The sequence below is a fragment of the Methylomonas stagni genome (assembly GCF_050154735.1).
GTDB lineage: Bacteria > Pseudomonadota > Gammaproteobacteria > Methylococcales > Methylomonadaceae > Methylomonas > Methylomonas koyamae_A.
In genome coordinates this window covers 1,146,336-1,204,006 of the sequence record NZ_CP189557.1, presented here as the reverse complement: position 1 = coordinate 1,204,006, position 57,671 = coordinate 1,146,336, and the positions used below count along the sequence as shown (strand labels likewise).

At 54.1% G+C, this 57,671-nt stretch carries 47 protein-coding genes, 1 tRNA gene and 4 pseudogenes (1 of these 52 only partly in view); 32 read left to right on the top strand and 20 right to left on the bottom strand.

Translation table 11 applies throughout. The annotated features are described in order from the left end of the window. The first annotated feature begins 423 nt into the window (after positions 1-423). Together ACP4CD_RS05645 and ACP4CD_RS05640 are read left to right on the top strand one after the other, a co-directional pair. Complete coding sequence (locus ACP4CD_RS05645; RefSeq protein ID WP_064027060.1) at positions 424-651, top strand: DUF433 domain-containing protein; 228 nt, start codon at positions 424-426, stop codon at positions 649-651. Next, positions 648-989, top strand: coding sequence for a DUF5615 family PIN-like protein (locus ACP4CD_RS05640; RefSeq protein WP_426993876.1), 342 nt, complete (start codon positions 648-650; stop codon positions 987-989). Before ACP4CD_RS05645 ends, ACP4CD_RS05640 begins: the two co-directional genes overlap by 4 nt. 33 nt (positions 990-1,022) lie before the next feature. Here the strand turns inward: ACP4CD_RS05640 and ACP4CD_RS05635 are convergent, their stop codons facing one another. Continuing rightward, the gene (locus ACP4CD_RS05635; protein ID WP_426993875.1) at positions 1,023-1,310 is read right to left on the bottom strand and encodes a phage integrase N-terminal SAM-like domain-containing protein; all 288 of its coding nucleotides are present in this window, start codon (positions 1,308-1,310) and stop codon (positions 1,023-1,025) included. 764 nt (positions 1,311-2,074) lie between these two features. Here ACP4CD_RS05635 and ACP4CD_RS05630 point away from each other — a divergent pair. Together ACP4CD_RS05630 and ACP4CD_RS05625 are read left to right on the top strand one after the other, a co-directional pair. Next, the gene (locus ACP4CD_RS05630; RefSeq protein WP_426993874.1) at positions 2,075-2,686 is read left to right on the top strand and encodes a hypothetical protein; all 612 of its coding nucleotides are present in this window, start codon (positions 2,075-2,077) and stop codon (positions 2,684-2,686) included. A gap of 327 nt (positions 2,687-3,013) precedes the next feature. After that, positions 3,014-5,428 carry an Ig-like domain-containing protein gene (locus ACP4CD_RS05625; RefSeq protein WP_426993873.1) on the top strand — a complete coding sequence of 805 codons (2,415 nt, stop codon included), beginning with the start codon at positions 3,014-3,016 and terminating at the stop codon, positions 5,426-5,428. Between the two features lie 58 nt (positions 5,429-5,486). Here ACP4CD_RS05625 and ACP4CD_RS05620 read toward each other — a convergent pair whose 3' ends face one another. The 4 genes from ACP4CD_RS05620 to ACP4CD_RS05605 all read right to left on the bottom strand — a co-directional run bounded on the left by ACP4CD_RS05620 (position 5,487) and on the right by ACP4CD_RS05605 (position 8,148). Then, a complete protein-coding gene (locus ACP4CD_RS05620; RefSeq protein ID WP_426993872.1) occupies positions 5,487-6,029 on the bottom strand; it encodes a M15 family metallopeptidase in 543 nt (180 codons plus the stop codon). Positions 6,030-6,280: 251 nt separating this feature from the next. Continuing rightward, positions 6,281-6,706: a desulfoferrodoxin family protein gene (locus tag ACP4CD_RS05615; protein ID WP_064027310.1), complete on the bottom strand. Its 426-nt coding sequence runs from the start codon at positions 6,704-6,706 to the stop codon at positions 6,281-6,283. 93 nt (positions 6,707-6,799) lie between these two features. Beyond that, positions 6,800-7,924, bottom strand: a complete 1,125-nt coding sequence (hypD, locus tag ACP4CD_RS05610) for a hydrogenase formation protein HypD (protein ID WP_426993871.1) — start codon at positions 7,922-7,924, stop codon at positions 6,800-6,802. Further along, positions 7,921-8,148 carry a HypC/HybG/HupF family hydrogenase formation chaperone gene (locus tag ACP4CD_RS05605; RefSeq protein WP_064027318.1) on the bottom strand — a complete coding sequence of 76 codons (228 nt, stop codon included), beginning with the start codon at positions 8,146-8,148 and terminating at the stop codon, positions 7,921-7,923. The genes hypD and ACP4CD_RS05605 overlap by 4 nt, the downstream gene beginning before the upstream one ends. 278 nt (positions 8,149-8,426) lie before the next feature. Between ACP4CD_RS05605 and ACP4CD_RS05600 the strand changes: the two genes are divergently transcribed. From ACP4CD_RS05600 to ACP4CD_RS05585, 4 genes are all read left to right on the top strand, one after another. Beyond that, complete coding sequence (locus ACP4CD_RS05600) at positions 8,427-11,840, top strand: tetratricopeptide repeat protein (RefSeq protein ID WP_071159396.1); 3,414 nt, start codon at positions 8,427-8,429, stop codon at positions 11,838-11,840. Between the two features lie 29 nt (positions 11,841-11,869). After that, positions 11,870-12,340 carry a hypothetical protein gene (locus ACP4CD_RS05595; protein WP_139306288.1) on the top strand — a complete coding sequence of 157 codons (471 nt, stop codon included), beginning with the start codon at positions 11,870-11,872 and terminating at the stop codon, positions 12,338-12,340. 91 nt (positions 12,341-12,431) lie between these two features. Then, entirely contained in the window at positions 12,432-14,582 is a 2,151-nt protein-coding gene (locus ACP4CD_RS05590) for a CHASE2 domain-containing protein (protein ID WP_426993870.1), read from the top strand. Positions 14,583-15,347: 765 nt separating this feature from the next. Next, the gene (locus ACP4CD_RS05585) at positions 15,348-15,995 is read left to right on the top strand and encodes a TonB family protein (RefSeq protein WP_426993869.1); all 648 of its coding nucleotides are present in this window, start codon (positions 15,348-15,350) and stop codon (positions 15,993-15,995) included. 128 nt (positions 15,996-16,123) lie between these two features. Here ACP4CD_RS05585 and ACP4CD_RS05580 read toward each other — a convergent pair. After that, positions 16,124-16,210 (bottom strand) — tRNA-Leu (locus ACP4CD_RS05580). Between the two features lie 422 nt (positions 16,211-16,632). Between ACP4CD_RS05580 and ACP4CD_RS05575 the strand changes: the two genes are divergently transcribed. The 4 genes and pseudogenes from ACP4CD_RS05575 (at position 16,633) to ACP4CD_RS05560 (ending at position 21,734) form a co-directional block, all read left to right on the top strand. Continuing rightward, positions 16,633-17,532, top strand: coding sequence for a LysR substrate-binding domain-containing protein (locus ACP4CD_RS05575; protein ID WP_071156996.1), 900 nt, complete (start codon positions 16,633-16,635; stop codon positions 17,530-17,532). Between the two features lie 201 nt (positions 17,533-17,733). Further along, positions 17,734-18,240, top strand: a complete 507-nt coding sequence (locus ACP4CD_RS05570) for an RNA polymerase sigma factor (protein WP_168033383.1) — start codon at positions 17,734-17,736, stop codon at positions 18,238-18,240. A 57-nt stretch (positions 18,241-18,297) separates the two neighbouring features. Next, on the top strand, positions 18,298-19,248 hold the full coding sequence (locus ACP4CD_RS05565) for a FecR family protein (protein ID WP_426993868.1): 951 nt from the start codon (positions 18,298-18,300) through the stop codon (positions 19,246-19,248). Between the two features lie 81 nt (positions 19,249-19,329). Beyond that, a pseudogene (locus tag ACP4CD_RS05560) lies at positions 19,330-21,734 on the top strand (TonB-dependent siderophore receptor). Positions 21,735-21,781: 47 nt separating this feature from the next. On the opposite strand, the gene ACP4CD_RS05555 reads toward ACP4CD_RS05560, so the two are convergent. The 6 genes and pseudogenes from ACP4CD_RS05555 to ACP4CD_RS05530 all read right to left on the bottom strand — a co-directional run bounded on the left by ACP4CD_RS05555 (position 21,782) and on the right by ACP4CD_RS05530 (position 28,535). Continuing rightward, a complete protein-coding gene (locus tag ACP4CD_RS05555) occupies positions 21,782-23,356 on the bottom strand; it encodes a peptide chain release factor 3 (RefSeq protein ID WP_426993867.1) in 1,575 nt (524 codons plus the stop codon). Between the two features lie 295 nt (positions 23,357-23,651). Continuing rightward, positions 23,652-23,876: a FeoC-like transcriptional regulator gene (locus ACP4CD_RS05550; protein WP_168030962.1), complete on the bottom strand. Its 225-nt coding sequence runs from the start codon at positions 23,874-23,876 to the stop codon at positions 23,652-23,654. Then, positions 23,873-26,178 (bottom strand): annotated as a pseudogene (feoB, locus tag ACP4CD_RS05545) (Fe(2+) transporter permease subunit FeoB). The gene ACP4CD_RS05550 and the pseudogene feoB overlap by 4 nt, the downstream one beginning before the upstream one ends. Further along, on the bottom strand, positions 26,175-26,408 hold the full coding sequence (locus ACP4CD_RS05540; RefSeq protein WP_064031681.1) for a FeoA family protein: 234 nt from the start codon (positions 26,406-26,408) through the stop codon (positions 26,175-26,177). Before ACP4CD_RS05540 ends, feoB begins: the two are co-directional and overlap by 4 nt. Before the next feature lie 83 nt (positions 26,409-26,491). Continuing rightward, positions 26,492-26,920, bottom strand: coding sequence for a hypothetical protein (locus ACP4CD_RS05535; RefSeq protein WP_168030958.1), 429 nt, complete (start codon positions 26,918-26,920; stop codon positions 26,492-26,494). 10 nt (positions 26,921-26,930) lie between these two features. Continuing rightward, positions 26,931-28,535: a SulP family inorganic anion transporter gene (locus ACP4CD_RS05530; RefSeq protein ID WP_426993866.1), complete on the bottom strand. Its 1,605-nt coding sequence runs from the start codon at positions 28,533-28,535 to the stop codon at positions 26,931-26,933. Between the two features lie 430 nt (positions 28,536-28,965). Between ACP4CD_RS05530 and ACP4CD_RS05525 the strand changes: the two genes are divergently transcribed. The 7 genes from ACP4CD_RS05525 (at position 28,966) to ACP4CD_RS05495 (ending at position 38,196) form a co-directional block, all read left to right on the top strand. Continuing rightward, entirely contained in the window at positions 28,966-30,264 is a 1,299-nt protein-coding gene (locus ACP4CD_RS05525) for an OpgC family protein (RefSeq protein ID WP_426994659.1), read from the top strand. 552 nt (positions 30,265-30,816) lie between these two features. Beyond that, positions 30,817-31,890 carry a glycosyltransferase gene (locus ACP4CD_RS05520; RefSeq protein WP_426993865.1) on the top strand — a complete coding sequence of 358 codons (1,074 nt, stop codon included), beginning with the start codon at positions 30,817-30,819 and terminating at the stop codon, positions 31,888-31,890. Beyond that, positions 31,869-32,954 carry an HAD family hydrolase gene (locus ACP4CD_RS05515; protein WP_426993864.1) on the top strand — a complete coding sequence of 362 codons (1,086 nt, stop codon included), beginning with the start codon at positions 31,869-31,871 and terminating at the stop codon, positions 32,952-32,954. Before ACP4CD_RS05520 ends, ACP4CD_RS05515 begins: the two co-directional genes overlap by 22 nt. A 15-nt stretch (positions 32,955-32,969) precedes the next feature. Beyond that, complete coding sequence (locus tag ACP4CD_RS05510; RefSeq protein ID WP_426993863.1) at positions 32,970-33,821, top strand: HAD-IIB family hydrolase; 852 nt, start codon at positions 32,970-32,972, stop codon at positions 33,819-33,821. Further along, entirely contained in the window at positions 33,814-34,662 is an 849-nt protein-coding gene (locus ACP4CD_RS05505) for a GGDEF domain-containing protein (protein WP_426993862.1), read from the top strand. Before ACP4CD_RS05510 ends, ACP4CD_RS05505 begins: the two co-directional genes overlap by 8 nt. 76 nt (positions 34,663-34,738) lie before the next feature. Beyond that, positions 34,739-36,694 carry an alpha-amylase family glycosyl hydrolase gene (locus ACP4CD_RS05500; RefSeq protein ID WP_426993861.1) on the top strand — a complete coding sequence of 652 codons (1,956 nt, stop codon included), beginning with the start codon at positions 34,739-34,741 and terminating at the stop codon, positions 36,692-36,694. A 179-nt stretch (positions 36,695-36,873) separates the two neighbouring features. Next, on the top strand, positions 36,874-38,196 hold the full coding sequence (locus ACP4CD_RS05495; protein ID WP_426993860.1) for a glycoside hydrolase family 5 protein: 1,323 nt from the start codon (positions 36,874-36,876) through the stop codon (positions 38,194-38,196). Positions 38,197-38,258: 62 nt separating this feature from the next. Here ACP4CD_RS05495 and ACP4CD_RS05490 read toward each other — a convergent pair whose 3' ends face one another. The 3 genes and pseudogenes from ACP4CD_RS05490 to ACP4CD_RS05480 form a co-directional block, all read right to left on the bottom strand. Next, entirely contained in the window at positions 38,259-39,422 is a 1,164-nt protein-coding gene (locus ACP4CD_RS05490; protein WP_064031672.1) for a cation:proton antiporter, read from the bottom strand. 55 nt (positions 39,423-39,477) lie between these two features. Further along, positions 39,478-40,601, bottom strand: a pseudogene (gene clcA, locus ACP4CD_RS05485) (H(+)/Cl(-) exchange transporter ClcA). A gap of 995 nt (positions 40,602-41,596) precedes the next feature. Further along, a complete protein-coding gene (locus ACP4CD_RS05480; RefSeq protein ID WP_426993859.1) occupies positions 41,597-43,087 on the bottom strand; it encodes an HAD-IB family phosphatase in 1,491 nt (496 codons plus the stop codon). A 662-nt stretch (positions 43,088-43,749) separates the two neighbouring features. Here ACP4CD_RS05480 and ACP4CD_RS05475 point away from each other — a divergent pair. The 5 genes and pseudogenes from ACP4CD_RS05475 (at position 43,750) to ACP4CD_RS05455 (ending at position 48,915) form a co-directional block, all read left to right on the top strand. Next, the gene (locus ACP4CD_RS05475; RefSeq protein ID WP_064031670.1) at positions 43,750-44,286 is read left to right on the top strand and encodes a MarR family winged helix-turn-helix transcriptional regulator; all 537 of its coding nucleotides are present in this window, start codon (positions 43,750-43,752) and stop codon (positions 44,284-44,286) included. A 95-nt stretch (positions 44,287-44,381) separates the two neighbouring features. Continuing rightward, a pseudogene (nhaD, locus tag ACP4CD_RS05470) lies at positions 44,382-45,823 on the top strand (sodium:proton antiporter NhaD). 496 nt (positions 45,824-46,319) lie between these two features. Then, a complete protein-coding gene (gene pabB / locus ACP4CD_RS05465; RefSeq protein ID WP_426993858.1) occupies positions 46,320-47,693 on the top strand; it encodes an aminodeoxychorismate synthase component I in 1,374 nt (457 codons plus the stop codon). Beyond that, positions 47,690-48,250, top strand: coding sequence for a uridylate kinase (locus tag ACP4CD_RS05460; protein ID WP_426993857.1), 561 nt, complete (start codon positions 47,690-47,692; stop codon positions 48,248-48,250). Before pabB ends, ACP4CD_RS05460 begins: the two co-directional genes overlap by 4 nt. Then, the gene (locus ACP4CD_RS05455; RefSeq protein WP_064031666.1) at positions 48,247-48,915 is read left to right on the top strand and encodes a DUF2959 domain-containing protein; all 669 of its coding nucleotides are present in this window, start codon (positions 48,247-48,249) and stop codon (positions 48,913-48,915) included. The genes ACP4CD_RS05460 and ACP4CD_RS05455 overlap by 4 nt, the downstream gene beginning before the upstream one ends. Here ACP4CD_RS05455 and ACP4CD_RS05450 read toward each other — a convergent pair whose 3' ends face one another. Then, on the bottom strand, positions 48,916-49,350 hold the full coding sequence (locus ACP4CD_RS05450) for a DUF6694 family lipoprotein (RefSeq protein WP_064031665.1): 435 nt from the start codon (positions 49,348-49,350) through the stop codon (positions 48,916-48,918). A 111-nt stretch (positions 49,351-49,461) separates the two neighbouring features. Here ACP4CD_RS05450 and ACP4CD_RS05445 point away from each other — a divergent pair, with 111 nt between their 5' ends. Next, positions 49,462-51,198: a GTPase domain-containing protein gene (locus ACP4CD_RS05445; protein ID WP_426993856.1), complete on the top strand. Its 1,737-nt coding sequence runs from the start codon at positions 49,462-49,464 to the stop codon at positions 51,196-51,198. Continuing rightward, positions 51,179-52,768 (top strand): GTPase, encoded by a 1,590-nt coding sequence (locus tag ACP4CD_RS05440; RefSeq protein WP_426993855.1) that lies wholly within the window; start codon positions 51,179-51,181, stop codon positions 52,766-52,768. Before ACP4CD_RS05445 ends, ACP4CD_RS05440 begins: the two co-directional genes overlap by 20 nt. Positions 52,769-52,788: 20 nt before the next feature. Here ACP4CD_RS05440 and ACP4CD_RS05435 read toward each other — a convergent pair whose 3' ends face one another. Genes ACP4CD_RS05435 through purE form a run of 4 tightly spaced genes read right to left on the bottom strand, consistent with a single transcriptional unit; the run spans position 52,789 to position 54,375 of the window. Further along, on the bottom strand, positions 52,789-52,986 hold the full coding sequence (locus ACP4CD_RS05435; RefSeq protein WP_426993854.1) for a hypothetical protein: 198 nt from the start codon (positions 52,984-52,986) through the stop codon (positions 52,789-52,791). 29 nt (positions 52,987-53,015) lie between these two features. Further along, positions 53,016-53,555 carry an ATP-grasp domain-containing protein gene (locus tag ACP4CD_RS05430; RefSeq protein WP_426993853.1) on the bottom strand — a complete coding sequence of 180 codons (540 nt, stop codon included), beginning with the start codon at positions 53,553-53,555 and terminating at the stop codon, positions 53,016-53,018. Then, positions 53,471-53,881 (bottom strand): hypothetical protein, encoded by a 411-nt coding sequence (locus ACP4CD_RS05425; protein WP_426993852.1) that lies wholly within the window; start codon positions 53,879-53,881, stop codon positions 53,471-53,473. Before ACP4CD_RS05425 ends, ACP4CD_RS05430 begins: the two co-directional genes overlap by 85 nt. After that, positions 53,878-54,375 carry a 5-(carboxyamino)imidazole ribonucleotide mutase gene (gene purE, locus ACP4CD_RS05420; protein ID WP_064031661.1) on the bottom strand — a complete coding sequence of 166 codons (498 nt, stop codon included), beginning with the start codon at positions 54,373-54,375 and terminating at the stop codon, positions 53,878-53,880. Before purE ends, ACP4CD_RS05425 begins: the two co-directional genes overlap by 4 nt. 141 nt (positions 54,376-54,516) lie before the next feature. Between purE and ccmA the strand changes: the two genes are divergently transcribed. The 6 genes in view from ccmA to ACP4CD_RS05390 are tightly spaced (at most 3 nt apart) and all read left to right on the top strand, a layout consistent with a single transcriptional unit that may run on beyond the window. After that, positions 54,517-55,149: a cytochrome c biogenesis heme-transporting ATPase CcmA gene (ccmA, locus tag ACP4CD_RS05415; RefSeq protein WP_426993851.1), complete on the top strand. Its 633-nt coding sequence runs from the start codon at positions 54,517-54,519 to the stop codon at positions 55,147-55,149. Beyond that, the gene (gene ccmB, locus ACP4CD_RS05410; protein WP_071156953.1) at positions 55,140-55,814 is read left to right on the top strand and encodes a heme exporter protein CcmB; all 675 of its coding nucleotides are present in this window, start codon (positions 55,140-55,142) and stop codon (positions 55,812-55,814) included. The genes ccmA and ccmB overlap by 10 nt, the downstream gene beginning before the upstream one ends. 3 nt (positions 55,815-55,817) lie before the next feature. Beyond that, on the top strand, positions 55,818-56,579 hold the full coding sequence (locus ACP4CD_RS05405) for a heme ABC transporter permease (RefSeq protein ID WP_426993850.1): 762 nt from the start codon (positions 55,818-55,820) through the stop codon (positions 56,577-56,579). Next, positions 56,576-56,743: a heme exporter protein CcmD gene (gene ccmD, locus ACP4CD_RS05400; protein WP_064031657.1), complete on the top strand. Its 168-nt coding sequence runs from the start codon at positions 56,576-56,578 to the stop codon at positions 56,741-56,743. The genes ACP4CD_RS05405 and ccmD overlap by 4 nt, the downstream gene beginning before the upstream one ends. Then, on the top strand, positions 56,740-57,174 hold the full coding sequence (gene ccmE, locus ACP4CD_RS05395; protein ID WP_064031656.1) for a cytochrome c maturation protein CcmE: 435 nt from the start codon (positions 56,740-56,742) through the stop codon (positions 57,172-57,174). The genes ccmD and ccmE overlap by 4 nt, the downstream gene beginning before the upstream one ends. Then, positions 57,171-57,671 carry the start of a heme lyase CcmF/NrfE family subunit gene (locus tag ACP4CD_RS05390; protein ID WP_426993849.1) on the top strand. 1,446 nt of this gene lie beyond the right edge of the window, so 501 of the gene's 1,947 nt are visible here — the first part of the coding sequence; the start codon lies at positions 57,171-57,173; its stop codon lies beyond the right edge, outside the window. Before ccmE ends, ACP4CD_RS05390 begins: the two co-directional genes overlap by 4 nt.

The window sequence follows — 57,671 nt, the reverse complement described above, 5'->3', positions numbered from 1 at the left end:
ATGCGCGCTAACCACCATTCGTTGTTACGGAGCCTGCGATTGTTGAAATCGGGCGGCGGTAGCCGACTAAAATGGGCTTATAAACCGTTGAAATAGGCCGCCGCCGATCGGCGAAGCTCGGCCATTACATGAGCCGCGATTATCATCCAATCTCAATCGATCAGGTGACCTGCGGCTCAGTTGACGGTTAGGTCTTTGGCGAGCAAAATGGCAGCGTTAATGCGTGGTGACTGGCGATATTCCGTCAATATTCTGGGTTGATATGTTCTTCGAGTATGGGGGGCGGTATCGCGCAATATTTGAATATGTCAAAGCAGAGAGCGCCAAAGGGTAGATGGTGAATACCCCAATGCCGTTATTGACGAATATACTCTGGCCTGATGAAATTAAAATAACGTTATTGAGCACTGGAATAGTCATAGTATGAACGAGCTGATTGAGAGCCGAATTACTCACAACCCGCTGCAATGCGGTGGCAAGCCTTGTATTCGCGGTATGAGAATACGGGTCAGTGACATCTTGCAAATGCTGGCGGAGGGCGTCAGCAATGAGACCATTCTGCAAGACTACCCGGACCTAGAACTCGCTGACATCCAGGCCTGTCTTTTCTACGCGGCCCGACGAGCCAACCTTGAACGACTGGTCGCATGATTTTTTGGGTTGACGCCCAACTACCGCCTAATCTGGCCGAGTGGCTACGCTGGACATTCAAGGTTGAGGCGTACGCCCTACGTGAACTGGGGTTGCGCGATGCCGACGATCTGGAGATTTTCGAGCGCGCTCGGCAAGAGGGTATCGTTTTAATCAGCAAGGACAGTGATTTTGTAGAATTACTATTGCGTCAACCACCCCCACCGCAATTACTTTGGGTCACCTGCGGTAATACGACTAATCAGCGGTTACAAGCATTGTTCAACGAAGTTTTTCCACAAGCCCTGCAATTGTTGGTTGAAGGTCATGCGATTGTGGAATTGGCTGATAAGTCCTGAAGTTATATTGGTTTTATGAATGCTCGGTATCGGCTAAAAGCCAACAAAATGTTGATTGCTGCTGTATTCCGCGTGTTTGAGCAGTTGCCGCACTTCGGCCGTCGTCAACACCACCGGCAATCTGCGCGGCTTTTTCGAGCGATCAAAGCCATCCAACCAAGGCCATTGCACCGCTAGCACGTCGCGATACAAAAACAGAATGGCCGACAAAGCCTGATTTTGCGTGGAACTGGAGACATGCCGCTCGGTTGCCAGATAGGTCAAGAACCGTTCGACTTCGGCCGCGCCCATCTCCGTCGGATGACGCTTGGCGTTAAACAAAATAAATTGCTTAGTTCAGGACACTTAGGTACCCTCGGTATTCAGACTGTAGTGCTTGAAACGAATTTTATCGCGTACCTGATCCAGTCGTTTTTTTAGCGGTGCCGATGTCGTATTTGTTTCCATAACATGTCCCGTTAGCCCGAGCGAATTCTTTCACAAACAATAACTTGCCATCATGAAAAATGGATTATACGACATTATGCCCTGGATTATAGGACAAGCGATGTCGTATACATTACGTTATGGCTTTATATGAGTTACGTCCGAAAAAACCTATGGACTTATGTTGTAGCACTTGTGCTAACTGAGTCGGTTATATTTTTATTTTGGTACCAACTTGGTAAGACCGAATGTGTCGGCAGGCATTGTTTGGGTTACGGGCCTCTACTCGTTATTTATTCATTATTTTTGTTTGTTTATTCGGTATTGTATTGCTTTTGTCATTCAAGAAAGGCAGTCTCAGCTCAATCTATTAGCTATCTTAGCCTCGTTAAGAGTCCGTTGGCCAAATCTCTATTAATAATATTCTTATGGCTTCCTATTTCTTACTTTTGGCAAAACCCAAATATATTTGCTGGCCCACCATTCGAGGTCTGGTTGTTCGGTACTTTTATAGTGCTTAGTTTTCTGGTGGTAGTATTGTTGTTCAAGTCTATATGGTTTTTCGCAATAAAAATTCCATAACATGGCGCTCAAACCGACTCGCTTCCGCTATGCTCCAGCGGTCTGCTTAGCTCTACGTTAAATGCCGAAGGAGTTTCGTGGATATTTTTAACAATCGAGAAGTTGCAAAAGGGTTATGGCTGTTAGCGATTTCAGTTTATGTCTTTCTGTCTCCCAAGATGGTTGAGGCCAGAAGCTCGTTTAGACACTTATTGTCCGCATTCTTTGTAAAACAGATTATGTCAATACTCGGCTTGATGGTCGTGTATATGGCTCTTGTTGTTTACTTCCTATCTGAAATGGATTTATGGAATGCTGAGCAGATCAAAAACACCGTATTTTGGTGTGGATCCGTGGGTTTTATGTCTCTTTTTAAGATTGAATCGATTAAAAAAGATAAAAGCTTCTTTAAACACTCAGTAATTGATAATTTGAAGTTATTGGCAATTCTTCAATTTGTAGTTGGTGTGTACACTTTTCCAAGTTGGATTGAGCTTTTGCTAGCCCGCGTAGCTCCGATTAGCGATAGCGTAATCGGAGGGATGTTGACCTCGAAATGTGCGATTACGCAAGCTAATCGCACCTACATTTTCAATGGCAGCTCGGTAGGTCATGCAGTCGAGTCTCTCCGACCACACCATCAAACGCGGCGGACATTTCCGCGATCGACGGCCGATACGCTCGGCTCATTCCGGTTCATCGGAATTTAATCCTTCGTTCAGCTTCAATTTAACTCGCTTGTTGTAGGGTTTTATAGGTTTCGGGCAACTCGGTTGGGGAAACAGCCATGCGAGCGTCGTCTTGCAAGAAGCATTTTTCGCCGGATTTAAGTTCGCTAACGATATCGGTGTACCGCGCGGAGTTTCGAGTTCGATTTGGAAGATATGTGCATCGCCGACGTTAGCGATACCGTAACCGAGCCGGTTAATCGGGCGGAGAACGGACCGAAAGTCGCTGTCTAGGTCCGGTTTTAAAGATCAAGAGACTCGTTTAAGAGTCCATCATTTGTCACTTAGGCTTCGCGGCCGGAGGTCACCATGGATATTCGTTACGTTAGTTTAAATGTGTTGCTGATGCTGGTCGGCTGTATGCTGGCCGGGCGCGTGAGCGCATTGGACATTTCGTCGGCCGCGTTAAGCTTGAGCGCCGGGCAATCGAGCGTGGTTTCGATTGACGAGCGGCGCGGCAAAGTGACGGTTAAATCGAGCAATGCTTCGATTGCCAGCGCCAAATATGGCGATGAGCGCATCAACATTAAAGCGCGTAAGGCGGGCAACGCGACGATTACCGTCAAGGACGGCAACGGCGCGCAATCGATAGCCGTCACGGTATCCGCCGCGCCGGTATTGACCATATCGCCCAGCGAGCTGGAAATTGGAGTCGGCGACACCGCGACGATCAACGTCGCCAATCCGAACGGGAAGGTGAGCGTCAAGTCGTCCAAGGCCGCTGTCGCCAGCGCGGTTTACGGCAACGCTGTCGTCACGGTCAAAGGCTTGAAGACCGGCGACACTACGGTAACCGTCAAGGATGCCAAATCCAATAAAAAGGCCAAGATTAAGGTGGTGTCGCGGTCTAGCAGTTCGTTAAGCGTCAGTCCCGGCAATATATCGCTGAATGTCGGTGCCACCGCCAATATCACGGTCGGCAATGCCAGCGGTAACGTCAGTGCTGTAACCGGGGATGCTTCGGTCGCCGGCGTTAGTTACAGCAACGGTATCGCGGTGGTAACCGGGGTGAAGGCCGGCGCCACCACGATCACGATTCGGGATAGCAAGACCGAGAAATCGGTCGCGGTGACCGTATTGAATGCCACGGTCTCGGGCGAGTATTCGCTGATGGCCTGGAACGATTTGGGCATGCACTGCATGGACGGCACCGACTTCTCGGTGTTTTCCATCCTGCCGCCTTACAATACGCTCCATGCGCAACTCAAGAATAAAAGCGGTAAGTTGGTGAGCACCAATGTCACGCTGACCTACCAAGCGGTTGCCGATACCAGCGGTTCTATCAATACCAGCAGTGCCGACAAAACCAACTTTTGGTCATGGGTGGACGACTTGTTCGGCCTAAGTCCGGCGGAGAATGTGGGTGTGAACCTGGACGGCCTGGCTAGCGGTACGCCGATGGCGGGTAATAAAACGCCTTCGTTGACGCCAGCGCCGATGACCTACAACGCCGCCTACGCTTGGTTCGAGGCCGAGGGTATTCCGGTGACGCCGTTCGACGATGCCGGAAATAAAAACTTTTATCCGACCGTCAAGGTGGTCGCCAAGGATACGGCAAGCGGCAAGGTTCTGGCCACGACGACGACGACGTTACCGGTCAGCGACGAAATGACTTGCAAAGGTTGCCACGCATCGACCGACGCCGGCGATCCGGCGCGTAGCAATGCCAAACCCGCCGGCGGCTGGGTTTTCGACAACGATGTCGAGAAAGACTGGAAACGCAATATTCTGAAGTTACACGATGATCGGCATAAAACCGGCGCGGCGTTTCAAGCCGCTGCCGTCCAAGTTGGCTATTCCGCCAGCGGCTTGTTGCCTCAGGTGGACGATAATCACAAACCGGTGTTGTGCGTGGCTTGTCATGCCAGCAATGCCTATTTCGACAAGGAAAACAAAGTCAGCGTGATGGGCGGCGTTCCGGGTATTGCGCCGTTTACCCAAGCTCTGCATCTCAAGCATGCCGGCGATTCGGTACTCGATCCGCTCAGCCAAACGCCGCTGAACAGCATCGCGAATCGCGAATCTTGTTATCAATGCCACCCCGGTTCGAAAACTCAATGTCTACGTGGCGCGATGGGTAAAGCCGTCGATAGCAGCGGTAATTCGCTGATGAGCTGTCAAAGTTGCCACGGCGATCTGAAAGCGGTAGGTAGCAGCGCAAGACAAGGTTGGTTCGAGGAGCCCACTTGCGAGTCCTGCCATAACAATGCCGCAACCGGCAGACGGGCTACGATCGGCGTTGACGCCAACGGCAAGGTCATTGTGCCGGCCGACCACACGTTTGCGACGAATGCCAATACGCCGGTGCCGGGTCTGAATCTGTATCGGTTCAGCAAGGGTCACGGCGGCTTGCAGTGCGAGGCATGCCACGGCGCCACTCATGCGGAGTATCCGTCCAGTCACACCGACGAAAATCTGCAAAGCATCGCTTTGCAAGGCCATGCCGGTCCCATTGCCGAATGCAGCGCTTGTCATACCACGGTGCCGAATACGGCGAACGGCGGTCCGCACGGTATGCACACCATCGGCAATGCTTGGGTCAATCAGCACGAAGATGCCGGCAAAAGCGGTTGCAGCTATTGTCACGGCACGACCAGTGCCGGGACGCCGCTGAGCGAAGTCAAGGTGGCTAAAACCATTAACGCGGGCGAGTTTGGCACTAAAAATTGGCCGGCCGGTTATCGGGTCAGTTGTTATAGCTGTCACAACGGTCCGAATCCCTAGGGTGCTGCTGGCGTCGCGGAGGCCGGCCGGGGTGACGGCCGGCCTCCAATAGTATCGACTACGGCATCCGGTAGCACCAATGCCAAGGTTCGTAGATATATCCGTAGCGATTGCCGCGCGGGAACGACAGCGTGAATCCAAATCGGCCGGCGTGCTTGGACAGCCAGGCGAAGGCGGCGGTGTTTTCGAAGTCTTCGTCCAGGCCGGGGCAGCCGGGCGTGCCAACGTCTACCGCGCAGCCGCTATGGTGCTCGCTATAACCGGGTGGGGCCAATATTTTAAGAACGACTTCCAGCGTCCGACTTTGCGCTAACTGGCGGCGGATCAGTTGCGCTTGAAAATCCAGCCCTCGAAAGCCGGATAGCAATCTTAGTTCCACGCCATCATCGGTCGCGGCCGTTTGCAGGATCGTCCAGGCCGCGGCGGCCTCCGGGCCTAATTGAAACGGCTTGGCGGCGCCAGGCGACATCACATCCACCAAGCGCTCCGGTTCTCGCCACAACTGCAGCCCGCGCGTGTCGGGCAAGTCAGCGGGAATGCCCAGCTCTAAAAAAATCGCCCTAACACGGCTGATGTAGGGGTCGGTCGAGTCGTCTTCCATGTTCGATAGTTGCCGGGATTTAGCCTAAATGTTGAGTCGTTGTAGTGCTTGGGCTGGGGCGCGGCCTTGATGGCTAGTCGAGGTAACCGTAGCCGATAATTCTTCGAACGGATACCCCCAAATCTCCCCTCCGGTTTGTGATCGAGCTTGCCCAACCCGAACAGCAATGGGCCGAAAATACTCATCGGACTGCCATGTTTATTGGTATGGCGCTACCGACGCATGTCTGGCCGGTAGCTGTGCCGTTAAAATCAGACCTCCGCGCCGTTCAACCAGGTGTCGTGCTTGTTGCATACGCTGAGCGCGTAGAGCGCGCCGCTGTAGCCTTCCAGCGGAAAGGTCGATACCGGCACCGTGTCCTTGGCCGGATCCAGCATGTGTTCGGCGAGGAATTTAAAGTTTTTGTCGAGCAGTATGTGTTTGACGATGTAGTGCTCGTAACCCTTCATTTCGTGCGGCGTGGTGACTTTAACCAGCGTTTTGCCGCCTTCCTTGCTGATTTCGATGACGGGTAGGTGGGTAGCGGCTTTGCCGGCCCAACGACCTTGCGACTCTTGGGTGTAGAACAGCTCGCCCTGCGGCGTGGGTAGTTTGGTTTCGGCGTGACCTAGCGCGGGGACGGCGAGGCCGGCGACCGAAGCGGCGGTACTCAGTTTTAGAAAATCGCGACGTTCCATAGTGGGCTTCCTGTGTGAGTGGCTGAGTGAAATGTCGGTGAGAACCGACGGAGATACAACGATAATCGATAAAGTCGAAGCGGTAAAACGGATTTAGCCTGCCTCCACCGATGCGCCGCGCAAGCGACCGTACGACCAGTAGGCCGCGCATGCGCCTTCCGACGACACCATACACGACCCCATCGGGTTCTCGGGCGTGCAGACGGTGCCAAGCAGTTTACAATCTTGCGGTTTTTTGGCGCCGCGCAGGATTGCCGGGCATTCGCAGCCCTTGACGTCGCTGGCGCGAATTTCCGGTATCGGGTAGCGGCGCTCGGCGTCGAAATCGGCATATTCGGCGCGGATTTGCAAGGCGCTGTCGGCGATCAATCCCAGGCCGCGCCATTCGAAGGTCGCGCGCGGCTCGAACACTTCGGCGCTCAAGATTTGCGCCTTGAGGTTCCCGTCGCGGCTGACGGCTCGGCTATATTCGTTTTCGACGGTGTGTTGGCCGGCATTAAGTTGGCGGATCAGCATCAGCGCCGATTGCATCACGTCGAGAGGCTCGAAGCCGGCGATTACAATCGGTTTATCGTATTGCTCGGCAAAGACCTCGTAAGGCCGGCTACCGATCACGCTACTGACGTGCGAAGGGCCGAGAAAGGCATCGATCGCCACCGGCTGCGGCGCGTCCAAAATCGCCCGCATCGCCGCCGGCGTCAGCACGTGGTTACAGAACACCGAGAAATTGGCTAGGCCCTCGGCCCGCGCTTGTTGGATCGCGACCGCGGTCGGCGGCGTGGTGGTCTCGAAGCCGATCGCAAAAAACACCACCGGCCGGCGCGGATTCTCCCGAGCGATTCGCAACGCATCTTGCGTCGAATACACCATCCGGATATCGCCGCCGGCGGCTTTGGCTTTCAGCAGGCTGTTATGGCCGCTGGCCGGCACGCGCATTAAGTCGGCGTAGGTGCAAAGGATGACATCGTGTTGTTCGACCAACTGAATGGCGTTATCGATACGGCCGGTTGGCAGTACGCAAACCGGGCAACCCGGACCGTGCACGAACTCGACGTTGGCGGGCATCAAATCTTGAACGCCGTAACGAAAAATGGCGTGGGTATGGCCCCCGCAAAATTCCATCAATCGGTAATGCCGCCCTGGATCGACGGTTGCGGCAATCGCACCGGCCAATTGCTTGGCCAAGTCTTGTTGGCGGAATTCGTCGATGTATTTCATGACGCGGTCAGACCAGCCTCGGCAAATAATGCCAATGTTTTCAGAGCCTCCGCTTCGTCTATCTTATTAAGCGCATAGCCGACATGTACCAACACGTAATCGCCGACTACAACGTCGTCTACCAAGGCCAGCGACACTTCCACTTTGACGCCGTCCACGGATGCCGTTGCCATCTGTTGATCGGATTGGATTTCTATGATCTGGGCGGGTAGAGCTAGGCACATGGTGAGTTTGAACGACAGACTAGTTAAAAAAATATAGCCGGCTAGAGCGGCTATTTGCAACGGGTATTTTGCCGACAATCGCCGGAATTAGCGAGTAACGCGATATAAGAATTCATCGAGTTTTCGGCCGCAAGGGTTTGTGTTGGCGCGAGCTACTGGCAAAAAGTTCCGTACTTTCATCTGATTTTAATCTTGAAAGTGAATTAATACCTTGATATTGCGACTCATATCACACTATGATCGGTCAACAACAATAATTCACCAAATCCGGATCCACTATGCGTGCTTTGATTTTGCTAATCATGGCCTTATTCGCGGGAGAAAGTTATTCCGAGACTGAAATTGCCGGCGCCGAATGCGAAGAGGCACGGGCGGCTCGCTTAGTTTCGTTGCAAGGGTCGGTTTCGGTCGAGTTCAATCACCGATGGCGCGCCGCCGTATTGGACGAGCGCCTGTGCGAGGGTAGTCGGGTCAAGGTCGAGGCGAATAGCCGTGTTTCTCTACAACTCCCCAATGACGAAATCTTACGCCTGGATAAAGAGACGGTTCTGTCCTTAAACGGTATCAGTCAGGATCAACCGACGGTATTGGATTTGGTGAAAGGCTTTGTCCATTTTCTGAGTCGTACGCCCAAACGACTGACCGTGACCACGCCGATCGCCAATGCCGGTCCGGAAGGCACCGAGTTCGCGTTGCGTGTCGACGACACCCAAGCCGCGCTCTGGGTTTACGAAGGCGGCGTCCGCTTTTTTAACGCTCAAGGCAGCGTCAGTTTACAGCCGGGTCAAAGCGCCGAAGCCGGCCTGGGCCAGGCACCTCGCGCGGTCATCGACTTGCGGCCCGCCGACGCTGTCAGCTGGGCGCTCTATTACCCGCCGCTGGTCTCGGCCAATGCGTCGTCGCTGTCTCCGTCATTGCAGTCGGCGTTGCTGGATTATCGGCAAGGCCGCATCGACGCCGCCTTAAAAAACCTGGACGCGTTGCCGGAGAGTCGGGACAGCTTGAAAATTAGGGCAGCGTTGCGCCTGATCGTCGGCCGGGTTGAGGCGGCCAAGCAGGATGTCGCGGCCTTGTTGGCGGCCGATCCGAACGATGCCGATGCGCTGGCCTTGCAATCGGTGGCTGCGTTGACCCTGAATGCCAAGGACGACGCATTGGCACTGGCGCGGCGCGCGGTGGCTGCAAGTCCGCAATCCGTACCGGCCCAGAGCGCGCTGTCTTATGCCGAACAGAGCCGCTTCGAACTGAGCAACGCCTTGCAAGCCGCCGTGCGCGCCACCGAATTGGCGCCGGAAGATGCGTTGGCGTGGGCGCGCCGCGCCGAACTGGAAATGGCCAATGGCTTGACCGACGCAAGTCTGGCTTCGGCGCAAAAGGCGTCCGCACTGGACCCGAACCTGGAGCGCACTCAAAGCGTGATCGGTTTTGCCGAACTGGCGCGCGTCAACATCGATGCCGCTAGGCAGCACTTCGAGAATGCGGTGAAGTTGGATTCGACGGCGCCATTGGCTCGTCTGGGGCTGGGCTTGGCGAAGATTCGAGCCGGCGAACTGGAAGAAGGCCGCGCGGACCTGGAGATCGCCGCGACGCTGGACCCCGGCAATTCGCTGATCCGCAGCTATCTCGGCAAAGCCTATTACGAAGAACGCCGCGATCCGCTGGCCCGCGATCAGTTCGATTTGGCCAAACAGCGCGATCCCAAAGACCCGACGCCTTACTTCTACGACGCAATTCGCAAGCAAACCACCAATCGTCCGGTAGAAGCCTTGCACGACATGCAGCAAGCGATTGAGCTGAATGACAATCGGGCGGTGTATCGGTCGGAGTTGCAGTTGGACCAGGATTCCGCGGCGCGAACGGCAAATATGGCAAGGATCTACAACGATTTGGGGTTTGGTAGGGTAGCCCTGAAAGAGGCATGGAAGTCGCTTGCAAGTGATGCGACAAATCCTTCGGCGCATCGATTTTTATCTGATACCTACCGCGAACCTCGCTTCCGAGTTGCTAGAGCCAGCGAATTGTTACAAGCCCAGTTATTGCAACCCATCAACATTACCCCGGTACAGCCGCAATTGACCGATGAAAACATCGGTTTTTTGAATAACACCGGGTCGGGGTCTATATCGAACAATGAATACGATCCTCTATATACCTCAAATGGGGCTCATTTAGTCCTTAACGGTGCATACGGCAGTAGAAACACCAAATCCGATACGGCGGTGGTATCTGGTGTTTACGATCATTTGTCGATGAGTTTCGGGCAATTCCATTATCAGACCGATGGATTCAGGGAAAATGACGATTATCGGCAAGATGTATATGACGTCTTTGCCCAATACGCTTTAACCGAGCGATTTAATATCCAGTTAGAGCTGAAGAGCGAAGACATTCGTTCTGGCGATGTGCCGTTGCGATTAGACGGTTATCATGCCCAAAATCTAAGGCAAGCGATTGAGCAAGATACGGCCAGAGTGGGCGCGCATTATAAAATTGATAACAAGCAAGACCTCGTATTCTCGTCTTTTTACACCACGAGAAACGATGTCTCGACTGATTTTGCCTTTGTGCAGGGTGCCACGCCGTCGACCAGCTTTAACAAGTCAACTTTCGTGGGTTCCGAGAACAACAATTTTCAGACCGAGTTTCAATATCTATACAATGCGCAAAAGCTCGATATTCTGTCAGGTGTCGGCTATTTGGCTTCGCAGTCCGATGATCTGATTAAAAGTTTATCAAGGCGCGCGGTGTTCCCTTTTGATGTAAGACGAAATAAAAGGTTTACCTATTTTATTCCTGGGCAGAGTGCCGAAAGTTATTTTAATTGGTACGGCTATTCGAAGCAGCGGCTTTTACCCGGTGTATTGTCCACGCTTGGTCTGAGTTTGGACTTATATAGGGACACGCATGTTGAGCTGCATCAGCTAAACCCGAAGTTCGGTTTGACGTGGGAGCCAATCAACGACTTGCTATTGCGAGGAGCATTTTTTAGAACGCTCAAAAGACCTCTCGCCGCAAATCAAACTATCGAACCTACCCAGGTTGCTGGCTTTAATCAATTCTACGATGGTATTAATGGAAGCTCGGCGTGGCAATATTCGGTTGGATTGGATTACAAGTTCAACCGTTTTGTATATGCCGGTGGAGAGGCGATCTGGCGGGATATTTCGCAAATTCAGTCGTCATTTTCAAGCAATGTTTTTACTCGGCAAAATCGAGACGAGCAATCGTATATAGCTTACGTGTATGCCACGCCCACGGATATGCTTTCGTTAAAAGCGGAATATCGATATTTGCGTTTTGATTCAAGTTTTATTGTCAACCAAAGCGTCTCTTCGGATCCAAGTGCTGTTGCCACTCATCAGGTACCGATTTCTTTAAACATTTATCATCCTAACGGTATATACGGCCGTTTTACCGCCACTTGGGTAAACCAGCAAGTGAATTATGTGACCGATCTTGACATCGCGCCGGCAGGCACATCGCCGATTACTAAGAAGTATGAGGATTTTTGGACATTTGATGCATCGGTCGGATTTAGAATGCCGAAACGCCTTGGAACGGTAAGTTTCGAAGTAAGAAACCTATTCGATAACAGGTTCGGATTTCAGAGTGAGTTCGATGCCAGTGGTCCTCAGCTCAGCGCCTTTATCCCCGAACGGCAAATGTTTGCTAAATTGACACTATTTTATTGATTTTAACTGAGATGGAATGGAGAGTAATAATGAAAAATAGAAATTTAATGTTTGGAGCTTTTCTTGTCATTAGCCTTGTTTCGCTAGCTTCGTGCTCGATGAGCGAGAGGATTGCTAGCCTGACTAAGAAAAATGTGCCGATGGCAAGCGGCGTCGATTTTAAATCCAACCGCTTTGTGGTAGTAAATTCCTTGGACGGTAAGGAAGTAGCCTCTTGTGGAGATAGTGAAATACCTTCAGGTCGCGACGCTTACAAGAATAATGAAAGCGGTAAAGGTGACAGTTGCGGTGTTAAAATCATCCAAGTCGATGACGCTGTATTAAACGCATTGAAAGTTACCGCACCAGTTGAAGGGCGCATATCAAAAGACGGAAAAGAAGTAAATGCTAAGTTTTTCGTATCGGTTTTAGCTATCTACGAAGGTTCCGTGTGTACTGTTTATTACAATAATGGAAAAAAATATAAAGTATGCGTTCCTGAAGACTCAGCTGAGTGGTAGACGTATTTATCTCTGATTGGTACACGATTTTTCGTTTACTGTTATTTAGGAGGTGGTTAGTTTGTAACGAGAAAGTGTTGTACTTTTACAAATGCGATTTTTAATTTTCTCGATTTTATCGTTTGGCATAGCGGTAGCTATTAATTTTTGCTTTGGTAAATTTACGTATATTGGTGATGGTTATTTTTATCGGATAAGAGGAAACGTTCCGCTTAGTTCGAAGTTGCTCGTGGTTGCCATGGACGAAACCTCCGAAGCCGATTTAGGCGTCGGCAACGACTTGACTCGCTGGCGCCGCTACCACGCCGGATTGATTCGGGAGTTGCATCGTCAGGGCGTTGCGTTGGTCGTGTTTGATTTGCAGTTCATTCGCGCCGATCCCGAGGTCGATTCCGACCTCGCGGACGCGATGCTAGAGGCCGGCAACGTGCTTGCCAGCGACTGCATACAGATGTTTCGACGCGCGACCGAGGACTTTTTCGGGCGGGAAGAGTGCTCCGAAAGCAATAAGGATTCGGCACTTTCAAAAACAGGGGGTGCGGGCGGTGAGCTGGCGGAGCCACTCGTGGCGCTAAGAAGAATTTCCGCTAATCCACGGTTGGAGCCCGCGCTTCTAGGTCATGCGCCGTTTGTGTTGGCCAACGATGCCGAAGACGCGACGATACGCGAAACGTGGTTGTATCTGGACGAATTGGGGGAAATGCCAAGCTTGCCGGTCGTAGCGTGGGCGGCGTATCTGGATCGGATGCAAGGGTTTGAACAGTCCAAGCCTCGGGACGCTTCCTACATGGATTGGCTCGCCGAGCTACGCCGAACCTGTTTGGCGGCGAACGGTGACCGCGCCAGTCAGAAATTCGATCAGCGCCTAGCCGGCATAGTCTGCGACGACGAATCTCGGTTCATCAATTTTTACGGGCCGCCGCAAACCTTGCGGATGGCGTCCTACAGTCAGGTATTACAAGGCAAGGTGGGAGACTTGCGCGACAAAGTGGTCTTTGTCGGCAAAGCCAATCGGCAATACGCGGCCGGTAAGACCGATTTCTTTCAAACTCCGTTGACCGATGCGCGTACCGGTAAGATGGCCGGCGTGGAGATCATGGCGACGGTGTTTGCCAATTTGCTGGAAGACCGCTTTCTCCGAACGCCGCTGCCTCACGGCGCGGTCTGTGCGGGACTCGCATTGACGTTGGCGCTATTGCTGTCAGTCTTACCCGCTTGGACAGGCTACGCGGCTACCGCCTTGTTTACAGTCAGTTACGTGCTGATGGCGCTTTGGCTGTTCGCTCGTCACGCCGTTTGGTTGCCGATCATGACCCCTGTGTTCGTGATGCTGCCGACCGCCTGGTTGACCAGTTTGGTGATGGCGCGCCGCGAGTTGTTGATTGAGCGACGGCGCATGCTGGCCTTTGTGCGTCGAGTGTTTCCGCAATGGGCCGGCACTTTGCCGTTTGCGGAGTCGGGTAATCGGAAAGCAACATTCGCCGCGATGACCCATCGGGAAATTCGCGGCGTATGCCTGGCCACCGACATCGAAGGCTATACCGCGCTCGCGGCGGGTCGTAGCGCGGAACAGATGTGGGAGTTATTGAACGCCTATTACCAAGTGCTCGGTCGTCCGGTCGGCGCGCGCGGCGGCGCGGTCGCGGACGTGACCGGCGATTCGATGATGGCGGTTTGGTTCGAGTTATCCGAATCCGAACGGCACACAGCCGCGTGTTTGGCGGCCCTGGACATGCAGGCGGCGGTTACCCAATTTAATCAAACCTCGGGGCTGGAGCCGATTCGTACCCGAATCGGCTTGTACGTCGGTGAAATGATACTGGGCGGGTTGGAAAGCGGTCAGGCGAATCATTACCGAGCGATAGGCGATACCGTGAATACTGCATCGCGTATTCAGGGGATCAACAAATTCTTGGGTACTCAAATACTCGCGTGTCGGGAATTGGTCGATACCACTGCCATCGGTTACCGGGCGGTTGGGCGATTTCGGGTGGTTGGCCGTGCCGAACCGGTCGATCTGGCGGAGATCGTAGCACCCGAAATGGGACCAATTGATGGCGGTTTCGCGGTCGCGCTTTCGGCGTTTCAGCGAGGAGACTGGCAAGTGGCGATAGAGGGATTTCAATCAGTCCTTAAAAGAGGTACCGATGGTCCGGCGAATTTCTATTTGGCCTTAGCCCAAGGCTATCAGAATCAACCACCGATCGATTGGGATGGCGTTGTTACCCTGGATGCTAAGTAATCGATTGCTTTCACTGTTAACGAAACCGGTACGCAATCTTCCGCTCGTAGTCCTTTTCTCCCTGTTTGGCGGCACGATCCAAAACGCTAGGCCGATCTGAAGTGCGTGCTGTAGTTTGCTCCGCTTGGCGCCTAGCACCGTCACAAGCCATGCTGGGCCGCTAGTTTGCGTAAACCTTTTCCTCTCGTTCCGATTTAAAGCCCAAATCCGGAATCTCTAGTTCATCTCGTCCTTCCGTTTTGATTAGCCATCAGTGTATTGAAAGGGCTTGTCGTCGCCGTATCGTGGTGAGTAGGGCATATCCCCTGATCTATCGTTAAATAACACAGTTAAATTATTTTGCGGTTGGGCAATCACAGCAAATACGCGGATTTCCGAAAAGGCGCGGTATTTGCTTTATAGCAAGAATGCTAAGTCTTAATTGCCGTAAAAATTCGTCGTGCCACAGGCGAAATTGGCCGCGCCAGTCTAGCCGGATTAGCGGCGCGGAGGAATTTTTGGGGAAAAACGTCCGGCATGATTGTTTGATTTCGCTGGTTTCGGTCGGCGTGTTCGTAGGGTTTATCGATAACAACGAATTATTTTAATTTCCGTATGTTCCGATTTCCGACCAGTATTCTCGAAAAGCCTTCCGCTCGATTCTCCTCGGGGCGAGCGCCGTCACCCTCCTTCGTGGAGGACTTGCGCCGAGGGACCGTCGCGCCGGTATTCACAACTCCTCGGATTAATATACCCGGAGCAGGAAAATCCCGAAATCGTGACGTATTGTTCGCAATCGCCGTCACGGTTTCCGGGATTCACTTGCTAGGCGTGAAGTGCTTGTTTGTTCCTGAGCAACGTTCTCCGGAACCTGAGCCGCTGGCCATTCAGGTTTCAACGATTACGATCCCCGCTGCTAAACAGACGCCCGTACCGCCGGCTAAACCGCCGCAAGCTTCAAAGCCTCCGCGTAAGCGTGTGCAACCCAAACCGAAATTAATAAAAACCGAACAAGCGCGAGCCGCTGATTTTTCCGAGCTCGAACAATTGTTGAAGCAACAATTGCAGCCTGTTAGCGATGTGTTACCCACGCCTAATCAGCCTGAGAAGCCCGTGTTCGAAAACGAGGCTCGGCCGTATACCGAGGCTTATATGAGCGCGGCGTACGATAAAAATCCTAAGCCAGACTATCCGTCGGTAGCCAGGAGTCGCGGTTGGCAAGGCAGGGTCGTGTTAAAAGTTCTGGTCAGCGAAGCAGGGCAAGTGGAAACGATCGGTATTGAACAAAGCAGCGGTCATGAGACTTTGGACGAAGCTGCACTAGAAGCCGTAAAGAATTGGCAGTTTGTTCCGGCCAAGCGTGGGGAGATCAATGAGGCGTGCTCAGTGCTTGTGCCGATTATTTTTAGTCTTAAAGACCAAGAGAACGCTTAATACAATGGAGGCGATGCTGTGGTCTAGCGTATAAAATCGGTTTTTGGATATTAGCTACAAGAACCGTAGCAAAGCTCTATCGAAAGGAATGGATATAAAACTTCACACCATATTTCACTGAGAAATGATGGTGCCGAGGAGAGGACTTGAACCTCCACAGGGTTACCCCTACTAGCACCTGAAGCTAGCGCGTCTACCAATTTCACCACCTCGGCTTAACTTGGCTGGCAAGTTAAGTGCGCATTATATTGTCAAATTAAGTATCTGTCAACTAATTCCCGTCTATTATATTTTTCGATCAAGTTCCAAGTGGATTCGTTCTGGCTTCAGGATGAATGAGCCACTTCGGGGAAGGCGACAATTCCTATCACGTCATGCTGAAAAGGGGTAATGCCGGGCTAGCCGCAAAAAAACGGCGGACCGAGGTCCGCCATAAGACATCCGTGTCGCTAGGAGGAGATTGCCCGGCGTTTTACATGCGACGAATCCGGATTAGATGTCGATGTTGGCGCCGGAAACCCCTAAAATGAAGCGATAGCTTTCGATGCGGCTGCCGATTTTACGGACGCCTACCGAACGCACGATCAGTATAGTGGGATTTTCCGAAATTGCTTGACGTTAGAACAAGGTTAGCTGCATGAATCTAAACCAACTTGAGTTGTTGCGCACGCTGCATGAGACCGGCTTCAATCTGAGCCGGGCGGCGGATAAGATGCACGTGGTGCAATCGGCGGTAAGCAGGCAATTACAATTATTCGAAGCCGAGTTGGGTTCGCCATTATTTGCCCGGCAGGGTAAAAAGTTGATCGGCCTAACGCCGTTGGGCGAGCGCATCATGGCGGAAGTGGATTTGATTAATCAGGCCAAGAAAAATATCCAACTGATTGCCGACGATTTCCTCGACAGCAGTAGCGGCACGCTGCATATAGCAACTACCCATACTCAGGCCAAGTATCTGCTGCCTGGGCCGATTGCCCGGTTCCGTTTACGTTACCCGGGCATTAAGATTTACATGGTGCAATCGTCACCCGACAACCTGATCGATTTACTCCATCAGCACAAGGCGGATATTGCGATTTGTACCGAAAGACTGGCGGAAGACGACAAATTGGTGGTCAAGCCCTGTTATCACTGGCACCATGTTGCGGTGGTGCCTAAAGGCCATCCGTTGGCCGAAGGCGATATCACCTTGCAACGACTGTCGGCCGAACCTATTTTGACCTATACGCCGGGGTTTACCGGACGGTCGGCGATCGAGAAAGCCTTCGTTAACGCGCATTTGCCGTTGGACATCAACTTGGCCGCGGCCGACTCCGACGTCATCAAGACTTACGTGCGGCTGGGCATGGGCGTCGGTATCATCGCCGGCACGTCCTACGAGCCCGTCAAGGACGCGGATTTGGTGGCTCGCAGTCTGATGGATTTGATCCCGAGTTCGACCACTAAGATTGCGTATTTGCGGCAATTGTATTTGCCGTCGTATTGTCAGTATTTCATAGACGAGTTACTGGCGGAGGCCGCGACCAAATCCGATTGAGGGTTGGTTATAGAGGGTCGGTTATATCTATTAAACTTTGTTAAATAACTCGGATAAGATGAGTGAAATGCCGCATTCCGCGTTAAGAGCATGCGGTTAGAGCGCGGTGTTTTCGACTCAAGGCATTGATTGCGCGGGGCTGACAATAAAACGGCATCGAATTTGTTGTTAGGGGCCAACTCTCTTTCCCTGCTGTTTTCGATGACTGATACCCTGGATATTCAGCACTTAATCGTCCGCTACGACGCAGAGCTGCGGCGCGTTATGTTCAGGCGCTGCGGTTGCTGGGACATGGCGGCCGACATCGTTCAAGAAACCTATCAGCGCATGCTGAGCGGCGACCTATGGCGTGCGGCCGACAATCCGCGAGCGCTAATGCATCGGATCGCGGCCAATCTTGCGACCGATTACGAGCGGCGCGATGCGGTGCGCGACCGATACTTGGCTAAATCCGACGAATTACCGGATTGGGTAGCGGAGACCGAAGCGCGCCAGCCGGACCGTCTGTTAGCGGCCCGCCAACGCTTAGGGCGCTTGGCGGCTGCAGTGGAAGGCTTACCGCCGAAATGCCGAAGAGTCTTCGAGATGCGAAAATTCGAAGAGTTGAGTCAGGCGGAAATCGCCGAGCGTTTGGGCATTTCGCGTAACATGGTCGAAAAACATTTGCGCAATGCCTTGCTGGCGCTGCAGCAAGTCGATGATGATTAGTGTTCCCGGTGTTGCCGCTTATCGCCTATTGAATTTCGGGTTTTAACCTTTCTAACCATGCCCGCACCCGCCCAAAACTCCGCGACAATTCGTGAACAGGCTGCCGATTGGTGGGCGCGTCTGGATGGCGGAAGCATGGACGAAAACGAGCTTAAGGAATTTCAGCGCTGGTTGAATGCGTCTTTGGAGCATCGTTTGGCCTATAGCGAACTTGAAAATTTGTGGGGCGAACTGGATGGTTTGGCAAAGGTTGAGACGTCGGTGGCGCCGAAGTCGAAACCGCCGGCTAAGCGGGCTCTCGCTCCGCTGATTTTCGGATTGGCGTTGGCCGCAAGCTTGGCGGCGATCTGGCTCAGTCCTTACTTACAACTCTGGAACGCCGATTTGCAGACCGGTCGCGGTGAGATTCGCAGCTTCACGCTCAGTGACGGTTCCACGGTGCATTTGAACCGCGCATCCGCCGTCGATGTTCAAATCGATGAAACGCGCCGTGAATTGCACCTGCTGCGGGGCGAGGCAGCGTTCGAAGTCAGTCCGGACCGTAACCGGCCGTTTCGAGTATACGCAGCCGGCGGCAGCGTCACCGCGTTGGGCACCGCGTTCAACGTCAAATTGGCCGAGGAGGGCGCCGAAGTCACGGTGACCGAACACCGCGTGTGGGTGGAATTTGGCAACGGCCGACAAACGGCCGAGATCGACGAAGGCCTGGCGGCCGGTTACGATGCAGAACACGGGCTGAGTCAAGCAAAAGCGGCCGACATCGGCGCCGCGACCGCTTGGCGCCGCCACCGATTGGTTTTTCAGAATCGTCCGCTCGACGAAGTCGTCGCCGAACTGGCTCATTATTACCCCGGCGTCTTGCTGATTCAGGACGCCGACCTTCGCCAACGCCGGGTCAACGGCGTGTTTCGGATCGACGATCCACTCGCCGCGATTGCCGCGCTGGAAACCGCGCTGCAATTGCATACTACCCACTTCGGCGACTATCTGATTTTGCTGCATCGTTAAAAAATTTCCCGACCTCCTGTTTTGGCTGACTAGTGCGTCATAGCTGTTACTAATCGTTAAAACACTTGGAGAGGGAACACAATGTCAGTGCACGATACCTTTAAAACCGCCAGCGTGCTGTTGGTTGTCGGCTCGGCGGTAGCCGGAGGCGCCGTTGCCGAATCAGCGGTCCGGGAATACCGGATCGCGGCGGGGCCGCTTGCGGTTGCGTTGAATCAACTGGCCGAAGTCGGCGGCCTGCAACTGATTTACGATGCGGAAATCGCCAACGGTTTACGCAGCGGCGGATTATCCGGTCAATTTTCGCCGGAGGCGGCATTGTCAAAGCTGTTGTCCGGAAGCGGCTTGACTTACCGTTTGACCGCCGACGGCAACGTGCTGATTCAACGCCAGGCGCTCAACCAGCGCGATGAGCCGACCGCGTTACCGGCGATTAACGTCGTCGGTAAATCCAGCAATCCGTTTTTCGAGGGCGAAGATCCTTATAACATCGACTATAACCGCCACAACGCCACCACCGCGACCAAGACCGACACGCCGTTGATGCAAACGCCGCTGTCGGTCAAAGTCGTGCCGAATGCAGTACTGAAAGACCAACAGGCCATCACGATCGATCAGGCACTGAGAAATGTCAGCGGCGTCAGCAACGGCTTGGGCGGCAGCGGCACTTTCTTCATCCGTGGTTTCGGCAGTTATATTAACTATCGCGACGGGGTGTTGAGTCAGGGCGAGTACGCTCACACCGAGGATTTGGAAAACGTCGAGCGCGTGGAAGTGCTGAAAGGTCCGGGCTCGATACTTTACGGCCGGACCGAACCCGGCGGCATCGTCAACTTCGTCACCAAGCAACCGCTGGATACACCGTATTACAGCCTGCGCCAGCAATTCGGTTCGTTCGACATGTACCGGACCAGCGTCGATGCGACCGGGCCGCTGAACGCCGATAAGACGCTCGCCTACCGTTTCAATCTGGGCTATCAAAGCAACCATACCTTTCAGGAATTCGGCGGCAACGAACGTTTGATGGTCGCGCCGACCTTGCGCTGGAATATCAGCGACAACACGGTGTCGACGATCAAGCTCGAATATAGCGACATCAAGGAATTCGGCAATGGCACGGTACCAGTAATGGGTAATCGACCCGCGCCAATCGCTCGCGAGCGGAATCTGGGCGATGCCTGGAACTATCAGCAAGACGAATACGTGATGCTGGCGCTGCACACCGAGCACGCCTTCAACGACCGCTGGAGTCTACGGCACCGCTTCAATTTCAAGAATTACAATCTGACCATGTCGGCGATTCACGGATCGGTCGCCGATCCGGCGACCGGCGATGTCGGCCGGGCATTTTTCGGTCAGAATACCGACGGTCAGGACTATCAGTACAATTTTTTCAATGCGCTGGAATTGAACGGCAAATTCGATACGGCGTTTTTGAAGCACAATCTGCTGATTGGCGGCGATTACTATCGCACCGATTATCGGGTTTCGATGGCCGGGTTCGGGTTTAACGGCGATTTGTACGACATCAGCAATATCTACCGGCCGACTCACCGCGCCACTCCACCGACACTGTTGCCGAGCGACGTGACCTATTCGAACTCAACCGTACCCTGGTTCGGCTTGTACGCCCAGGACCAAATCGAATTGCCTTACCATTTTCATGTGATGGCCGGCCTGCGCTATGACAATGCCAATGTGATTTACAGCAGCTACGGGGAGTTTGGTTCGGGCCAGTCGCCCGAACAAACGTCGGAGCGGGTATCGCCGCGCGGCGGCGTGGTCTGGCAACCGATACCGGAGTTTTCGCTTTACGGCAGTTACACCGAAAATTTCGGGGCGCCGAATTTTGGGGGCGCGACGGTAAGCCGCTACCGGCCCAAACCGCCGATCAATGGGAAGTCGGTGCAAAAACCGAATTGTTCGACGGCCGTTTCAGCGCGACGCTGGCTTACTACGACTTGACCAAGCGCAACGCACCTATCGCGACCTATCTGGCCTTATCGCGCGCGGTGGGCGAAGCGGAAACCCGCGGCATCGAATTCGACGTCAGCGGGGAGATCGTTCCTGGCTGGAATGTGATCGGCGCCTATTCCTACATGCCGTTCGCCAAAAGCATCAAGGACGAAACCGATCCGACCGTGGTCGGCAACCGCTTGAACAACGCGCCCAAGCACAACGGCAGTTTGTGGACGACCTACGAGTTTCAGCAAGGCGAGTATTTGAAGGGACTGAAATTCGGTGCCGGCATGCAGGCCGTCAGTCAACGGGAAATCGGTTATTACGAGGGCGCCCAGGCGCCGGGCTACGTGACGATGAATCTGATGACCAGCAAGGCCTGGCAGGTCGGTAAAACCAAACTGACCGCACAGCTCAATGTCGACAACTTGCTGGATAAAACCTATTACCAGTCGATTTACAGCTACGGCCCAACCTATTACGGCAATCCGCGTACCTTCATGGGGGCGGTAAAGATCGAGTATTAAGCGGAGATCGGCCAGCCGGGCGGATTCGCTGCCCGGCTGGTGGCGCGTTAAAGCTCTCTGGTCGCGCTGAAATGAATGTCCGGCCAGCGCTCCTCGGTCAGTTGCAGGTTGACCCGGCTGGTCGCCAGGTACACCAAATAACCGCCGCCGTCCTCGGCTAGATTTTCGAAGGCCTTGTTCTTGAATTCTTCCAGTTTGGCCGGATTGTTCGAGCTGATCCAGCGCACGGTGTTGATCGGCGAGGCGTCGTAGACGCATTCGACATTGTATTCGTGCTTCAAACGGTGGGCCGTGACGTCGAATTGCAGGATGCCGACCGCGCCGAGAATCAAGTCGTTGTTTTTCAATGGTTTGAATAGCTGGGTCGCGCCTTCCTCGGTCAATTGCACCAAACCTTTTTGCAGCGCCTTAGCCCGCAAGGGATCCTTCAACACCACGCGGCGGAACAGTTCCGGCGCGAAGTAGGGGATGCCGCCGAATTTCAAGTTTTCGCCCTGGGTGAAGGTGTCGCCGACCTGAATGGTGCCGTGGTTATGCAAGCCGATGATATCGCCGGGATAGGCTTCCTCGACGTTCTTGCGGCTGTCGGCTTGAAAAGTGATCGCATTGGCAACCTGGATGCTCTTGCCGATGCGCACGTGATGCATCTTCATGCCTTTGTCGAACTTGCCTGAGCTGATGCGCATGAAGGCAACCCGGTCGCGGTGAGCCGGGTCCATATTGGCCTGGATCTTGAACACGAAGCCGGTGAATTTATCTTCGCTCGGCTCCACCAAGCGTTGCTCGGCTTGGCGCGGGCGCGGCGGCGGCGCGTATTCGGCGAAGGCGTCCAGCAATTCGACGATGCCGAAGTTATTGATCGCCGATCCGAAAAACACCGGCGTCTGCTCGCCGCGCAAATATTTGGCGTGGTCGAATTCGTGGCTGGCGCCCTTGACCAGATCGATTTCGTCGCGCAATTCGTCGGCCTGCAGGCCGAGCAACTCGTCCAGATGCGGATTGTTCAAGCCCTTGATCAGCGTGGAATCGGCGATCCTGCCGCCATGCTGCGGGTTGAACAGCAAAATCTCGTCTTTGTATAGCTGATAAACGCCCTTGAAACGTTTGCCCATGCCGATAGGCCAGGTCATCGGCGCGCATTCGATCTTCAACACGCTTTCCACTTCGTCCAATAGCTCGATCGGCTCGCGACCCTCGCGGTCCAGCTTGTTGATGAAGGTCAGGATAGGCGTATCGCGCAAGCGGCAGACTTCCATCAGCTTGATGGTCCTGTCCTCGACACCCTTGGCGACGTCGATGACCATCAGCGCCGAATCGACCGCGGTCAGCGTGCGGTAAGTGTCTTCCGAGAAGTCTTCGTGGCCCGGCGTATCCAGCAGATTGACGATGGCGCCGTTGTGTTCGAACTGCATGACCGACGTGGTGACCGAAATGCCGCGTTCCTTTTCCATCTCCATCCAGTCCGAAGTCGCATGCCGCGCGGCCTTGCGGCCCTTGACCGAACCGGCCAGCTGAATGGCGCCGCCGAACAGCAGCAGTTTTTCGGTGATGGTGGTTTTGCCGGCGTCGGGGTGGGAGATGATGGCAAAAGTGCGTCTACGCTTGTATTCGGTGGCTTGCATGCGGTTTTAGGTCGGAAAAATCAATAACGTTCGCTGGAGGTCGTGCGACACAGTGGCCAGAAACCTCCGCGCGTAACAGCGTATTGTATCTTAATTTGCAGCAAGCCCGGTTCGAGCGCGGCGGTTTCGACGCTGAGAGGCCGTGAAATGTGACGTTTGCTCGGGATTCGGTTTCCGTTTGATTGAACCTGGGTCGGGGATTCGCAAAGATGCGGAGGATGGATAATCAGCAGAGGGATGAGCGCGTCCTGGGAGCGGTTGCGCTATGCGCGTAGCGTTCAGCGCTGAGTCGACCTCAGTCTACCCATTCGTAAATTTCGGTCAGTAGCGGATCGCATTTACAGCAATTGCCGCTGGCACAGTTCGAGCCGTTGCCGCTCAGTCTGACCTTGCCTTTACTGATCCATTTTCCGAGCATGCCGCGTAATGCGTCTGCGTCCATATGGAAATGCAGGACCATGTCGTTCAGCGTGGCGCGTTGCCGCTGCTGTAAATAACCGCGCAGGTCGGACAGGATCATGGCGGAACTCCTTCGGTTTGGTGATTGCCGACGTAGCGCAGGCCGGCCAGTATGCTCAGGAAGACCAGTGTCAATCCGGACAACCAGCTTAACGTAGCCTGCGGATGCTGGTCGTAAGTCATGATTTGGTAAAACAACGTCGCGGAAAGATAGGCGATGAAGGTAGTCCAGCATACGGTAAACAGGGCCCACCCGCCGTTGGTTTCTTTGTAGATCGCCGCCGTCGCGGCGACGCAGGGTGCGTAAAGCAGGATGAATACCAAGTAGGCGAACGCGCCGATCTTACCGTCGAAATGACTTTGCATGACCGCGAAGGTATCCAGTTTAACCTGTTGTTTCTCGGCGGCTTCGGCTTGGTCGGCACTGGTCGCGATACCGAGGCCCAACGGGTCCAGCAAGCGATCGGCGACCGCGGCCAAATTGTCCGGGACGGTTTGCAACGCTTCGCGCAATGCGGTGCCGAGGTCGAATTCGGCATCCTCGCTGTTATCCGCGCCGGCCGCCATTTGGCTGTAGAGAGCGTCCAAGGTGCCGACCACGGCTTCCTTGGCCAACACGCCGGTAAAAATACCGACCGTCGCAGGCCAGTTGTCTTCGGCGATGCCGAGCGGGCCGAACAGCGGCGTCAGCGACTTGCCGATACCGCTCAGTATCGATTGGTCGCTGTTTTCGCGGCCGAAACTGCCGTCGCTACCGAGCGAATTCAGTACGTTCAGCACCAGAACCATCGGCACGATGATTTTGCCGGCGTTGACGATGAAGGTTTTCAGACGCTCCCAGGTTTTGGTGTAAATACCTTGTAGCGTCGGCAGGTGATACGCGGGCAGTTCCATCAGAAACGGGGTGGGGGCACCGCGCAACAAGGTATGGCGCATGATCAGGCCGGTCGCGACCGCGACGGCGATGCCGAATAAGTAAAGTCCGAAGACTAAATTTTGGCCGCCGACCGGAAAAAAGCCGCAGCGAACAGCGCATACACCGGCAGTCTGGCGCCGCAAGACATGAACGGGTTCATCAAATTGGTCAGAACCCGGTCGCGTTGGTTGTCCAGCGTTCGGGTAGCGATTATGGCCGGCACGTTGCAACCGAAACCGACAATCATTGGCACGAAGGATTTACCGGGCAGACCGAGGATGCACATAAAACGGTCCATTACGAAGGCGGCGCGCGACATGTAGCCGGAGTCTTCCAACGCCGACAGGAAAATGAACAGAAAGCCGACGATGGGAATAAAGGTCGACACAACTTGGATGCCGCCACCGATGCCGTTGCAAATCAAAACCACCAACCAGGCCGGCCACTGCCAGCCGGTGAGTTGCGCGCCGAGGCCGTCCACCAGCAACGCACCGACCGCTTTATCGAAAAAATCGACAAAGGCGCTGCCGATATTGATCGTGAACATAAACATCGCGTACATCACCAGTAGAAACACCGGGATGCCAAGAAAGCGATTGAGCACCACGCTGTCGATTTTGTCGGTGGTACTGCGCGAGACTTCGTTGAGTTTGCAAACCGCGGCCTGCACCAGTTGATTGACTAGACCGTAGCGCGCGTCGGCGGCGAGGATGTCGATTTCGTCGCCGGTTTCGGCTTCGATCCGCTCGCGTAGCCGATTGACCAAGGGCAACATATCGGGGCCGGCGAAGCGTTTTGCCAGCGTGTCGTTTTCCAACAGCCGTAATGCCAACCAGCGGCTGTCGCATTCCGGATGGATCGGCAATTGGGCTTGCAATTCGGCGACCGCGCTTTCCAGTTCGGCTTGGTATTGGACTTGCAGGTTCGGGGTTGGCGCATCGAGACAGGCCGCGCTGACGATGTCGCGCAACTCTTTGATGCCGCTGCCGGACGCGGCGGTGACCGGCACCACCGGACAGCCCAGGCGCTGGCTCAGTGTTTCAATGTCAATTTTGATGCCGCGCTTCTTGACCGCGTCCATCATATTCAACACGACGATCATCGGTACTCGCATCTCCAGCAATTGCGAGGTCAGATACAGGTTGCGTTCGATATTGGCGGCGTCGATGATGTTGATGACTAAGTGCGCCTGACGCGACGCGACATAGTCGCGCGCGACTTTTTCGTCGAGAGAGATACTGTCGTCGTCGGATTCCAGAGAGTAGGTGCCCGGCAAATCCACCAGTTCGATGCGCTTACCTTGGTGGCGGTATTCGCCGGTCTTTTTCTCGACGGTCACGCCGGGCCAGTTGCCGACTTGTTGGCGCGAGCCGGTTAGAACGTTAAATAGCGTGGTCTTGCCGCAGTTGGGATTACCGACGACGCCGACGATGAAATCCGCGCTCATAATTTCTCGATCAATAATACCGAGGCTTCGTTTTTGCGGAGCGACAGCGAGAAGCCGCGAATTTTAATCTCGACCGGGTCGCCCATCGGCGCGAAGCGGGTAATGGTAAATTCGGTGCCCGGCGTCAAGCCCATGGCCAGCAGCTTTTTGCGGTAGACCCCGCCTGACTGGTCGAATCCGACGATGCGGCCCGTATCGCCGGCCGCGAGCGCTTTCAGATAGGTCGACATGTTATAAGCTTATTAATAACTGTTCTCATTAAGCCGCAATATAACACACGGTCACGGCAATGTAACAAGCGGATGTCGATAATTCAGATTAACTTGCGGGCCGCGGTCTTGGGCGCCGAGAAAATGGCCGAAATGTCCTTGACGAATTCCAGGCTGGCGCCACGCCGGCGGTCGGCCACTCGTTTATCCGCCAACGCCTGTGTGGCTTGGTAAGTCTGGCGGCGATCATTGTGCCAATTGCGATTGTGATATTCCCGCACCAATACCAACTTGTTCTTAAAGCGTTGGCCCTTCAAGGATTTGATGGCTCTCAAGCCGACCTTGTCCGAGTCGATATGAACCAAACCATGGTATTCCAGCGTGTGGGTGGTTTTATCCAGAATGACCAGGATTTCCGCTTTCAGAATGCGCCCTCCGCCGAACAAAAAACGTCGTTTCAAGGCTGGAGCCACGTAGGCTTCCAGTTCCGATAAATGCGTGCTGGCCGGCACGTTACGGATAAACAATATCATCGCTAGCGTTTCACGATGGCTTTCGGACACGGGCCGACAGTTCGGCTCGCCCCAGCGGCTCGGTGGCGGACAGGCCGCGGATTTCGCATCGTCCGCCTTGCGCGATGTAATCTTCCCGGTACTGAGCGATGAATTCCATGACGGTATGATCGATCAACTCGGCTTCGGAAAGGTCGAAGATCAGCGCTCGGCCGTCTTGGATTTCGGTCAGCCAGCTTTTCAGGGCTAGAAAGTTCGAGAACAAGGCCGCGCCGCTGACCTTGACGGTCCAGGTGCCGTCCGTTGCGGTTTCGATATGGTAAGACATCGACAGCAAGCGGCGTAGCGAGACTCCGCGTCCGACATGCAAGGCCACTTTCGCGGCGATACCGGCCAACGCGCCGGCCAACAAATTGCTGACCAGAATCGCGGCGATCGTCAGTAGAAATAACAGCAACTGTTCTTTTCCCAAGTCCATGCTTTTCGCGAAGGCTTTCGGCGACGCCAAGCGGAAACCGGTGTAGACCAACAACGCCGCCAGCGACGCCAACGGTATCGTCGCGATCACGCTCGGAAACAGCGCGACGAAGACCAAAAGGCAGACGCCATGGCAAAAATTGGCCCAGCTGGTTTGCGCCCCGGCCTCGATATTCGCCGAACTGCGGACGATTTCGGCGATCATCGGCAGGCCGCCCATGAGTCCGGACAAGGTATTGGCGATGCCGATCGCTCGCAATTCGCGGTTCAAGTCCGAGTAACGACGCAATGGGTCCAACTTGTCGACGGCGGCGGCGCTCAACAGGCTTTCCAGGCTGCCAACCAGGCAAATCGAAATCACGCTTTGCCAAAATGCCAAGCTGGCGATTTTGCCGAAGTCCGGCCAACTGAAGGCCTGGCTGAAATCGGCCGGAATATTCACCAGAAAATCGCTGACGACATCGACATCCTCGGGCATGCGGAAGTCGAGCGGCGCCGGGTGGGCGAGACCGAACACTTGTCCCAGTAAAATCCCGGAGGCGATCACGACGATGGGTGCCGGCAATTTATGCAGCCAGCCATGCTTAAGGTGCGGCCATCCGATCAGGATAGCGATGCCGGCCAGCGCGATCAGTCCGATTTGCGGTACAAAAAAGATTAGTTGGCGGGGTAGTTCGCCGATTCCCGTCAAAATATCTGGCGCGTGGTTTTGCACGCCGGCCATCACCGGCAACTGCTTGGCGATGATAATGATGCCGATCGCCGCCAACATACCGTGAATGACCGACGCGGGAAACAGAGCCGCGTAACGGCCGGCCTTCAAATAACCCAGCGCGATTTGCAACAAACCGGCGCAAACGATGGCCGCCAAGGTGTAACGGTACCCGGCCGCCGGATCGCCGTCGCCCAAGTTGACCGCCGCATCGAGTATCACCACGATCAACCCGGCCGCCGGCCCGGTAATCGTCAGCGGGGCCCCGCCGATCCGCGATACCAGCAAGCCGCCGACGATCGCCGAAATAACCCCGGACAGCGGCGGAAAACCGGAAGCCAGGGCAATGCCGAGGCAAAGCGGAAGCGCGATCAAAAACACTTGAAAGCCGGCGCTGATGTCGGCCGGCCAATGATTGCGGCTGCCTGCCGCGGTTGGTGTGGTCATGAGTTCTCCATGCGATAAATGGCGGTGAGCGTGGGCGGCGCGAACCGCTGGCGCCGTTCAGTGGGGGATGATAACCACAATTGCGGTCGGGCCGCACGTTTGAATCGATTTCGGACTGGAGTCCATCTACAACGGCATTTACGCCCAACCGGTCGGCCCCCGGCAAGACTGGGGGGATTGACTATCGAGGTGTTGCACTTTTGTTTTGAATCCGCCTCCCACAAAAAAGCCGCCGGCCCTGTCGGGAACGGAGGCTGAATGTCTAAAGTCGAGTACGATAAAATGATCGAATCGAAATACTTCGCTAGTCTACTCGTTTTTTATCGAATCACAGGGGCTTTATGGGATTGCCAAACCAATCACTGCCAACAAGGAATATCCAGCTGGACTTTTTAGGGGCTTGGCGTTGCTGGTGATATTCATCAACCACATGCCCGATAACCCATGGTTTTGGTATACCCCATCTCGCTTTAGCCTCTGCGACGCCGCCGATGTGTTTGTATTCCTATCAGGTTTTGCTTCCGCGTTGGCTTATGGCCGCTGCTTCGAACGCGCTGGACTTTGGCTAGGGTCGATTCGCATCTTGCACCGTTGCGTACAGATTTATAGCGCGCATCTCGCGTCATTCGTTTTGCTGGCCTTGATTTGCGTGATTGGTAATCGTTGGGTGCCTGAAATGAATGACATTCAACGTCTGAATATCGTCTATTTTTTCGAGTCGACCGAACAAGCACTCTACGACTTGTTTACCTTGGCCTATGTGCCTAACTATTTCGACATTCTGCCCATGTATCTGGTGATGATGGCGTGGCTGCCAATATTTTGGGCTTTATCGCGCTTGCACATCGCCGTGGCCTTGGGTTGCTCGCTGGGATTGTATTGGGCAAGCTGGCAATATGGCTGGGAACTGACCGCCAACCCATCGACCGGCCGCCCCTGGTACTTCAATCCCATGAATTGGCAATTGATGTTTTTCACCGGCTTTGCTTTCGGTGCCGGCTGGCTAAGCGTCGGCGTCAGGCATCGGTGGTTGGCGAGTTTGTGCCTTTCGTTGGTATTGCTGTCCATTCCGTTGGGACATGAAGCCACCTACACTAAAGTCTTATTCTGGGGCGAACTGCGCGCAAAATTAGAGCCGTGGCTAAACAAAAGCCACCTCGGCTTATTGCGTTGGGTGCACTTACTCGCGCTGGCTTACCTGATGCACCGACTATGCAACTGGCGTCCGCAATGGCTGTCGACTGCATTGCCTCTTGCCATCGCTACGATGGGGCAACAATCCTTACCCATTTTTCTAACCTCGATGGTGTTGTCTTACGCTGGCGGCATCGTTCTGGACCAGTTCGGTCGAGAAACGCCTATGGCCGTAGCATTGGTCAACTTGGGCGGTATGGCGTTGTTGCTCCTAATCGGGCAAGTGATGGCTTGGCTGGATACCAAGCCCTGGAAGTACTTAACGTCCGAGGGTCTGCCGCAACGCGAATTTCACGGTGACTCGGGGCCGTTCGAGGGGCGTTATCGCTGGGCCGGCCAAGTATTGGCGCTGCCTTTCCTGATTGGTCTGGCGGTACTTCCGGCATTATTGATAAATCGACAACACCTTGGGCCAGTCGGTTCTGATCTGGTCGCTCAGACAACGATTCCTAAGGACCAGTCAATACAACCCGTCGAAGTCCTCGTGCCAGAAACTGAGGCCGATAAGCTGATCGATAGTCGGCAGAAGCTTTAACGGTCTATCGGCTCATGGAAGCCCACACTGTCCATCAATTTTTCCTTCAGTTGATGATTATTTTGCTGACCACTCGACTGTTGGGCGAATTGTTTACACACCTACAAAGTCCGGCTGTAGTGGGTGAGTGACTGGCTGGGGTGATCCTAGGTCCTAGTTTATTGGCATGGCTGGAGTCGAGTCAGGTCGTCAAGTTACTGGCCGAGAGCGGCAGCATTTTACGGTCGTTCTAAGTGGGCTTGGATACCGACATCCGCCAACTGTCTGTTCGAGATCGCGATTTTCGGAAAACTTATTGATGCGTGATTTCCGAGTAGCGATGGGTCGGTGCATTTGGCGATAGCAATTATCATGATTCCACGCGGAGAATTGGGGAGGAACTGGGGGATAATGATATATGCGCCGCATTGGTTATTGCCATAGCCATGACATTTCTGTCAGCTAACTTGTTGAAGAGTTATTACCGCTACATTAACTAAGCCCATTGCTCTATTTAGGTAAGCATTAGTCTTGGGCGACGCGATAGACGCATGCCGTTCATGGAGCAAAACCATGCAGGAATATGAAAAATCCGAATCCTTGTACATCGTCTTGATCAGCATACACGGCTTGATCCGCGGTCACGATTTGGAGCTGGGGCGCGACGCCGATACCGGCGGACAGACCAAATACGTCGTGGAACTGGCCAAGGCGTTGGCAAAACAGCCGAATGTCGAGCAGGTGGATTTGGTGACGCGGCGGATCGTCGACGTTGAAGTCGGCGGCGATTACGCCGAATCCGTCGAGGCTTTGGCGGAAAACGCGCAAATCGTTCGTATCGATGCCGGCCCGGAAGGCTACATCCGCAAGGAAGAGCTCTGGGATCACCTCGACAGCTTTGCCGATAATCTGTTGAGTTGGCTACATGGACAACCGCGCTGGCCGAATGTGTTGCACAGCCATTATGCCGACGCCGGCTATGTTGGCGTGCGGCTTTCGCATCTGACGGGGTTGCCGTTGATTCACACCGGCCATTCCTTGGGACGCGACAAGTGCCGCAGGTTGCTGGCGCGGGGTTTGACAATGGAGGAGATCGAGCAGCGTTACCACATTTCGCGGCGCATCAATGCCGAAGAGGAGACGCTGAGCAATGCCGATTTGATCATCACCAGTACCGGTAACGAAATCGAAGACCAATACGAACTTTACGATTGCTACACGCCGGAAAAGATGGCCGTCATACCGCCCGGTACTGATCTCGACCAATTTCACCCGCCCGCCGCCAGTAATGCTAGCTCCGCGTTTGCAGCGTCGCTCAAGAATTTCCTGTCTCAACCGGATATGCCGATGATATTGGCGTTGTCGCGACCGGACGAACGGAAAAATATCGTCACCTTATTGGAAGCCTACGGCGAATCGCCGCGTTTGCAAGCTAAGGCCAATCTGGTGATCGTCGCCGGCAACCGCGACGACATTCGGGAGATGGACGACGGAGCGCAGGGCGTGTTGACCGAGTTGTTGCTGGTCATGGATTGTTATGACCTGTACGGTCGGGTCGCCCTACCCAAGCACCACAAGGCGGACGACGTCGCGGACATTTATCGTCTGGCGGCGGCGTCCAAGGGGTGTTTATTAATCCCGCTTTGACCGAACCCTTCGGTTTGACGCTGTTGGAAGCGGCCGCCAGCGGCCTGCCGCTGGTGGCCACCGAAAACGGCGGTCCGGTCGACATCATCGGCAACTGCCAAAACGGCGTGTTGGTGGACCCGCTGGATAAATCCGCAATCGCCGAGGCCTTGCTGAGCATACTCGACAATGACGAGTACTGGCGGACCTTATCGGCTAACGGCCTGGCGAATGTCGTCCGTCATTACTCGTGGGAAGCGCACGCCCAAGCCTATCTCCAAAAAGTGCCGCCGTTGTTGCAGCATTTCGACCGTCTGCCAAAGACACCGCTGGTCGCCACAACCGGTCGGCTGCGGTCGCAGGCTATTTTTACCGCGCTGGATAATACGTTACTGGGGGACGACGAGGGACTGGCGCAATTTGTCAGCCTGATTCGCAAAAAGCGAAAAAAATGCCTGTTCGGCATTGCTACCGGACGACGGCTGGATTCAGTTTTAGCCATTTTTAAGAAACATCGTATTCCAGTACCGGATATTCTGATTACCAGCCTCGGTACCGAAGTCTATTTCACGCCGCAACTGATCGCGGACATAGCCTGGAGCTACCATATCGACCATCTGTGGACGCCCCAGGTCTTACGCCGGGTACTAGGCACGCTACCCGGCTTGACGCCGCAACCCAAGCGAGAACAGAGCCGCTTCAAGATTTCCTATTATTACGATAGCGAGCTTGCGCCGCCGATGGAAGAGATTCTGACTTTGTTGCGCCAAAAGGAACTGTCGGTGAATCCCACGCTGTCGTTCGGGCAATTCTTGGACATCGTGCCGGCTCGCGCTTCCAAGGGACAGGCATTGCGTTATGTCGCCCGGCAATGGGATATTCCCTTGGAGCGGATCCTGGCGACGGGCGGTTCCGGCGGCGATTCCGATATGGTGGCGGGCAATACGCTGGGCGTCGTGGTGGCAAACCGCCACCGCGAGGAATTGTCGAATTTATCGGACATGGAACAGGTCTATTTCGCCGAACACTCCAACGCCTGGGGCATACTGGAGGCCATCGAACATTACGATTTTTTCCATCTTTAGCGGAGCGTCAGCGCCATGATGAAACGTCTTCTGATTTGTACCGATTTGGATCGCACCTTGTTGCCCAACGGCTGTCAACCGGAGTCGCCAGGGGCGAGAGCGGCTTTCGCGCGTTTGGTTTCCCGCCCCGAGGTGACTTTGGCCTATGTGAGCGGCCGGCATCGCGAATTGGTGGAAGACGCGATCCGTGAGTACGGTCTGCCATTAGCCGATTGGGTGATTGGCGACGTCGGCACCACGATTTATAAAACCAGCCCCGGAGAATGGGAACCTTGGGTCGCTTGGGAAGAGGATATCGCCGGCGACTGGCGCGGTCTGGCGGCAAAGGATCTGCGGCCTTTGTTTGACGATTTGCCGAATTTGCGCTTGCAGGAAGAGGCGAAGCAAAACCGTTTCAAGCTCAGCTACTATCTGGCCACGCTCAGCGATATAGAAGCCTTGCGCCAGGAAATGGCGAACCGACTGCACGCACAAAACCTGGCGGCCAGCCTTATTTACAGCGTGGACGAAGCCGCAGCCACCGGATTGCTGGATGTGTTGCCCGCCCATGCCACGAAACTACATGCCGTGGAGTTTTTGATGCAGCATCAGAATTTCGATGTCGGCAATACGGTATTTGCCGGTGACAGCGGCAACGATCTGCCCGTGCTAATCAGCGGTATCAATGCGATTCTGGTTGCCAACGCGCATGGCGATGTCGTCGCGCAATCCACGGCGCTCGCCGAGCAAAATGGAACCGGTGCAAGGTTGTATTTGGCTAAAGGAAATTTTTTAGGCATGAACGGCAACTACAGTGCGGGAATTCTTGAGGGCGTTTCGCACTTTTTCCCTTGCACGCGGGGTTGGATGGAACAAGCTAATGAGTAATTGGCGCTTTATCCAAAACGACAACAAAACCCCCATTATTTGGTTAATTATTAGTTTTTTAATCAATATTGGTATCGGCATTATTGATTTTAAACTAGGCAGGGAATTCAGTTTCTCAATATTCTACTTGATACCCATCGTATTGGTCACCTTGGCATTTGGTAGGCAGGTGGGTTTAGTATTCTGTGTCTTTGCTACCGGAACCTGGTTTACTGTCGATCAACTGAACAACGCTTCATACTCGCATCCGATGATTGGCTACTGGAACGCCATCATGCGTTTTGGTTTCTTTGTAATGATCACCTGGCTTTTACCTGTATTACAAGAGCTGGAGCGCGAAAAACAAACTTCTCGCATGGACTATTTGACCGGCATTGCCAACCGTCGCTATTTTTTCGAGTTACTGCAAGCCGAGCTTAATCGTTCTCGACGCTATAAACATGTATTCACGATTGCGTATATCGACCTCGATGGATTTAAATGGGTAAACGATCAATATGGGCACTTGATTGGTGACAGGCTTCTATGTGCTTTCGTAAGTCGGGCAAAAAACATGTTGCGTAATACCGATATCATGGCACGATTGGGCGGTGATGAATTTATATTGTTGTTGCCCGAAATGGGGCAAGATGCTGCAAAGTTTACCGTTGAAAAAATTCAGGCCGGATTATTGAACGAGATGCGTAAAAATAAATGGCCAGTCACTTTTTCCATCGGTGTATTAAGCTACCAAAGCGGCGAAATTTCGGCCGATGAGTTAGTAAAACGCGCGGATAAATTAATGTATACAGTAAAAAACAATAGCAAGAACGCAATCGCATATGGGGTTTTTGACCAATAGAATCTTTACCGATAGCGTGGCAACCTAATTTATTAGTGAGTTTTTACATCATCCCAACCATGGATTCCGCAACGACATGTATGAACAAGTCTCCCATTCGCTATTGAACGCCATTCTGGATGATCTGAAACCGGAGATTCGTCGCCAGGATCTTCGGCACTTTTACACCCGGCTGGGCGCCAATTTTTATGCGATTTATTCGCTATTTTTCACGCTGTACGGTCAGCGGGAGGATTTTAAACCGCAAATACTGCGGCTGGTGGAAACCATGGCCAAGGGCTATATCGATCGGTCCGCCGAGTTGGAGCGCATCGACATGGAGCGCGAACAGGATCACAACTGGTTTCTGTCGCAGAAATGGGTCGGCATGGCCTTGTATACCAACGGCTTCGCGGAAAATCTGGCCGATCTGGTAAGCAAGACGCCTTATTTCCAGGAACTCGGCATCAATTTGGTGCATATCATGCCGATTCTGATGTGTCCCGCGGGCAAGAGCGACGGTGGCTATGCGGTCAGCGATTTTAGACAGATCGACGACAGGCTGGGCGATCTGAATGATCTGCGGCGGGTGGCTCAGGAACTCAGAAAACGCGAAATCCTGCTGGTACTGGACATCGTGATGAATCATACCTCCGACGAACACGAATGGGCGAAGAAGGCGGCCCAAGGCGAAGGAGGCTATCAGGATTATTACTTCGTCTTCGATAACCGGGAAATTCCCGATATGTTCGAGCAGACCATGCCGCAAGTTTTCCCGGAGTCGGCACCGGGCAACTTCACCTGGAATGAGAACATGCAAAAATGGGTGATGACAGTCTTCAACGATTACCAATGGGATTTGAATTACAGTAACCCCGAGGTGTTCATCGAAATGTTGGATATTATCTTGTTCTGGGCTAACCAGGGAGTTGATATCTTACGCCTGGATGCCGTTGCCTTCCTGTGGAAAAAAATCGGCTCCACCTGCCAGAATGAACGCAATGCCCATCTGATCCTGCAATTGATGAAGGATTGCTGTCAGGTCACCGCGCCGGGTGTGCTGTTCATCGCTGAAGCCATTGTCACGCCGCTCGAAGTCATCAAATATTTTGGCGAGGATGCAATCATCGCCAAGGAATGCGAAATTGCTTACAACGCTACTTTGATGGCCTTGCTATGGGATGCTATAGCCACTCAAAATGCCAAACTGCTCTGTCAAGGGATAAAAAACTTGCCGGCGAAACTGGAGCGCGCCACTTGGTTGAATTATGTGCGCTGCCACGACGATATCGGCTTTGGCTTCGACGACAACGATATTCGCGCCGCGGGATACGACCCTCACGCACATCGGCAATTTCTAGTCCATTATTTCAGCGGTCAATTCGAAGGATCTCCGGCCAGAGGCATGGTGTTCATGCGTAACGAAACCACGGGCGACGCCCGTATCAGCGGTTCGCTGGCTTCCCTGACGGGGCTGGAAGCGGGCCGGGAAAACAATGACCAGGGCTTGATCGATTCCGCAATCCAAAAGATTCTGTTATTGCAGAGCCTGATATTGTCCTTCGGCGGTATTCCATTGCTATACAACGGTGACGCGCTCGGCGTCATCAACGATTACAGTTACCGCGACGACCCCGGTAAAAGCGACGACAACCGCTGGATACATCGACCCAAGATTAATTGGGACAGGGCCGAATTGCGCAAAAAACAAGGCACCACCGAATTTGTCCTGTTCAATGCAATGAAGAAAATGATCGCGATCCGTAAGGAAATCTCCGCGTTCGCCGACTTCAACAACCGGGAACTGGTCGACGTCGATAACGCGCATTTATTGTGTTTCATTCGTTTCGATCACCTGCGTCCTTCCGAGCGGGTGATAGTCGTCGCCAATTTCGATGCCAATCCGCAATACCTGGATCTTTACTTGCTCAAAAGCAAAGGCATCAATCCCTACGGGCAATTCGTCGATGTTTACAGCGGCGGCAAGCCGGAGCAATACGACAGACGGGTCGTATTGCAGGGTTTTCAGTTCTATTGGTTGTCGGAAATATAAGGTGCTAGTTAAGTCGGCTTCGAATATTTCATCACCATATCGAGTATATTGACCGAGCAGGCTGAAGGCGTTCTTCACAATACTGTCGACGCTTTACCGATTGTTCGACGATGGAAAATCCTAAGCTTGTTTTGTCCTGCAACCCCTGTACCGAGACCACGTTATTTAAAGTGATATTTATGAAACCGAAACCTGTTAGTCACCCAAGCGTACTGAGATTGTCCGCGTTACTCTGGACAATCGTGATGGGTTCTCCTTCATGCTACGCCGCTTCGGATTTTCTTAAAGTGGATGGAGCGGATATCAAAGATAACTATGGATTGGGTCGAAAGGTTCATTTATACGGCACTAATCTGGGCGGTTGGAGGGGGCATGAACCTTGGATGTCCCCGTTAGCTGGAGCATCAAACGAATGGGATGCGCGAAGTGTTTTAACCGAGCGTTTTGGCAAGGATGCCGTGTGGGAACTTTACAATTCTTACTGGGATACTTGGATCACGGAACAGGATTTCAAGAACATCGCAGAAGCCGGTCTCAACTGTATCCGTTTGCCGGTATATGCGTTTAACCATATGGATGATGAGGGCAATTGGAGGCGGGACGATACAGGCGCCATTGATTTATCCAGAATCGAGTGGACCGTCAACAAAGCTCGGGAATATGGGCTCTACACCGTTCTTGATCTTCACGGAGCGCCAGGATCGCAGAACGGAGCCCATCACTCAGGCCGGCAAAACGGCGCTTTGCTGTATTCTACCCCGCTCTATCAGAATCAACTGGTTGAGCTTTGGGAAACGCTCGCCACGCGCTTTAAGGATAATGCCGCCGTGGCGGGGTATGACCTACTGAATGAACCTTCCGAGACGTTTCCCGGCCGGATGGGATCTGGGGTGGTTAGCCTTTACAACCGTCTGTATCATGCCATCCGAGCGATTGATCCAGACCATATCATTATTATGGAAGCTATTTGGTGGTGGAACACGCTTCCCAATCCCCAAGAGAAAAACTGGGAGAACGTCGTCTATTCCTTGCATTATTACCAATGGCAAAACAATAACGATTTCGCGGTGATGAAAAACGCTGTGGATGGGTGGATACAAGACGCGCGGAAATGGGGCACCGAATATAACGTGCCGCATTTTATTGGAGAATTTACACTATTCGAAAATGCCGAATCATGGGATTACGGACTTCAGCAATTTACAGAAACCGGCAGCCATTGGACCACTTGGTCTTATAAGGTAGTAGGTCGTAATAACTGGGGTATGTACAACACAACTGAACAAAATAGCAATGTTGCCAATATTGCCACGGATGATTTCAACACGATCAAACACAAATGGAGTCAGTGGAACACGCCGGAATATTTTTCACCCAACCCGATAGTCATCAACGCCATGAAAAAAGCTACCTTAGGCAGAAACCTGAAGCGGCCCACGCAAACTGTCACCGCTAAATCAGAGAATCAGGCGGAACAAGACATTGTTGGCATGGCTAATTAAGTGTCAATGTAACGGCTGACGCTTGAAACTGGTTTGGTTGGCAATTGTACGGGCATAGGACTTTACGAATGCTGTCTTATTCTTTCGGCCAGTAGAGGAAACAGCAAAACGGAAATCATCCCGGCACTGACCAGAACTGCTGCTCGATCCGGGGCCATCAGGCCGGACGAGACCCCGATTTCGGAGATAATGACGATCATGGGCAGGCCTGTCGCGGAATAGAGTGCAAAAGGCAATCTGTCGTTTGACGCTAAAACTGGGTAGTAAAGGATTACCGGCACGCCACGAATTAGAATCAACAAACCCAATAGGCAGATGATCTGGACTGGAACCAGCGGATTCGCCCACAGTGCGCTGACGTCAAATTTCATGCCGGCGACGATAAAGAAAATGGGGATTAAGAAACCATAACCGATGGCATCCAGTTTCTGCCGAAGAATCATGCCGCCTTCGCCTTTGCTGGCAAGGCCCACCACCATGCCCGCCGCGAATGCGCCGACCACCACATTCAACCCAAACTCGCCGGCTAAAACCACCAGTAGGGCCTGGAGCGCAATACAGATTCTCACCGGCAGTTGGCCACTACTTTGCATGGTTTGGGCCAGGAGATCGATTAAAGTGGAGGAACGGGCGTTGATCGCCGTATCCGCTATCACAAAAGTAATCCCCACAAAGGCCAAGATGAAAACGGTATGCAAAAAGGTACTATGGGTCGGGATGATCAGCATGGAGACCACCATCAGCGGGCCGAATTCACCCATTGCCGCCGCCGACAGCAGCATTTTGCCGAAGTCCGTATTCAGAATGCCTTCATCTCGCAGAATCGGGGCCAATACGCCGAGTGCGGTGGTCGATAAGGCTACCGCTGCTAAAAGCGGCGGTGCCTGAATCAGGCCGATGGCATGCACGACGGACATGCAAGCCATGGCCACCGTAAACGAAAGAAACCACCCGCCAATGGCCAGCGTCAAGGGTTTGCCTTGAATTTCGCCGAGATTGATTTCCATGCCCACCATGAACAGCAAAAACGTCAAGCCCAGCTCACCTAGCATACCGACTAAACCGTCTGGTGATACCCAGTTGAAAATATGAGGGCCGATTATCATGCCAAGAAGCATTTCCGTCGCCACGACTGGCATGCGGAAGCGTGTTGGAATTCTGGCAAGCAAGGGAGAGAAAGCCGCCGCCAAGGCGATGACAAATAATGCGATACGGTAAGATTCCATAACTGTGTCTCCTAAGAGGTGCTGGCTAGAATATCAGGCGGTTTCAGTGAAATTATTACTGAATTCGTTTTTGTCGCAATTCGTTTTCCAGCAAGGCTTCATAAACGGGAGGACATCCTAACCAATTCACGATGAGCAAAGCGGTAAAACAGGCGATGAATAGCGGCAAAATCAATGCGTAATCACTGGTCATCTCGATGATTAACACGATGCCCGTTAAAGGCGCTTGTACCACTCCGCTAAAATATGCAGCCATCCCGATAACGGCAAATAGCCTAGGATCTGCATTTAATTCGGGAAAAAACAATTGTGTGGTCGCACCGACACCCCAACCCAGCAATGCGCCCAAAACCAAGATCGGCATAAAAATCCCCCGGCCGCGCCCGAGCAGGAACTACCGATAGTCAACACGAATCGGCTGACAAAGAATAGCGCTATCGTTCCCAGTGTGAGTTCCCGGCCTACGAGAATTTCATTTACGAAATCATAGCCGCCGCCCAATAATTCGGGCGCATACCAAGCTGTGGCTGTCAGCCAGGTTGCCAAAGTCAGCCACCACATCGTTTTCGGCCAAACACTCAGGGTAATCAATCGTTGTCCCCGCAACAAGGCATGCGTGAACAAACTACCCAATAGGGCGGATAGTAAACCCAAAGGAACGAATGCAATAAGAAGACTCAGCGGCGGAGCGGTGAAATTTACGAAATGAAAGGCGGGTTGTTGGCCGAGCGCCGCGCGGCACACCATATCCGCTGTCAGACAGGCCATGGCGGCGGTCACGAATTCGAGCGAAGAGCATCGCCGTTCAAGTTCTTCCAATACAAAGGTCAAGCCGGAGAGAGGGGCGTTGAATGCCGCCGTGAGTCCGGCGCCGCCGCCGGCAGCAATCAATATCGTATGCTCGGGGTTACCGTTTTTAGGCCAGATATTGGCTAGCCCTTGCCCTATGGAACTTCCCATATGTACACAGGGACCGGCGCGACCAACGACAAGGCCGCCAATGCCGCCAATGACCATGCTGATAAACTTGGTAATCAGCACCCGAAACCAGCGGAAATGCCGGTGCCCAATCAATACGCCCTTAATGTGGGGAATGCCGCTGCCGCTTGCCTCGGGTGCAAATTGTCTGACGATTCCGGCGGAGATGATCAGGGTGATTAACGCTAATCCCAGAATCATTCCAACGCCGAAGTCGGGGTTCTGATGTGATAAGTCTAAAAACTTTTTCGAAATGCTTCTGCGCTATTCATTGCTAAATGGAATGCTACCGAAGTTGCGCCGGTCGTCAATCCGAGCACAAGCGCTTGGGGTATCAAATGGTTCCGCTGCCGATTAAATTCTACCTTTGAAGCGGATTGGTGTTCTGATGGATCACGTTGCAACAAATTTCCCCCGGAGGCAGGTGATTGGCCTTCACAATCGACGATTACAGCCAAGTTACGTTTCCCGACAAAGTTAGCGATTTGAAATCGCCAGCCATATATTCGGTTGCAGCCTTACCAAACGAACCGACAATGGCTAGAGCTTCACCGAATACCTTTCTTTCTTAACGCATTCAGTCGTTTTAATCTATTGGGTTATTTGCGTTACTGACCGCATTCTAGTGATGAGGTAATGTTGAAGCAAACAATGTTTGTAGAAACGCATTGTTGCAAAGAGGGGCAGGTTCTAACGGGTTGATTTCTCGATAACATTGTTTGCGTCAGGAGGCGGCTAAGCGTGAATCGTCGCAGTTAGACGATTCGCGATTTGTGAGGGTATCCTTACAAGAGGATATTTTGCCGCCTATTTGGGAGTATTGGGATGTCGACCCAAGCGACCTTGGTTGTAATAATAAATGTCTGAGCAAGACACTCTATTCGGATCCGTTTGGAAATCGTGTCCGCGGATACTTCTGGTTGAATTTTCAGAGCTTACAATGTATGAGCGGGACTTAAGGCACTGTATAACCGCTTGCCTTGTACTTTCAGCAAACCGCTTCGATTGGCTCGATTGAGCGCCTGGCTCCGGATTGTGTTGCTCGCAACCGAAGATACATAGCAAACTGACAATAAATATCACAGCTGTGCAACGCGTGAAGCTCATAAAAACCCCAATGGCCCTGACGATGTTTGTATTAGTCGAGTAATCACGACACGGAGTGCGCGATTAAAAATGACTAAACCCGGATGCCGTTACGCTTCGATACTTTCCGACGCCTCATGCGTTAACAACTCCACTAAGTCGCTGAATTCACTGATAAGCGTGATGCCCGGTTCCTCAAGCAGTTTAGGCGACTTGGGATCGATGACGAAGGCGTTATCTGCTAGCCGCAACATTTCCAAATCATTAAGGTTATCGCCGACAGCCCAAATCAGTTCGATCGGAGGTTGTGATTTATCTGTCAAGAAGCATCGCATCGCGTTGCTTTTACAAATCGGGGTAACTGAATTAACGTCGTCGGGCAAGAAAGCCGGATTGATTTGTAACTGGCCGTTGCAGACCTCCCCATCGAAAGTCAGGGTATGAGCCAGCGCGAAATCAGCAAATATGCGACGTCTTATAATATCGGCAGCAACAAAATAGCTGTCGCTGACGACACCGACCATGAAACCGGCTCGCCTTGCCTGCTTGACGAATTCGATGACGCCTGGACGGATTTCCAGCGTACGAGCCACCTGTTCGAATTGCTGCTTGTGAATGAAGCGAAACAACTCGGCAATCCGCTCGCTGCGGGTTATAGCATCGTCGTGAGGCGTATCCAGTAGTTGCACCAAAGCCGCTTCGTTTCCGGTGTTGCGTGCCAGTTCCAGCGCAAATCGCGATGGGGTTACCGTGCCGTCCATGTCCAGCAAAAGTAAGCATCGGCGTCCCCTGCGAAGAGACAGCACATAATCGATACCGGCAGCCACTTGGCGTTGGTTCTCGTACATGGCCGTGACCTGTTCCACATGCAGGCGTCCAGCTTTTTTGGCGCGATCGAAAATGGCGCGGCTGACCTCGTTGGCCATCAGCGATAAATCTTGCAGCGGCTGGCTATCATGTTCCAACAAGCCAATGTCAACTTCCGCCAGCTTGGCGCCGGCCAAATGAGCGTCAAGCAACAGCCCGGCATCGACACCATAATCATCTTCGAATCTAATGGTTTGCAACAGGCGTTTGCGTGCGGCAATGATTCCGCCCAACGGCTGAGCCAGATGCGCCAGTTCGGGGAAGAACACTTTCAGCATCGGTTTGGCGGTGAGTTCGGTAACCCGGCCGCCACCGCGTCCGAAGCGGGCTTTGACGAAGTCCGCCCCCTCGTTAAGCAGCGGCAAGCAGAGGCTGGTGACGATGCCGGGACGTAAATTGGTCAGATCGCCGTCCAGATAAACGACCAAATCATGAGTAGCCGCCGCCGCGCCGTCGCGCATCGAGACGCCTTTGCCCAACATGCTACTGGTCATGACCTTGGCACCGGCCTGTCTTGCCAGCATCGCTGTATCGTCGATGGAGCTATCGTCGACGACAATCACTTCGGCGGTAGCCGAATCTGCCAAGGCGTAAGCAACGACTTCCTGGATGCGTTTGGCTTCGTTCAAAGCCGGTATCACGACGGTCGCACAGGCGTTCGAATCGCGTTGTTGATGAGTCCGTCTGTTTTTCTTTCTCTTGACGAATACCCAGTGTCGATATTTCGATTTCATGCGCTATTCCTAGTCATTTGCAGTCCCGAAGTCGGTCCCACGGTTTCAAGTGGGCCCAATTCTGCGAGTTTCGGCTGCTAAGGTGACATCCCGGATAGTTGGAATGTTTGTCGGCTTACGCCGTTGTCGACGAAGATTGATCGATAGGGACTGGGGTGTTTTGACCGCAACACGATGCCAGCAATATGACAGAGGAGAGCCAAACCAGGCAAATCAACAATCTAACGTAAATATTTGAAAACATTTTAATTTCGTCATTTTGGCGCTTTGTTTTGGGTATCGCTGTTGGACAGAGAGCGTCTAGCGGTCGTGAAAGCGTCTTTGCTAATTCCGTTACTTGTAAGCAGTATGCGTCGGAGGCAAGTTAAGGAGCGGATTTCGTTGCGCTGTCAATTTTTGAAACCACATCAAACCATTCCAAGGCAGGTAATCCGCTCTTAGACTTGCCGAGAGCATTATAATGACCCAACAATGTTGACGCAAACATTGTTTGTGTCAACATATATATCGAGACGCCGATCTGCCAGATCTTCCGCATACTGTACGGAGCCAGCGGAAAAATTCTGAGTTCGTTATGCCCGAAGCAAGCGGGCCACATTGGCTGTCAGGTGGGTAATAATGTTTTTGACACCTTAATTTTGCCGACTATAAACCGTAACCCCATGAACAAATCAGCACTGCCAACCACCAACACCGACGGCTCCAAACAATGGCCACATGAAGTCTTGAAACAATTTCGAATGATTTTTAAGGCCGTTCAGCAACACTCCCAATGGGTAGAAACGCATTGCGGCGTTACCAGCGCTCAACTGTGGGCACTCTGGGAGTTATCAAAAAATCCGGGATTGAAAGTCACCGAACTAGCTAAAGCGATGTCGATCCATCATTCCACCGCCAGCAATATGCTCGACAAACTGGCCAAGAAGGGATTAATCATGCGGGAGCGCGTTAGTCAGGACCAACGGGTTGTTACCGTGATGTTGACTCAGGACGGTATTGAACTATTAAACCAAGTAAGCTCGCCGCCGCAGGGGATTTTGCAACATGCACTATTTGCCTTGCCGGAAAATGTTCTGAAGTCTCTGGCCAAGAATCTCGATGTGCTTGTTAAAGAAATGCAAATTAAGGACGACGAAGCCGCGATGCAGCCTATTAATCCGCTGCCTAAAAAATCGCCTTCAGCCAAAAATCAAGGGTGAACGTTTAGGCCAACCCAAGCATGTTGCGGGTATGGACAATGAGAACGTGATCGACTCAAAAAGTCGATCGTTGAACGACAGAAATGGAAGAATGTATGAACGAACTAAACAAGTTTTTGCTCGGCTCATTAGCAGCTGCCGGACTAATGTTATTTTCAACCAACGTGCTTGCTGAAACTTTTTCTCAAGTCTTGGATTTGAGCGGACATTGGGTCGGATACCTCTGTGTAGGCCTGTTTGCGATCGCGTACCTCTTTGTGGTCCTTGAAGAAGTATTGGAATTACGAAAATCCAAGCCGATGATGTTGGCGGCGGCGCTGATATGGGTGGCGATTGCCCTGGTTTATAAGAACCAAGGCTTATCGTCGGTCGCCGAAACGGCGATTCGGCACGATGTTTTGGACTACGGCGAGTTATTACTATTCCTGATTGTTTCCATCGCTTACATCAATGCGATGGAAGAGAGACGCGTCTTCGACAGCCTGCGGGCTTGGCTGGTTAATCGGGGTTCGAGTTATCGTCAGTTGTTTTGGGTGACCGGGGGCTTGGCTTTTTCATTTCCTCGGTGTCCAATAACATGACTACCGCGATGTTGATGTGCGCGGTGGTCATGGCGGTAGGCAAGGACAACCCCAAATTCGTCGGCGTATCCTGTGTCAATACCGTGGTGGCTGCCAATGCAGGTGGGGCGTTTTGTCCGTTCGGCGACATCACCACCTTGATGGTCTGGCAAAAGGGCATCATCGAATTCTGGACCTTCTTCAAATTGTTTGTGCCCTCGGTGGTTAACTTCCTGATCCCCGCCGCGATCATGCATTTCGCGATTCCCAAAACCCAGCCGGCGCCTATTCATGCCAAGGTCATGACTCGCCGGGGCGCTAAACGTATCGTAGTGTTATTTCTGCTCACCGTACTCACGGCGGTGACTTTCCAAAACAGCCTGCAACTGCCGGCGGCGGTCGGCATGATGGCCGGTCTGACTTATCTGCAATTGTTCGGCTATTTCCTGCACGTCACCCATCGCGACGAGCCGGAACTAGGGCTCGATCCAATGTCCGGCGAGGAAGTCAAGGGTAGCGCCGATGCAGATAGTTTGCGCTTTGACGTCTTTCATCATCTGGCGCGCATGGAATGGGATACCTTGCTGTTTTTCTATGGTGTCGTGCTGTGTGTGGGCGGTATGAACTTCCTCGGCTATCTACAACATTTGTCCGGTTTTCTCTATGGTGAACTGGGTGCTACCCCAGCCAACATACTGGTTGGCGTCATCTCGGCACTGATCGACAATATCCCGGTTATGTTCGCCATCCTGGCCATGCATCCCGAAATGTCGGAAGGCCAATGGTTGTTGGTAACGCTGACCGCCGGTGTTGGTGGCAGTCTGCTCTCGGTTGGCTCTGCCGCGGGCGTGGCTTTGATGGGCCAAGCCAAGGGCGCGTACACATTCCTAACTCATCTGAAATGGGCGCCGGTGATTGCGCTAGGTTATTTTGGCGGTATCGGTGCGCACTTTTTAATGAATGCCGAGCTGTTTTGATCGCATAGAGTGCTTTAACTAGTCGCAACATCATTAGGCAATAAAAGTGAAATAACCTGTTCGAAAATTTTTCGATTATTTCTTGGTGGGGAGGGGGCGAAGTCTGGCGATCGTTCAAATCGTCTTTTCCATTGAGCGTGAGTTTCCCAAGCTGTTCTCGGAAACGACGACTTCTCCTGCCCGGTTGCGAAGATCGGCGGACGCGGAAGAGAGCGCCGCTTCGGCTCCCTCCGAAATGGCGGTAAAGCCCCGAGATCGGCAACATTCGCGCAAGGCGTTTCTGATTCGACTTGCGAAAGCGAGGGTCGATTCTCCCGAGCGATTAAGCTTTTTCAGATATCACGCAGTTGCCGGCTTTCCAGGCCGTATTCGGCTCGATCCATTCGGCGCTGCGTGCCGGGTTGGTCTAAACCTTCCCGCTGGTATAAAATCACGTCCTTTGCCGATTCGGTCGTTATGATCGGTTTTGGTGCTTCATCGAGAATTCCCCCGTTTAATGCCCCCAATTCAGCCCGTTAAAATACGCCTGCCGTATGTTTCGGATAGTGCAGCGCTATTTGCGCCATGGGCCGACCGGCCCTGGGCGATGTTTCTGGATAGCGGCCGGCCCGCCGATTCGCAAGGTCGCTTCGATATCCTCGCCGCCGAGCCGGAAGCCACCCTGCAGACGTTCGGAGAACTTACCCGGATCAGCCGTGGCGGCGAAATTCGCTACAGTGCCGACGATCCATTCGATCTGTTGAAGGTGGAGCTGGGTGAGCATCAGCCTGGAATCGAGGGCTTGCCGTTCTGCGGCGGGGCTATCGGATATATAGGTTACGATCTGGCCCGTCGTATCGAGCGCTTGCCGGCCGCGGCTTGGGATTGCGAAAACCTGCCGGAATTGGCGGTTGGGATTTATCGGTGGGCTGTCGTCGTCGACCATGAATCGCAAGCCAGTTGGTTGACCGGATACGGTTTGAGCGATGTGGAAATTCTTGACTTGACGGTTCGGTTCAGCCGGATGCCGGAACCGGAACCGGAGACCGGCTTTGAAATTTTAAGCGAGCCGCGCTCCAATATGACCGCGTCTGACTATGCTCAGGCCCTCGCGAAAATCAAACACTACCTGAAGGAAGGCGACTGCTACCAAATCAATCTGGCGCAACGTTTCGAGAGCACGTGCCGAGGTCGGCCTTGGATCGCTTATCGGGCCTTGCGGCAAATCAATCCGGCACCGTTTAGTGCGTATTTAAATACGCCGGACGCGCAAGTGCTCAGTTCTTCTCCCGAGCGTTTCTTGCGGGTCAACGGCGGCTGCGTGGAAACCAAGCCGATCAAAGGGACTCGTCCGCGCGGCCACGATGCCGATGAAGATCGGGCTCGGATGGCCGAGTTGCTCAATAGTCCGAAAGACCGTGCCGAGAATGTGATGATTGTCGATCTGCTGCGCAACGACTTGGGCAAAAGCTGCCAAAAAGGTTCGGTCAGCGTGCCGACCTTGTTCGAGATCGAGAGCTATGCCACCGTGCATCATTTGGTCAGTACCGTGACCGGCCGGTTGGCCGAAGATCAGCAGGCGATCGATCTGTTGCGGAGTTGTTTTCCCGGCGGATCGATTACCGGCGCGCCCAAGGTGCGTGCTATGGAAATCATTGAAGAGCTGGAGCCGCATCGGCGTGGCGTGTATTGCGGCGCGATCGGTTATATCGGTTTTAACGGCGACATGGATACCAATATCGCGATTCGCACGCTGGTCCACAATCGCGACACGATACGCTTTTGGGCGGGCGGCGGCATTGTTAACGACTCGCGCATGGAAGAAGAATATCAGGAGTGCTTCGATAAGGCGGCGGCCTTGCTAAAAGTGTTGGAGAAATTTCGGCGATGACACGGGTCGTCAAGCTGGGCGGCAGTTTGCTGAGCGCCGGCGTATTGCCGGCTTGCTTGGATGCGCTCGGCGGATGGGGCGAATCGTTGGTCATCGTACCGGGCGGCGGCGAGTTTGCCGATCAGGTGCGCCGGTCCCAAGCAATCTGGAACTTCGACGATGTTACCGCGCATCGCATGGCACTCTTGGCGATGCGGCAAATGGGTTGGTTGATGCACGCTCGCCGTCCGCAATTTCAGACCGCCGATTCGGTCGCGGTCCTCGCGGAAGTTTTGTCCGCAAAACGGTCGGCCATCTGGATGCCTGATCACGCCGAGTTGGATGCCGCCGGCGTTGAAGCCAGTTGGGAAGTGACCTCGGACAGTCTGGCCGCTTGGTTGGCCGGCCGCTTGGACGCCGGCGAATTGATCTTGGTCAAGTCGGCCGAAGTCGCCGACGACACGGACATCGGCCGATTGATCGGCCAGGGTATAGTGGATTCGGCGTTCGGCCGCTACAGTCGCGACGCCGGATATCGAATCCGCGTCATTCACCAAGCGTCATTTATCAACGCATGATTCATTTCATCCGATCTCTACTGAACAAGCGCTTGCGCAAGGCCTATTACCAAAGCCGGGAATCGCTGTTGGGTCATCAAAAACGCGATATCGTCGTGACCCAAGTAGAACAGGCGTGCGTGGGCTTAAAAGAGAGCCGCGATCAATTTGTCGATGCTCTGGACAAATTCAAAAGCATCGTCAATCTGCCGGAACATTCGCTGGAACAGCGCTACCAGCAACTCAAACGCCGTTACGATTTGTGTCGGAGCAAGGCCGACCAAGTCAGTCAGCGAATTCAAGCGGTGGAGGAAATCAGCGAAGCCTTGTTCGCGGAATGGGAGTCGGAATTGCTACTGTATAGCAATCGGGTTTTGCGTTCCCGCAGTCAGCAGCAATTGAAAAAATCCCGGCAGCAATATGCGCGGCTGCTGAAATCCCTACAAAACGCGGAAAGCCGGATGCAACCGGTGTTGGCGGCGTTTCAGGATCAAGTGTTGTTCCTGAAACACAATCTGAATGCCCATGCCATTGCCGCGCTGCGTCACGAGTTTGTCGAAATGGGTCTGGATATTTCCCGGTTGATCGACGTGATGGAAAAGACGATAGGCGAGGCCAGCCAGTTCGTTGCGGTGCTCGTCGAGCAAAAACAACTGCCGGCGCCGGCCTCGATATCCAAACGATAATTACATCGAGTGCATTTTGTAATCCACGCGGTGAGGGTACTGCTTATCACGCGGATCGGGGGCTTTTTTCCGGTTTTGATCGATACGTTCTTGCGAATATTGGGCAATCATCTGATCCCAGTTGGCGTATTCTTCGTAATCCTTGCTGCCGGCTGCCTTGCGTTTGGCAAATAGCTCCTTACCCTTTTCGATCAACTGCTCCGGCGTTTTGCCGTCGATCTCGTTCAAAAACTCGCCGTTATCGCGGATTTCGTCGCGCAAGGTCCAAAAAGACACTTCGAATTCGATGCGTTGGTCGAGCGGCAGTTTTTCCTTGATATGGCTGATCGAACGGTTGACGGTTTTCATGCTGCTACCGTTGATCTGGTTGCTTTTGTTGCAACCGCTCGCCACGGCGCCCAGCAATAAAACGAAAAGAATCGACGCGATTTTCATGATGTAGCCCCCCAACGGCTAAATGAACAAACCCGGATTTTGTATTTATAATGGTTCCGGTTACCCAACAAACTTATTTACTCGGAAATTTTAACGGCACAAGCTTACCACATGCTGGAATTTATCCAACACCTCAAACAGCGCTATCAGATCGTGCTAGGTCGGATGGATAAACGAAGTCCTCGTTATCTGGATTACCAGCAACGCGCCGACCAGCTGCTGTTCGCCGAGGCTTTTATCCGGAAGGGACGCCTGATTGCGGAGCATCCGGATTTGCCGATGCAGATCGCGGTGATCGGGCCGACCCAGTCCGGTAAAAGCTCCACCGTGAACTTGTTGCTGAACAGTCATCAAGCCGGCGTCAGCCCTTTAGCGGGTTACACCGTGCAGGCCCAGGGCTTCTGTCATGCGGTGTCCGCCGAGGCCATGCCGGGTTTGCAAACCTACTTCGGTCGTTTCGAGCGGGTGGCGGTCGGCGAATTGGCGCCGGGCCGCTTGGATTGTTACGCGATCGGCACCAGTCCGTTACGTTCGCCGTTATTACCGCCCTGTGTATGCTGGGACACGCCCGACTTCGACTCCATCGATGCCGCCGACTACCGCGAGGGGCTGGTGCGAGCCATCGCACTGGCGGACGCGGTGATTTTGTTGGTCAGCAAGGAAAAATACGCGGATCAGTCGGTCTGGGACATCATGAGCATTTTGGAGTCGCTGCGGCAGCCGACTTTGATCGTCGTCAACAAGTTGGGCGAAGGTCAGGAAGCCGTCATTATCGACTCGCTGGCCGAAAAATGGCGCGCCGCGCGCCGCGACCCGGTACCGAATGTCGTGCCACTGCATTTTCGAAGATTGCCGGACCAGCCGAGTTGGCCGAGGGCTGCGGAGCAGGCGGTATTGGAACTGGTTAAATCGGTCTCGCGCCGTAAACACAGTCAATACCAACAACAGCTTTTGACGCGTTTCTGGCCGCACTGGCTGGAGCCGGTGTATGCCGAGCATCAATCGCAACGTCACTGGCGGACGTTGGTCGATCAGTGTCTGGCGCGGGCACTCAAGGACTATCAACGCGATTATCTGAACCATCCGCATCATTACGAAACCTTTCAACAGGCCGTATTGAACCTGTTGACCTTGCTGGAAATCCCCGGTTTGGCGGGATTGTTGGCCAAAACCCGCCGGGCGATGACTTGGCCGATGCGCAAATTGTTCGGTTCAAAATCCGCTGCCGTCAGCGCCAGCCAGGAAATCGCTGTGTTAACGCAGATCGGCGATCACGTGATGATCCAATTGGCGGACCGCCTGCTGGAAATCGCCGAAACAGAGGCGGACGATGCCCGCTGGTGGAAGGAAACCAGCGGCGCGTTGCGGCAACAGCGCGGCGACATTTCCAGCGCTTATCAACGGGCTGTGCTGAATTACCACGGCGATTTTCAGCAAGACGTCGAAGCCGCCGCCCAGCGCCTGTATCGCAAATTGCAAGAACAGCCGCTGATTCTCAACAGTTTGCGCGCCACGCGGGCGACCACCGACGCCGGTGCGGTGCTATTGACTATCCAGGCCGGCGGCATTGGTCTGCATGATTTGGTGCTGATGCCGTTGATGCTGACCGCGACCTCGCTGCTGGCGGAAAGTACGCTGGGCGGTTATATGGCGCGCGTCGAGGCGGATTTAAAGCAACATCAACTCCATACCGTCAACGCCGCGCTGTTCGAACACTGTTTGCAACGGCGTCTTTATGCGCTGCCTGGGCAAATTGCCAGCAACAGCCGGTTCGATATCGACGAAACCGAATGTCGGCAAGCCGAACAAGCCTTGCAAGATAAAAAGCATGGATTACGAATACTCTGAATTACTGGGTCGCGCTCGCCGGTGGAGCGAAGCGGCCGTCGCGGCGCAGCGCCTGCCGCTCGAACAGGCGGACTGGTTGGCGCAACTGGATAGCCCAATCGCGTCCAGCTTGTTCCCGCAAGCCCAAGGCGACGCAGGCCGGCCGATGATCGTTGCCTTCATGGGGGGTACCGGTGTCGGCAAAAGCAGTTTGCTGAATCGATTGGCGGGCCGGGCGATCGCCAAGGCCGGCATCGAAAGGCCGACCTCGCGCGAGGTCACGCTGTATCATCACCTCGGCCTGACATTGAATGAACTGCCGGACGGGTTGCCGTTGGACCGCATCAAGATCGATCACCACGACGACGACGCGCGGCGCCATATTGTTTGGATAGACATGCCCGATTTCGACAGTGTCGAAGCCGCCAACCAAAAACTGGTGTTGAATTGGCTGCCGCATATCGATGTGCTGTTGTACGTGGTCAGCCCCGAGCGCTATCGCGACGGCAAGGCCTGGCGCCTGTTATTGGCCGAGGGCGCCAAGCATGCCTGGTTGTTCGTGATGAATCAGTGGGATCGCGGCCAAGCGGCGCAATACGAGGACTTGCGGCGCCAACTGGCATTGGCGGGTTTTGCCGACCCCTTGCTGTTTCGCACCAGCTGTGCGCAACCGGACGGCGACGAATTTCCGGCGCTGCTGGTCAAACTGGCGGAGCTTGCGGGTGGGCATGCGATGCAGCAAATGCAGCGTCGCGGCGAACGCCAGCGAAAACAAGCGTTGTCGACGACCTTGCGTCGCCTGGAAACACTGCTGGCCGAACGCGATTACCCGGCTCTGCAACGGCAATTGGAAACGCGCTGGCAGCGCGCGGAAACCGACCTCGCTGCCGGACTGGCCTGGCCGCTGACGCAACTGGCCAAGGCACGGGCCGAACCGGGCGGTCAAACCGCCGATATTAAGCTTTGGGACGATTGGGCGCAGACGCTGTTCGGCGATTTTTTGGACGACGTGGCGCTGCAGGCGTCGCAAGCCGGCATTCCACCCCGGCCGTTGCGAGCGGCGCTGCAAGATTTGCGCGACACGGCAGGCGCCAAGGTGGTCGCGCAAACCGAGCTGGCCGGCCGGATGGCGCTGCTAAACCCCGGCAATCGCCCGCAGCGGATAGTTTTGCGGATCGCCACGGTCGCCGCGACCGCGTTACCGTTGGCGGCAATGACCGCCGTGGGATACCAGGTCTACTTCGGTTACTACCGAGGCGCGACTGGTCTCGGCGCGTATTTAGGTAGCGACTTCGCGATACATAGCGGCTTGCTAATCGGTTTAAGCTGGTTGATCCCCTATTTTTTGCAGCGACAATTGCAACCATCGCTGCAAAAAGCCGCCCAACGCGGCCTACAAAAAGGCTTGCAACAAGCCTTGGCCGGCGTGTGGGCGGAAATCGCCGCCAGCTTGCGGCGCGAACAACAGGAAAATCAGCGGCTTTTGGAACAGCTTGGCGAAATCGCCCAGGATTGCGCACCGGGCGAGGAAGAACATATCGCCAAACAGAGCCTGCTGGGCAGGGCCTTGCCGGACCGCGAACCGGCGTGATAGAACACGGTTTCGACGACTCAGGAGTCGTCTGTGGCCAGCGCCAAATCGGCCAATTGTTGTAAGGCCTCACGATAGCGGTCGGCGGAATCCGCTCTGACCGTCGCGTGCGCGACCTTGCGGCCCTTGCGCGGTGCTTTGTCGTAGAGGTGCAGATGAGCGTCGGCGATGCCGAGCACTTGCGCGTCGCCGGCGACGCCGCCGATAAAATTCACCATGCCAGCGTGGCCTCTGGCGCGGGTCGAACCTAGCGGCAAATCCAGAATCGCCCGCAAATGATTTTCGAATTGACTGGTTTCCGCGCCTTCGATGGTCCAATGGCCTGAATTGTGTACCCGAGGGCGAACTCGTTCGCCAGCAATTCGTTGCCGACCGCAAATAACTCCAAGGCCACCACGCCGACGTAATCGAGTTTTTCCAGTAAGCGGGTCACGTAATCTTCGGCCAAGGTCTGCAATGGATCGTCGCTACGACATTCGGCGATACGCAGGATGCCGCCGCGATGCCGGTTTTCGGACAGCGGGTAAAACGCGATGTCGCCCGTCGGGCGGCGGGCGGCGATGATCGACACTTCGCGCTCGAAACCGACGAAGCCTTCGACGATGGAGGGTGCCTCCTGCATCGCCAACCAAGCAGTTTCGAGTTGTTCGGCCGAATGGATCAAGACTTGGCCCTTGCCGTCGTAACCCATGCGCCGACTCTTCAAAATCGCCGGGTAACCGATGTCGGCCACGGCCCTAACCAAATCGTCCAGGCAGTCCACGGGCGCGAACGGCGCTGTGCGCATGCCCAAATCCCGGAAAAATTTTTTTCCAGCAGCCTGTCCTGGGCGACGGCCAGCGCGCCGGCCGGCGGATAAACCGTGGTGTGACTGGATAGATATTCGGCGACGTGAGCCGGCACGTTCTCGAACTCGTAAGTGACGATGTCGGCTTTTTCGGCCAGTTGCGCCAGCAAGGCGGGGTCGTCGTAGGCGCCCAGCAAATGTTCGCTCAAGCCGCCGGCACCGGCGTTGGTGTCGGGATCGAGCACGACGAATTGCAAACCGAGCGGATAACCGGCCAGCGCGATCATCCGGGCGAGTTGGCCGCCACCCAAGATACCGATTTTCATCCGGCCACCTGTCTCGGGTCGGGCGTGGCGATCACGCTGTCGGTTTGTTGGCGGCGATAGGCGTCCAGCGCCGGCCGATACTGCGAGTGTTTGTTGCTGATAATCGCCGCAGCCAACAGTGCGGCATTAATTGCGCCGGCCTTGCCGATCGCCAAAGTGCCGACCGGAATGCCAGCCGGCATTTGTACGATGGACAATAGGGAGTCCATGCCGTTGAGTGCTTTGGATTGCACCGGTACCCCGAGTACCGGCAACGCGGTCTTCGCGGCTGTCATGCCCGGCAGGTGGGCGGCGCCGCCGGCGCCGGCGATGATGACTTCCAGGCCCTTGGCCTCGGCGGATTCGGCATACTGAAACAATTTGTCGGGCGTGCGATGGGCGGATACCACTTCGACCTCGTGTGGAATGTCCAGATGTTCCAGGGTTTGCGCGGCATGTTGCATGGTTTCCCAATCCGACGTGGAACCCATGATGATGCCTATCAATGCAGTCATGCAAAATCTCCGGTGCTTGCAATCAATCAAGGCGGGCGATTATCGCACAATCGAGCGTTTTTCCGTGTCGGCGAATTGCGGATTCCGGCGGCCTTAATGTTAAGATAGCGCCCCTCGTAAACCTGGAGCCTTGCGCCGAACATGGAAAATTCGCAAACCGTCATGCTGGAAGCCCGGGGATTAGCGTGTTCGCGTGACGATCGCCTACTGTTTTCCGGTTTGAGTTTCGAATTGGCGGCCGGGCAGGCCTTGCTGTTGGAGGGCGCCAACGGTTGCGGCAAGACTTCGCTATTGCGGATTCTTTGCGGTTTTCGCGAACCTGACGCCGGCGATATTTTTTGGACCGGCGAGCGTCTGGAAGACGGCGCCTACCATCGCGACATGGCCTACGTCGGCCACGCCGACGGTACCAAGAAGGAATTGACCGTGTTGGAAAACCTGCGTTTTGCGTTGGCGATGAAGGCCGATGGTGCCTATCGGATAGACGACGCCCTGACAAAAGTCCAACTGGCCGGTTTCGACGATAACCCGGTGCACACTTTGTCGGCCGGGCAAAAACGCCGTTTGTCGCTAGCGCGCTTGTTGATCACCGCCAATCGGTTGTGGATACTCGACGAGCCTTTTACGTCGCTAGATCGTCAGGGCATACGCTTAATCGAATCTCTGATCGCGGAACATGTCGCCGGCGGCGGCTTGGCGGTATTGACTTCGCACCACGATCTCAGGCTGCCCGACATCGAATTGAAAACCATCCATCTGCAAGCATGCCATTGATTCAAGCTTTCTGGGCCATCGTCCGCCGGGATTTGATGCTGGCCTTTCGACGCCGCGCCGAAATGGCCAATCCGTTAATGTTCTTTGTGTTGGTGGTGACCTTATTTCCGTTGGCGATCGGCGCCCAGCCGAATTTATTGCAAGCGGTGGCGCCTGGCGTGATTTGGGTCTCGGCGCTATTGGCAACCCTGCTGTCGCTGGACGGCTTGTTTCGCAGCGACTTCGAGGACGGCTCGCTGGAGCAAATGCTGATCAGTCCGCAACCGCTCTCGGTATTGGTGCTGGGCAAAATCGCCGCGCACTGGCTGGTTACCGGTTTGCCGTTGTTGCTGGTGGCGCCGTTGCTGGCGGTGTTTTTGGGCCTGCCGGAACGGGCGATGGGAACTTTGTGGCTGAGCTTGATCATAGCTACTCCATTATTGAGCCTAATCGGCGCGGTTGGCGTGGCTCTGACTGTCGGTTTGCGGCGCGGCGGCATGCTGTTGTCGTTGTTGGTGTTGCCGTTGTACGTGCCGGTGCTGATTTTTGCCAGCGGCGCGGTAGACCGGGCCGCCGGCGGTTTGCCGGTTTCGGCGCAATTGAATATTTTGTTGGCGATGTTGTTGGCGGCGCTCGTGTTAGTCCCGCTGCCGACCGCCGCCGCGTTAAAAATGAGTGTGAATTGAGTAATGTCCGTGATTCCCGTGCCGGTTAGCCGGTTTTTTCATCGAACCTCGTCGCCGCCGCATTTTTATGCGTTGGCCGACCGCTTCATTCCGTGGCTGACCGCGATCTTTCTGGTGTTGTTGGGTGCCGGCCTTTACGGCGGCTTGATACTGGCGCCCACCGATTACCAACAAGGCGAGAGTTACCGCATCATGTATATCCACGTGCCGGCCGCTTGGATGTCCTTATTCATCTATGTGTTGATGGCGGTCATGGGTGCCATCGCGCTGGTTTGGCGCATGAAATTGGCGGAAGTGATGTTGATCGGCAGCGCGCCGATTGGCGCCGGTTTTACCTTCGTGGCGTTGGTCACCGGCTCGTTGTGGGGCAAACCGATGTGGGGCACCTGGTGGGTTTGGGATGCGCGATTGACGTCGGAGTTGATCCTGCTGTTTCTTTATTTGGGCTTGATCGGCTTGTACGGCGCGATCGAAGACAAACGCAGCGCGGCCCGCGCCGTTTCGATCCTAGCCTTGGTCGGCGTCGTCAATATTCCGATCATTCATTATTCGGTGGAATGGTGGAATACCTTGCACCAACCGGCGACGGTCGGCAAGATGGGTAAACCGTCCATCCATGTTTCGATGTTGATTCCGCTGTTACTGATGGCGGTGGCTTTCAAGTTTTATTATCTGATTGCGGTGTTGCAAGCCGCCAAACTCGAATTGCTAAAGCGCGAGCCCAATTCGCAATGGGTTAGGGCCTTGATGGAGAAGCAATCATGACGTTGCAAAGCTTTTTGGAGATGGGCGGTTATGCCTGGTATGTCTGGCCGTCCTACGGCATTACCTTCTTGGTGTTGCTGATCAATGTGTTGTGGCCGATCGTGCAGCGCAAGCAGTTTTTCCGCCAGTTGTGGCTCAAGCAAAAGCGCGGTCAACAACGATGAAGCCGATTCGAAAACAACGCTTGCTGCTGATCGGTTTGATGTTGGCGGGACTGGGTTTGGCCGCCACTTTCGCGCTGAAAGCCTTCAACGAAAATCTGATGTATTTTTTCTCGACCTCGGACGTCAAGGCCGGCAAGGCTCCGGATAATGCCGCGTTTCGCTTGGGTGGCATGGTGGTCAAGGGCAGCGTCGAACGACCGGGCAAGGATTTGCTGGTGCGCTTCAAACTCAGCGATTTTAGCCAGGAAGTCGTCGTCGAATACAGCGGCATCTTGCCCGACCTGTTTCGGGAAGGGCAGGGCATCGTCGCCAAGGGCCGACTGGACCTGAATGGCGTATTCGTCGCCGAGGAAGTGTTGGCCAAGCACGACGAAAACTATATGCCGCCGGAAGTGGCCGGTAGCTTGAAAAAACCGGCGGGGCAACCATGATTCCGGAAATCGGCCATTTTTCATTGATACTGGCGCTGGGCATGGCGATCGTGTTGGGTCTGCTGCCGATTGTCGGCGCCGGCCGTAACATCGCCGGCTGGGTGCATGTCGCCAAACCGGCGGCCTTCGGGCAACTGCTGTTCATGGCATTGGCCTACGCTTGTCTGACTTATAGCTTTGTTGTGCACGATTTTAGCGTCGCCTACGTCGCGCAAAACTCCAATACCGCATTGCCGTTTTTGTACTTGATCTCCGGTGTGTGGGGCGCTCACGAAGGCTCGTTGTTGCTTTGGGCCTTGACCTTGGCGATTTGGACCGGCTTGGTCGCGGCTTTTAGCGCCAAGATTCCCGATACCACGCGCGCCAGGGTGTTGGGCGTGATGGGCTTGGTCAGCATCGGTTTTCTGTTGTTTCTATTGTTGACCTCCAATCCGTTCGACCGGTTGTTCCCGGCCCCGGCCGAAGGCCGCGACCTAAATCCGCTATTGCAGGACCCC

Bases quoted from the DNA above. Each gene is read 5' to 3' on its own strand.
- ACP4CD_RS05645 (WP_064027060.1), top strand. From the start codon at position 424: ATGAACGAGCTGATTGAGAGCCGAATTACTCACAACCCGCTGCAATGC.
- ACP4CD_RS05640 (WP_426993876.1), top strand. From the start codon at position 648: ATGATTTTTTGGGTTGACGCCCAACTACCGCCTAATCTGGCCGAGTGG.
- ACP4CD_RS05625 (WP_426993873.1), top strand. From the start codon at position 3,014: ATGGATATTCGTTACGTTAGTTTAAATGTGTTGCTGATGCTGGTCGGC.
- ACP4CD_RS05620 (WP_426993872.1), bottom strand. From the start codon at position 6,029: ATGGAAGACGACTCGACCGACCCCTACATCAGCCGTGTTAGGGCGATT.
- ACP4CD_RS05615 (WP_064027310.1), bottom strand. From the start codon at position 6,706: ATGGAACGTCGCGATTTTCTAAAACTGAGTACCGCCGCTTCGGTCGCC.
- hypD (WP_426993871.1), bottom strand. From the start codon at position 7,924: ATGAAATACATCGACGAATTCCGCCAACAAGACTTGGCCAAGCAATTG.
- ACP4CD_RS05605 (WP_064027318.1), bottom strand. From the start codon at position 8,148: ATGTGCCTAGCTCTACCCGCCCAGATCATAGAAATCCAATCCGATCAA.
- ACP4CD_RS05600 (WP_071159396.1), top strand. From the start codon at position 8,427: ATGCGTGCTTTGATTTTGCTAATCATGGCCTTATTCGCGGGAGAAAGT.
- ACP4CD_RS05595 (WP_139306288.1), top strand. From the start codon at position 11,870: ATGAAAAATAGAAATTTAATGTTTGGAGCTTTTCTTGTCATTAGCCTT.
- ACP4CD_RS05590 (WP_426993870.1), top strand. From the start codon at position 12,432: ATGCGATTTTTAATTTTCTCGATTTTATCGTTTGGCATAGCGGTAGCT.
- ACP4CD_RS05575 (WP_071156996.1), top strand. From the start codon at position 16,633: ATGAATCTAAACCAACTTGAGTTGTTGCGCACGCTGCATGAGACCGGC.
- ACP4CD_RS05570 (WP_168033383.1), top strand. From the start codon at position 17,734: ATGACTGATACCCTGGATATTCAGCACTTAATCGTCCGCTACGACGCA.
- ACP4CD_RS05565 (WP_426993868.1), top strand. From the start codon at position 18,298: ATGCCCGCACCCGCCCAAAACTCCGCGACAATTCGTGAACAGGCTGCC.
- ACP4CD_RS05555 (WP_426993867.1), bottom strand. From the start codon at position 23,356: ATGCAAGCCACCGAATACAAGCGTAGACGCACTTTTGCCATCATCTCC.
- ACP4CD_RS05550 (WP_168030962.1), bottom strand. From the start codon at position 23,876: ATGATCCTGTCCGACCTGCGCGGTTATTTACAGCAGCGGCAACGCGCC.
- ACP4CD_RS05540 (WP_064031681.1), bottom strand. From the start codon at position 26,408: ATGTCGACCTATCTGAAAGCGCTCGCGGCCGGCGATACGGGCCGCATC.
- ACP4CD_RS05535 (WP_168030958.1), bottom strand. From the start codon at position 26,920: ATGATATTGTTTATCCGTAACGTGCCGGCCAGCACGCATTTATCGGAA.
- ACP4CD_RS05530 (WP_426993866.1), bottom strand. From the start codon at position 28,535: ATGACCACACCAACCGCGGCAGGCAGCCGCAATCATTGGCCGGCCGAC.
- ACP4CD_RS05525 (WP_426994659.1), top strand. From the start codon at position 28,966: ATGCCCGATAACCCATGGTTTTGGTATACCCCATCTCGCTTTAGCCTC.
- ACP4CD_RS05520 (WP_426993865.1), top strand. From the start codon at position 30,817: ATGCAGGAATATGAAAAATCCGAATCCTTGTACATCGTCTTGATCAGC.
- ACP4CD_RS05510 (WP_426993863.1), top strand. From the start codon at position 32,970: ATGATGAAACGTCTTCTGATTTGTACCGATTTGGATCGCACCTTGTTG.
- ACP4CD_RS05505 (WP_426993862.1), top strand. From the start codon at position 33,814: ATGAGTAATTGGCGCTTTATCCAAAACGACAACAAAACCCCCATTATT.
- ACP4CD_RS05500 (WP_426993861.1), top strand. From the start codon at position 34,739: ATGTATGAACAAGTCTCCCATTCGCTATTGAACGCCATTCTGGATGAT.
- ACP4CD_RS05495 (WP_426993860.1), top strand. From the start codon at position 36,874: ATGAAACCGAAACCTGTTAGTCACCCAAGCGTACTGAGATTGTCCGCG.
- ACP4CD_RS05490 (WP_064031672.1), bottom strand. From the start codon at position 39,422: ATGGAATCTTACCGTATCGCATTATTTGTCATCGCCTTGGCGGCGGCT.
- ACP4CD_RS05480 (WP_426993859.1), bottom strand. From the start codon at position 43,087: ATGAAATCGAAATATCGACACTGGGTATTCGTCAAGAGAAAGAAAAAC.
- ACP4CD_RS05475 (WP_064031670.1), top strand. From the start codon at position 43,750: ATGAACAAATCAGCACTGCCAACCACCAACACCGACGGCTCCAAACAA.
- pabB (WP_426993858.1), top strand. From the start codon at position 46,320: ATGCCCCCAATTCAGCCCGTTAAAATACGCCTGCCGTATGTTTCGGAT.
- ACP4CD_RS05460 (WP_426993857.1), top strand. From the start codon at position 47,690: ATGACACGGGTCGTCAAGCTGGGCGGCAGTTTGCTGAGCGCCGGCGTA.
- ACP4CD_RS05455 (WP_064031666.1), top strand. From the start codon at position 48,247: ATGATTCATTTCATCCGATCTCTACTGAACAAGCGCTTGCGCAAGGCC.
- ACP4CD_RS05450 (WP_064031665.1), bottom strand. From the start codon at position 49,350: ATGAAAATCGCGTCGATTCTTTTCGTTTTATTGCTGGGCGCCGTGGCG.
- ACP4CD_RS05445 (WP_426993856.1), top strand. From the start codon at position 49,462: ATGCTGGAATTTATCCAACACCTCAAACAGCGCTATCAGATCGTGCTA.
- ACP4CD_RS05440 (WP_426993855.1), top strand. From the start codon at position 51,179: ATGGATTACGAATACTCTGAATTACTGGGTCGCGCTCGCCGGTGGAGC.
- ACP4CD_RS05435 (WP_426993854.1), bottom strand. From the start codon at position 52,986: ATGGTGAATTTTATCGGCGGCGTCGCCGGCGACGCGCAAGTGCTCGGC.
- ACP4CD_RS05430 (WP_426993853.1), bottom strand. From the start codon at position 53,555: ATGCGCACAGCGCCGTTCGCGCCCGTGGACTGCCTGGACGATTTGGTT.
- ACP4CD_RS05425 (WP_426993852.1), bottom strand. From the start codon at position 53,881: ATGAAAATCGGTATCTTGGGTGGCGGCCAACTCGCCCGGATGATCGCG.
- purE (WP_064031661.1), bottom strand. From the start codon at position 54,375: ATGACTGCATTGATAGGCATCATCATGGGTTCCACGTCGGATTGGGAA.
- ccmA (WP_426993851.1), top strand. From the start codon at position 54,517: ATGGAAAATTCGCAAACCGTCATGCTGGAAGCCCGGGGATTAGCGTGT.
- ccmB (WP_071156953.1), top strand. From the start codon at position 55,140: ATGCCATTGATTCAAGCTTTCTGGGCCATCGTCCGCCGGGATTTGATG.
- ACP4CD_RS05405 (WP_426993850.1), top strand. From the start codon at position 55,818: ATGTCCGTGATTCCCGTGCCGGTTAGCCGGTTTTTTCATCGAACCTCG.
- ccmD (WP_064031657.1), top strand. From the start codon at position 56,576: ATGACGTTGCAAAGCTTTTTGGAGATGGGCGGTTATGCCTGGTATGTC.
- ccmE (WP_064031656.1), top strand. From the start codon at position 56,740: ATGAAGCCGATTCGAAAACAACGCTTGCTGCTGATCGGTTTGATGTTG.